This window comes from Mitsuokella apri, from assembly GCF_047974105.1.
Classification (GTDB): Bacteria; Bacillota; Negativicutes; order Selenomonadales; family Selenomonadaceae; genus Mitsuokella.
This window is the reverse complement of sequence record NZ_JBHYRS010000002.1, coordinates 115,343-173,013: the sequence shown is the minus strand read 5'-3', so window position 1 is coordinate 173,013 and position 57,671 is coordinate 115,343. Positions and strand designations below refer to the sequence as shown.

Below are 57,671 nucleotides of genomic sequence, written 5' to 3'. Positions count from 1 at the left end.
ATCGCTGCCGGCTCCATCAAGACGATTCAGGATACGATTGAAGAAAGTGACATCGTCCTCGTCGGCGACCGTCATGATGAAACCCTCATCGATATCGTCAATCAGGGCATTTCCTGCCTGATCGTCACGGGCAACGGCCGCGTTTCGGCCGATGTGCTCGAGGCTGCGGAAGCAAAGCACATGTTCGTGCTCGTTTCCCCGTACGATACGTACACGGTCGCACGCCTCATCAACCAGTGCGTGCCAATCCGCCGCATCATGCATCCGGACCCGGTCTGCTTCAAGCCGCTTGACCTGCTTTCCGATATCAAGGGCACGATGGAAGAGACGAATTACCGCAACTATCCGGTCCTCGAAAACGGCCGCCTCGTCGGCCTTGTCAGCCGCGACAACCTCATGGTGCCGGAGCGCGACCGCGTCATCCTCGTTGACCACAACGAGCGCGGCCAGGCTGTCGAGGGCATCGAAGAAGCCAAGATTCTCGAGATCATCGACCATCACCGTCTTGGCGGCATCCAGACGAGCGAGCCGATTTTCACGCATGCAGAGCCTGTCGGCTGCACGGCAACGATTGTGGCCAATATGCATTGGCAGCATGATGTCGATATCCCGGCTTCGATTGCCGGCCTGCTGCTTTCGGCCATCCTCTCGGATACGGTCCTCTTCAAGAGCCCGACGTGCACGCCGTACGACAAGAAGACGGCAGAGCGCCTCGCCGAAATCGCCGGCGTCGACATCAACGAATACGGCATGGCTATGCTCAAGGCTGGTTCCGGCATCGGCGATATGACGCCGGCTGAAATTGCCAAGAACGACCTCAAGGAGTTCCAGATTGGCGATTACCGCGTCATCGTCAGCCAGATTTCTGTCATGGACCCGAAGGAAGTCCTGGACCTCGAGCCGCAGCTCATCGAAGCCATGCAGAACATCTGCGACAAGGAAGGCTTCGACCTCAGCCTCGTCATGGTCACGGATATCCTGCAGGAAGCAACGTATCTGCTCTTCACGGGTTCGCCGAAGACGCTCATTGGCGAGGCCTTCAAGAAGGACGCCAGCGGCACGCATATCTATCTGCCGGGCGTCATGAGCCGCAAGAAACAGGTCATTCCGCCGCTTTCCGAAGCCGTTAAGCGCATCGGCAAGAACTGATTGACTTAAGCTAAATTTCGCAGCAAAAAACAAAGCCTTCCCCGTCATTTCTTTTGGTGATGGGGGAGGCTTTGCTATCGCTGAAATACGTAAAATAAATTACTTAAATGGATAAGATTGGAGGATACATTTGGATATTTTCAGTGGCTTGAATCCGGCACAGAAGAAGGCCGTTGCTCATATTGACGGACCGCTGCTCATCATGGCGGGCGCGGGCTCGGGCAAGACAAAGGTTTTGACCTGCCGCATTGCGAATCTGCTTGCACAGGGCGTGGCACCGTATAATATTCTGGCCATCACGTTCACGAACAAGGCTGCGACGGAGATGCGCGAACGCGTGGACCGCATGATTGGCGACGCGGCGAAAGACGTCTGGCTCAGCACGTTCCATTCGTTCTGCGCGCGTTTCCTGCGCCGCGAGATTGAGGCGACGGACATTTACAAGCGCAATTTCGTCATCTACGACTCGTCGGACAGCCAGACCGTCATCAAGGAATGCCTGAAGGAACTGAATCTCGACGACAAGCAGTACACGCCGGCCAGCGTCCAGAATGCCATCTCGAACGCCAAGAATCAGCTCATGGGCCCGAAGGCCATGGAGCGAGATGCCGACAATTTTCATCAGAAGAAGATTGCGGAGGTCTACAAGCTCTACGCGGCAAAGCTTCGCAACAACAATGCCCTCGACTTCGACGACCTGCTGATGATTTCCGTGCTGCTGCTCGAGGAAAACGAGGACATCCGCACGAAGTATCAGGGCCGTTTCCGCTACATCCTCGTCGATGAGTATCAGGACACGAACGGCGCCCAGTACCAGCTCACGAAAATCCTCGCGGCCCGTCATCACAATCTCTGCGTCGTCGGCGATGCCGACCAGTCGATTTACGGCTGGCGCGGCGCCGATATTCGCAACATCATGGACTTTGAACAGGATTATCCGGAGGCCACGGTCATCAAACTCGAGCAGAATTACCGTTCGACGAAAAATATTCTCGCTGCGGCCAACGCCGTCATCGAGCACAATGTCAACCGCAAGCCCAAAAAGCTCTGGACCGAGAACGCGACGGGCGAGAAGCTCACATCGTATCAGGCCATGGATGAACGCGACGAAGCCCAGTTCGTCACGACGACCATCATGAAGCAGCGCACGATTTTCAATGCCTCGTACGGGGATATCGCCGTGCTTTACCGCACGAATGCCCAGTCGCGCGTCATCGAGGAAACGTTCATGCGTTCGGGCATTCCGTACACGATGGTCGGCGGCCTGAAATTCTACGACCGCAAGGAAATCAAGGACATCCTCGCGTATCTGCGCGTCATCTATAACCCGCTCGACACGGTCAGCCTCATGCGCATTATCAACGTGCCGAAGCGCGGCCTCGGCGCGACGAGTATGGCGCGCCTGACGGCCTACGCCGAAGAAAACGGCCTTTCGCTTTTCGACGTCATCTCGAATCCCGAGGTACTCGAATCCATTCCGGGCATCACGGCACGCGTCCGGAAGCCCTTGGAACTCTTCACGACGTTCATCTTCAATTTCATGAACACGCATATGAATATGAAGCTCGATGACCTCATCGACAAGGTCCTCAAGGAATCCGGCTACATCGACGAGCTCAAGTCCGAAAAGAAAGTCGAAAACGAATCGCGCCTCGAAAACCTCAAGGAATTCATCGGCGTGGCCCGCGACTTCGAAAAGTCGGAGGAAAATCCAAACCTCGAGACGTTCCTCTCGCAGCTCTCGCTCGTTTCCGACATCGACAATGCCGATATCGAGGACGACCGCGTGACGCTCATGACCCTGCATTCGGCCAAGGGCCTTGAGTTTCCAATCGTCTTCATGATTGGCATGGAAGAGGGGCTTTTCCCGCACTCGCGCACACTCATGAACCCCGATGAAATCGAGGAAGAACGCCGCACCTGCTACGTCGGCATCACGCGCGCCCAAAGAAAGCTCTACCTCACAAATGCCCGTCAGCGCACGATTTACGGCAAGACGAATGCCTTCCCGCCCTCGCGCTTCCTCGCGGAAATTCCGGACGAATACGTCGAACGCCTCGTGCCGCGCGCCAATGCCTATGGCTTCGCCAATGCCAATCATTACGGCGCCCAGCAGCGCAGCGGCTTCATGAGCTTCCGCCCGAGCCCAAATCAGATGGGCAGCGGCACGCACTTTGCCGGCAAGCCGCAGTCGGCGCTCGAAGCCCTCGCGGCCCTGCAGGACCGCCAAAAGCAGCGTCCTGCCGCACAGGGCGTCATCCGTCCCGACACGAGCATCAAGTGGAAAGTCGGGGACAAGGCCCGCCATGGCAAATGGGGCGTCGGCACCGTCGTTTCGGTCAAGGGCTCCGGCGAAGAAGTCGAGCTCAAGATTGCGTTCCCGGGGCAGGGCGTCAAGGGCCTGATGCAGAAATACGCGCCGATCACCAAGGCTTAAATATTTACATACCTATATAGGAAGCAAAATAGGAAGCAAAGAAAAAGGAAGGTGTCATTATGGCAGAAAATCAGCAGGAAACAGCATATGCCGAAGACATCAAGAGCATCAAAAAGGAGCTGCAGGAACTCCGCAAGGTCATCCGCTACCATAACAACCGCTATTATAATGAAGACAATCCGGAAATCTCCGATTACGAATACGACCAGCTCATGCTGCGCCTGAAGACGATTGAAGCCAAATATCCGGAGCTCATCACGAAAAATTCGCCGACGCAGGTTGTCGGCGGCAAGGCCCTGCGCACGGCCGGCGTACTCGTCAAACACGACGTGCCGATGCTCTCGCTGCAGGATGTCTTCAGCAAGGAAGAGATTTTTGCCTTTGTGCATGATCTGCAGCAGGAGCTCAAAGACCCGGAATTTGTCGTCGAAGAGAAGATTGACGGCCTCTCGATGGCCCTGCGCTACGAAAACGGCGAGCTCGTGCGCGCCATCACGCGCGGCGACGGCATCGTACAGGGCGAGGACGTCACGGAAAACGCCAAGGTCATCAAGGACGTTAAGAAAAAACTCAAGGACAAACTGCCGTACTTCGAGATTCGCGGCGAGGTCTACATGGAGAAGAAAGCGTTTGACGAAGTCAATGCCCGTCAGGAACTCTTAGGCCTCAAGCCCTTTGCCAATCCGCGCAACTGCGCGGCCGGCACCCTGCGCCAGCTCGACAGCCGCATCACGAAGGAACGCCATTTGTCGCTCTTCATCTTCAACCTGCAGACGGCAAGAGGCCGCGAATTTAAGACGCATACCGAAGCCTATGAATTCATGAAGAAACAGGGCATCAAGGTCATTCACGGCTATAAGGTCTGCCATACGGCCGAAGAAGTCTGGCAGGCCATTGAGGCCATCGGCGAGAACCGCGGCAATCTCGCCTATGACATCGACGGCGCAGTCGTCAAGCTCAACAGCCTCGCTGACCGCGAAAAACTCGGCGCAACGGCCAAAGTCCCGCGCTGGGCCATTGCCTATAAGTATCCGCCCGAAGAAAAAGAAACCGTCATCCGCAAAATCGAGCTTTCCGTCGGCCGCACGGGCCGCATCACACCGACAGCCGTCTTTGACCCGATCAGGCTCTGCGGCACGACGGTCGAGCGCGCGACGCTGCACAATCAGGATTTCATCGACAATCTCGGTGTACGTATCGGCGATACCGTGCGCGTCTATAAATCGGGCGAGATCATCCCGAAGATCAAGGAAGTCGTCAAGGAAAAGCGGCCGGAGGGCACGAAGCCCTTCGTCATCGGCACGACCTGCCCCGTATGCGGCGCACCTGCCGTGCGCGAGCCCGACACTTCGGACATCAAATGCCAGAATCCGAGCTGTCCCGCACAGCTTGAAAGCCATATCCTGAACTTCGTCGGCCGCGGCGCGATGGACATCAAGGGACTTGGCGAAGCCGCCATCCACGCCTTGATTGAAGAGGGCTATATCGAAAACATCGCGGACCTTTATACACTGAAGGACAAGCGCGATGAACTCATCGAGAAAGGCATCATCGGCAAGGAAAAGAACACCGATAAAGTGCTAAAAGCCATCGAGGACAGCAAGAAAAATGAACCGCAGCGCCTGCTCACAGGCTTCGGCATCCCCGGCATCGGCCGCACAGCCGCCCGCGAACTCATGCTGCACTTCGGCTCCATCGACAAGCTCAGCGAGGCCACAGAAGAAGACATCCTCGCCGTGCGCGACATGGGCGAAATCAGTGCGAGGGCCATCGTCAGCTACTTCCGCGACCCGAAAAGTCAGGAAATCCTCAAGGCCTTCCGTCAGGCAGGCGTCAATTTTGAGCTGGCAGACACGGGGCTCATCGATACAAAATTCGACGGACTGACTTTCGTCATCACCGGCACCCTGCCGACCATGAGCCGCAAAGACGCAGCGGCCCTTATCGAAAGTCACGGCGGCCGCGTCGCAGGCTCCGTGTCGAAAAAAACGAATTACCTCGTCGCAGGCGATGCGGCCGGCAGCAAACTTCAAAAAGCACAGGATTTAGGCGTGCCCGTGCTCGATGAAGAGGGGCTGCAGGCACTCATTGCCAAATAAACTGCACACGAAAAATACCTGCAAGGGAGCATATCAGAAGCTCCCTTGCAGGTATTTTTGAAGTTTGCGCTTTATTCCCCGAACAAGGGAGAGCGAAGCGAATCCCGCACAGCCTTCACGAAAAGCTGCTTCGAAGCCGGAACCCGAACCAACAGCGAAAAGAAAGAGACATGGAAGCGAACGCCGTGAGGGCAGGGGGCTGAGAAAAAGCGGAGCGTTCGTCTCGCTGCGTGAAGAACTTATTTTTTGCCAGCAAAAAACCTTGCAAAGGAGCGTTCGTCCAAACGAAGTGCGTTTAGCTCCTTTGCAAGGCTTCATTAAAAGGCAAAAAATAAGTTTAGCAGCAGACGCCGCGGAGCGCTTCTCAGCCCCCTGCCCATCTCGCCTTGCTCAACCTATCCCTCGTATCGTCCTCAGCGGAATACCTTTACGCGCTGGCTGATATCTTCCTTATCCTTCGGCTGTGGGTCTGCCGCAATACCGCCGAATGGCATCTGGGCGATGAGTTTCCACGAAGCCGGTACATTGAACATCTTCTTGACAGTCTCGTCAATGACCGGATTGTAATGCTGGAGATTCGCGCCGACATTGAGCTCGCGCAGGGCCGTCCAGATGCTGATCTGCAGCATGCCGTTTGCCTGCTGTGCCCAGATGGGGAAGTTCGGCGCATAAAGCGGGAATTTTTCCTGCAGGGCCTTGACGACATCTTCATCGTAGAAATACAGCAGCGTGCCGTAACCGGCCTTAAAGCTGTCAATCTTCTCGCGGGCAACTTTGCCGCCAAAAGCATCATAAATCGCATCCCAAAGCTCGCCCTGCTTAGCCTGCGTCACCACAATGACGCGCGCACTTTTCATATTGAAAGCATCCGGCACCAGCTCCGTCGTATTCTCGACAAGCTCAATGACCTTTGCCTCATCGACCGGCAGGTTCTTGTTGATATTGTAATACGTGCGGCGTTTTGCCAGCGATTCCTGAATACCCATAAAAATTTCCCCTTTTTTAAGATTCATTCTTAAAATAAAAATAATGTAACTTCTTTTATTTCAATGATACCAGACAAAAAAATAAAAGTCAATAACAAATGTTCGCTTGTATGATTCCCCGGTTGAATCCCATCCCCGGGCCTGATATAATAAAAAGTTGTCAGTACGAAAAACGGAAAAAGGGCAGGTGAGTTTTTTGAAGGAAGAAACAATCGAGAAAGTCAAAAAGGAGCTTGAAGGCTGGCAATATCTTGAAGAACTTCCAGAAACATGGCATGGCTTTACGAAACATTTGCTAGGCAGGCCCATCGACGATTGCTATGATATTTTCGCTTACAAAAGTCAGGAGCTTCACAAGAGTGCAACAGCGTATTTTCACGAAGAGACACACGAATACAAGCTGCGCATCAAGATTGGCCTGATTGAGCTCTGCCGCATCGAATTCATCACGGCGGATTTTTCTGTCTTTGAAAAACTCCTGCGCACACAGCTCGAGCAGCTGCTCTGCGACCTTTCGGAATTCAACCCCAAAAGCGTCAGCAGCATCGTGCGCGACAAGGAAATCCTGACTTGGGAAGCAGGCCGTGACCTGCCGGAGGAGCTCGAGGGCTTTTCCCTGTTTATTCGGCCCGAATATCCGGTCAAAATCAACAATGGCTCATATATCCTCATCGATTACGTCGACTTTTCCCTCGAGAGCAATGTAACAGTCTACTATAATATATACCGCGATGAATTTTTCAGTGAGGCGCGCATCTGGAACATTCCGGACGTCAATTACGATTTTGACTCGAATACGCTTTCGGAGCTTGAAGAACGCCTGCAGCGGTATCTCGTGCCGCGCCTGCGCGAAGTCCGCACGCGGGCTGAAAAAGAAGCAAAAGAGCGCGCAGCCCATGAAGCCGCACTGGCTGCCAGGGCAGAAAAAGTCCATGAAGCTGCGAAGCGTGCGGAAGATGCCGCTGCTAAGGAGCCTGAACGGCCTGAGGAGGAAACGAAATGATCCTTATTGATAAAGCCATCCTGCATATTCTCGACTTTCATTCGGGGGTCACGGTTTACTCCGACGAGCCCTTGACCGTGGCCGACAGCATTGAGACGTATCTTTTGAAGCACATCGAAAAGGCATGGAACAGTCAGGAAGCAAAGCCAGGCACTTTTTTCGATGACAGCGCGTTCAAGCAAAAAGTCGAGGCCTACAAAAAGGGCGAACTCGATTTTGTCGAGTTCAGCAAACAGATTGGCAAAACACTCGAAGATGCCTTCACGCATGCCGAGGAAATGGCCTCGTCCGATGTCCTCGTTGCCGAAGTGCGCATCAACGAAGCCCCGCAGCTCGCCATCCTGCGCAGCAACAGCCATATTGGCTTTACGCATCAGGTCAATCAGACCGAACACGGCATCAAGAACGAAATCATCAACCATTATTCGATTATGCCGAATATGACGCAGAAAGTCGACGAATTTGCCTTCATTGACCTTGCGACCATGGCTATCAAGACGGCTGCCAAAAAATACACGCTCGATGGCACGCCTGTTTACGTTTTCCCCGAAATGCTGCTTGAATGCAGTCTGACGCCCTCGCCGAAGGAGGCCATGAAGAACCTCAGCAAGGCCGCGGCCAAAGTCGCGGAAACGTTCGGTCAGGACAAAGTCGCGACCGAAGCCGCCGTCAAGAACTACGTGGCCGAAACCATGCAGCAGGGCGACAAGCTCGACCTCAGCGAGGCCGGCAAAGAGATTTTTCAGGACAATCCCGCCATGCAGCAGGAACTCGACACGGCCATCCGCGACGCCGGCATCACCGAGCCCGTGCAGATGGACCCCGAAGTCATGCTCAAAAAAGTCAGCCGCCACAAGCTCAAGACCGACACCGGCATCGAACTGACCATCCCGACCGACTACTTCGACAATACGGAGTTTGTCGAGTTCAACAACAACGACGACGGGACTCTTTCCATCACCTTGAAACATATCTCGAATATCGTCAATCGGGGATGATAAAGGTTTCGGGGCCGTTGGCAGGGGTGTCTAACGTTCCGCGTGGTCATTTGCGCCTGCTGCGCCGTGCTGTCTCTCGATACATCAATATGCGAAATATCCCAGTTCACACGAAAGAAGGGACGGGCTGTCTATAAGCGGAGCTTTGGCGGTTTGCGTAAAGAATTTATTTTTTGCCGACAAGAACCCTTGCGAAAGAGCGTCCGTCCAAACGAAGTGCGTTTAGCTCTTTCGTAAGGCTGCCATAAAAGGCAAAAAATAAATTTAGCAAATCGTCACGCGCAGCGTTAGACAGTCCGGCCCGTCTTTCCCTATGATGCATTTTCAACATATGAGGAACATCTATGCAAATTAATGGAGATATCCAAAACATCAAACAGTATATCGTGAAGAGACTTGAGGCCCTTTATGAGCTTTCAGTGCCGATTGGCCAGCTCTCGACGCATGAGCTGAATTTTGAGATGCTCGAGGTCACGAGGCTCCTCGGCCGTGAGGTCGCTGTGTACCTGAATCGTCAGGGCAAGGTCCTGCAGGTTTCAGTCGGCGACACGGCTACGGTGGATTTGCCGGAATTCAAGAGCCGGCGTGCTGAGGGGCGCCTTACGGGCATCCGCTGTATCCACACGCATCCAAGCGGCGACACGCGCCTCAGCGAACCCGACCTTTCCTCGCTGCGCCGTCTGCGCTTTGACTGCATGGCGGCTATCGGCTTTCGCGATGATAAAGAGGATGAAATCGTAGGTTCGCTTGGCTTTTTTACAGGGGACTGCGCGGAGGACGGCACGGAAAAACTCGGACAGGTCGGACCACTGCCGGAACGTGTGCTGCACGGCATCAATCTGACGTATCTCATCACGGTCGTCAATAAAAAACTCGCTGCCCGCCAGACAAAAACAACTGGTGAGGAAGAGGAGCGGGCGCTGCTCGCCGGCCTTGACTGCGGCAAAACGCTTTGGCCCATCGAAGAATCCATGGCCGAGCTCGAACGCCTCGCAGATACGGCCGGTGCCGTCATTGTCGGCAAGTTCATCCAGCGCCGTGAAAAGCCCGATGCAGCTTTCTTCCTCGGCCGCGGCAAGGTCTCGGAGATTGGCATGGAAGTGCAGAACCGCGACGCGACGCTGTTGATTCTCGACGATGAACTCACACCGTCGCAGCAGCACAATCTTGAGCAGATGCTCGGCATCAAGGTCATCGACCGCACGGCCCTGATCCTCGACATTTTTGCCCAGCGCGCCCATTCGCGTGAGGGCAAGCTGCAGGTCGAGCTCGCCCAGCTTCAGTACAATCTGCCGCGCCTCGGCGGGCAGGGACTCGTGCTCTCGCGCCTCGGCGGCGGCATCGGCACGCGCGGCCCCGGCGAGACAAAACTCGAAGTCGACCGACGCCGCATTTACGCACGCATCCACGACCTCGAAGCCCAGATTGACTCCGTACAGAAAAACCGCCATCTGCACCGCCGCCGCCGCAAACTCTCCCGCATCCCGCTCGTCGCCCTTGTCGGCTACACGAATGCGGGCAAATCCACGCTTTTGAACAAGCTAACGGGCTCCGACGTCTTTGCCGAGGACAAGCTCTTTGCAACCCTCGACCCGACCACGCGCCACCTCGTACTGCCCGAGAAGCAGGAAATTCTGCTGACCGATACCGTCGGCTTCATCCAGAAACTCCCGCATACCCTCGTCAAGGCCTTCCGCGCCACGCTTGAAGAAGTGCAGGAAGCGGATTTGCTTTTGCATGTCGTCGACTGCAGCAATGAAAATTACGAGCAGCAGATTGAATCCGTCGTCGAAGTTCTCAAAGAACTCGACGCCGTCGACAAGCCGATGCTTTACGTCTTTAACAAGTCCGACTGCCTGACTTCCAAAAATCAGCAGCTCGCCATGCTGCGCGGCCGCGAGGGCATCTGCGTTTCGGCAAAGACAGGGGAAAATCTCCTGGAGCTGCAGGAACTCATTGAACGCTTCTTCAGCGAGCAGCAGGTCAAGATGAACCTTCTGATTCCCTTTGCCGAAGGGCGCGTCCTGACCGAGCTTCATGAGCTCAACGCGGTCAGGGAAACCGAATACCGCGAAGACGGGACCTTCGTCAAAGTCAGTCTGCCGGCGTCGCAAAAAGAAAAGTTTGCTGCGTACAAGGTAGAAGAATAGGCATGCAGTATTTGTTCGAGGAAGAGAGGCGGCATGAAGAAGGGGGGAGCGAAGCAATCCCCGCACAGCTTTGCACGAACTCCCTTTGTTCCACGCACTTTCATAAAGGCTAGAACGTGCAAAGAAGTGAGGGAAGGGCTGGGCAGAAGCGGAGCGTTCGGTGTGCGGCGTGAAGAACTTATTTTTTGCCAGCCAAAACCCTTGCAGAGGAGCGTCGTTCAAACGAAGTGCGTTTAGCTCCCTGCAAGGATGCGTTAAAAGGCAAAAAATAAGTTTAGCCGCACACCGCCGCGGAGCTCTGCCCGGCCCTTCCCGCCTTCCCATCATCGACCGTTCCCAGTTTCATCGAACCCAACCCAACCCAATCCAATCTAATCTAATATATTGTGAGGTAATCATTTCATGTCCTTTTCGAAAAAAGTCATCGATCTCAAACGCGAGGTCCTCAAAGAATCCGAGCCGCTTTTTGCACATCTTGAGGATGTCGCCGAAGCCAATACGCTGAAAGTCCTCGACGCCATGCGCGAATGCCGCGTCTCAGACGCTCATTTCAACACGACGACGGGCTATGCCTATGACGATATCGGCCGCACGAAGCTCGAAGAACTCTACGCCAAGATTTTCGGTGCCGAACGCGCCCTCGTCCGCACGCAGTTCGTCTCCGGCACGCACGCTCTGGCCACGGTTCTTTTCGGCATCCTGCGCCCAGGCGATGAACTCGTCTCCCTTACGGGCAAGCCGTACGACACCATGCAGACCGTCATCGGCTACGACAACCCGAGCCCCGGCTCCTTAAAGGAATTCGGCGTGCTCTACAACGAGCTGCCCATGGTCGATGGCAAAGTCGATATGGAGCATATCAAAGATGTCATCACGGACAAGACGAAAATGGTCGAAATCCAGCGTTCGCGCGGCTACAGCATGCGCAATCCTCTCTCCATCGATGATATCCGCGCCATCACGAGCGAAGTGCACCGCATCAAGCCGGACTGCATCTGCTTTGTCGACAACTGCTACGGCGAATTCGTCGATTACGAGGAGCCGACGCAGGCCGGCGCCGACATCATGGCGGGCTCGCTTATCAAGAATCCGGGTGGCGGCCTTGCGCCGACCGGCGGCTACATCGTCGGCAAGGATAAACTCGTCGAACTCGCGTCCTACCGCCTGACGGCGCCGGGCATGGGCGATGAGCTCGGTGCGAGCCTCGCGAATAACCGCCTTCTCTTCCAGGGGCTCTTCCTCGCACCGCACGTTGTCATGCAGGCCATCAAAGGCGCGATTTTCGCTGCCGGCATGTTCGCAAAACTCGGCTACAAGACGCTGCCGCTGCCGACGGACGTGCGCGGAGATATCATTCAGGCCATCGAGCTCGGCAGTGATGACAAACTCATTGCTTTCTGCGGCGGCATTCAGAAATATTCGCCAGTCGACTCTTTCGCCGCGCCGGAGCCATGGGACATGCCGGGCTATGCCGACAAAATCATCATGGCAGCCGGCACATTCGTACAGGGTGCTTCCATCGAATTCAGCGCCGACGGTCCGCTGCGTGCACCCTACAACGTCTACCTGCAGGGTGGCCTGACGTTTGAACATGCCATGATTGGCATCATGGGCGCCGCTCAGGCCGTACTCGACGTCGACGAAAAATAACTATATAATATAAGCCTGTCATAACAGCAAAAGACTGCTCATCCAGAAAAGCTCAAACGGCGGACAAAGCCGTCAAGTCAATAAGCCCAAATGGAGAGCAGTCTTTTTTGTTTTTGAGGCAATATATTTCAGAGCCGGCGGTAAATCCCGATGACACGGCCAAGGATCACGCTGTCCACGGGACAGCGGCGCACCGTGATTCCGTCTCCGATTCTCGTGACCACAAGCTCGCCATCATCGGCAAATTCCTGCGGCGTGATGAAAAGCAGATCATCTTCCGAAATTCCTTCCTTTTCCATGCTGTCATCGGGCATGCTCATGGCAAACGTCTTTTTATGGGTGCCAAGCATCTCCTGCGGGAACGAAAACACGGCCCGGCTGTTCTGTTCGGAAAACAGCGCCGCCCCCTTATGACGCGGCGAAACCACCGGTACAGGTACATTCTGCCGCCAAGGACGCTCATCGAGAATATCGATGGCACGCGGCTTTGTCGGGTCGCGCTTGATCATGCCGTTTTCCTCAAGGCGCGTCAGATAGCCATGCACTGTCGAACTCGACTTCAGGCCAACGGCTTTGCCGATTTCCCGTACCGATGGAGGATATCCTTTCTCGAGCAGGAAAGCCTTGATGAATTGGAAAATCTCTTTTTGACGTTCGCTTGATTTTCTCGTCTTACGCATAATGCATCCCCCTCATATTCTTTTATTTATATTGTATTCTATCTTACTTCTTATTATATCATATGTATGTTCGCTTAGGAATGAAGTTTATGAAAATTGGCTGAAATCCTCTTAAGATTTTCTCATGTATATGAATCCAGCCGGGGATTTGACGAGTTCAGATGATAAAGTTATAATGCAGGGAGAGTCTCCTGCAAATGAGCACCGCATTTATACGTGCTAATAAAATAGGGGACAGATGGGGGATTGAAAAATTGAGATTCGGTAAAAAGTTTTATACCAGTCTGCTGAGCATGGTGCTGCTGCTTGTCTGGTCCGCGGTGGCCATGGCTGCGGCACCGGACATCACGGCTGATGCCGCGATTGTCATCGATGAGCGGACGGGGCAGGTCCTTTATGAGAAAAATGCGGACAAACGCGAATATCCGGCCAGCATGACAAAGATGATGACCTGCATCCTCGCCCTGGAAAAGGGCAGTCCGGACCAGATCATCACGGTCAGTGACAATGCTGCCAACGTCGAATGCACGCGCCTTTATCCGGGCTATGCCCTGCGCCTTGCCGACATCGAGCAGCAGATGATGATGATTTCCGACAACGGTGCGGCCACGGCCATCGGTGAAGCCATTGGCGGCAGTGAAGCAGGCTTTGCTGACATGATGAATGCCAAAGCTCAGGAAATCGGCGCAACAAACACGCATTTTGTCAATATGAACGGCATGCCGGACCCCGACCACTACTCGACGGCGCGTGACATGGCCAAGATTGCCGCTTATGGCATGAAGATGCCGGCGTTCCGCAAAATCGTGGGCACGAAGGAAAAACGACTCTATTATATCGCGCCGCAGGGGCACACAACTTACTGCGAAAACACGAACGAACTGCTTGACACATATGAAGGCTGCACGGGCATCAAGACGGGCTGGACCAGCGCCGCCCGTGGCTGCGTCAGTGCGGCAGCTTCGCGCGATGGACGCGAGCTCATCGCCGTGGTCATGCATTCCGATGACGATGAAACGCGCTTCAGTGAAGCAGCGGAGCTGTTGGATTATGGGTTTGCGCAGGAAGAGAATACAAACATAAAATAAGGCGGCAGTCGGACTAACTTTAACGTTCCGCGCAGCAGGCTGAAGCTTCACTTATAAAGTTAGTCCGACTGCCTTAGTTTCAGCAGGATCAGCAACAATGTGCATACACCTGCTATAATAGATGGAAGTTCGTGAGATATCAAAAAATGAGGAGGTTTTATGATGAATCCAATTAGCACTATCGATAAAGCTGTATATGAAAAGAAGCGCGATGAGGTGCTGCAGGCTGCAATTGCTTTTGATGCAGGCGATGCGAAACGCATCCAGCATCTCATCAAGGTTTACACGTATGCTGCCCTGATTGGCCGCGGGGAGCAGCTGCCGGAAGCCACGCAGCAGATGCTGGAACTTGCAGCGATTCTGCACGATATTGGCATTCACGCTGCCGAAGAAAAATACGGCAGTCCGGCTGGTATTTATCAGGAGAAGGAAGGGCCGGCACCGGCACGCGAACTGCTGCATAAGGTTTCCGGCATTCCGGAAGAAATGGTGGAGCGCATTGCGTACCTGATTGGCCATCATCATACATATAAAAACGTCGATGGTGCAGACTATCAGATTCTTTTGGAAGCCGATTTCCTTGTCAATGCTTATGAAGATAACCTCTCGGAAAAAGCACTGCTTTCCTTCCGCGAGAAGGTCTTCCGCACGCAGAGCGGCACGAAGCTGCTCAACACGATTTACGGCCTTAACTTACCGAGATGATACTGACAATACTACGGAAATGGAAATGATGGAATAAATGGAAGGAGGGGCAGGCATGATTCTGCAGGCACCTGTTACGAAGTACATCACGACAAACTGCTATATTTACGCGGACAATGACACGAAGCACGGTTTTCTCATCGACCCCGGAGCTCAGGCGAAGAAGCTCTTAGAACTCATTGAAGAAAAAGGGCTGACTATCGAAGCGATTCTGCTGACGCACGGCCATTTTGACCATATCGGCGCGGTAAGTGAGATTCAGGAACAGCTCAAAATTCCAGTTTACATGGGTGAGCAGGGCAGGCTCTATGCCGAGAATCCCGTCTGGAACCTCTCTGCGCAAACAGAGGAGCCCATCTTGCTGAAAGATGTCACGTACCTCAAAGACGGTTCGGTCATCCGTCTCAAGAATACGCCGTCTTTTCAGGTCAAGCTGATCAATCTTCCCGGTCATACAGCCGACGGTGTCATGTATTACGCCGAGGCCGATGGTGCGGCTTTTGTCGGCGATTCCATCTTTCAGGGCAGCTACGGCCGCACAGATTTATACGGCGGCGACGAGCAGGCACTTCTTGAAGGCATACGCACAAGGGTCCTGACGCTGCCCGACGATACACTGCTGCTGTCCGGCCATTCCGCGCCGACGACTGTGGCGGATGAAAAAGTCCGGCCATGGTATCAGGCTTGAACAGCAGCTGCCCTTCATAAAACCAGCATAGCAGGATAGATATATAATGATATAGATGTATAATGGAAAGGAACGATTTGCATGATTCAGGATATTGCCCCGAAAAAACTCGACAACCATTATAAACCGACGGCCGAGCCAAAAGATGACAGCGTCATCTTCTATTTCAAGGACCGCGACGTGCTCGTCCGCAGGGATGAAGGCAAGCTCTTCCCGACGTTTGCCCAGCTCGGCCGCCCGGAAGGCTGTGTCTATCTCTTTACCATCGGCAAGAAAGAATTTTTCCTGCTGCTCGGCGATACGGAGCCGCAGACTCCCGAAGGCTTCGATTTTGAGCCGATCCGGAGCATCCGCGAGAACAAAGAGGCCAAACTGCCGAGCTTCTACGCATTTTACACGGCGCTTCATCTGCGTGGCTGGTATCTGACCAACCGTTTCTGCGGTGTCTGCGGTCATGCGACGGTCCTCGATACAAAAGAACGCGCGCTGCGCTGCCCGAAATGCAACCATGTCATTTATCCGCGTATCAACCCGGCCATCATCGTCGGCGTCCTGCACAACGGCAGAATCCTTTTAACGCGCTATGCTGCCGGCCACAATGACACGACCGTCTACGCGCTGATTGCCGGCTTCACGGAAATCGGCGAAACCTTCGAAGAAACCGTAGCCCGCGAAGTCAAGGAAGAAGTCGGCCTCAAAGTCAAGAATATCCGCTACTACAAATCCCAGCCATGGGGCAGTGCCGCTGACATCCTCGCAGGCTTTTACTGCGACCTCGACGGTGACGATGCCATCGACATGGACAAAGACGAACTGAGCCGCGCATTCTGGGCCACACCGGAAGAAGTCATCCTGCAGCCGGACGACTGGAGCCTAACCAACGAAATGATGGCAAGATTCAAGAACGGCGAAAAATGCTGAAACAGCTGATACAGAGACGATAACAACAGTTCGATACATCACAGCAGCATATTTACAGATCCTGCAGCACATATCACGCAGGAGTATCATCAAATATGATATGTACTACTGTGCCATATAGAAGCACCATACAGAATATCTCATCAAATAACACAATACCTCATCAAATAACACAAAACTTATTCGGATGGGGTATTTTTATTGCTCAAATTACGTTACGGTAATATCGCGGCAGTATCGGTATTACTTGTATAATTCCTAAATTACCATGGTAATACCAATATTATTTGAGTAATACCTTGCTAAAGTTTCTTATCTGTTTTTCTGCGAAATATTTACTTCCGATAATTTATACTTATCGGAAGTAATATTATAAAGGTTTTATCGTATGATATCCTATGTACGCTAAAGCCTTATGTGATAATGTGTGAGAGGGTTTTTATTGTATTATTTTTGTCATGCTATACTATATCATGTTTTGCCGTTACAGTTTGACTTCCCCTAGCCTTTGTATTACAATGTATTACAAGGGAGGGATTATTATGACTGTATCGGTTCGTTTAAATGACGATGACGCCATGCTTTTCCGCAAATATGCTGATATGAACGGTCTCTCCATGTCGGAGCTGGTACGCCGTTCTGTCATGGAACGCATTGAAAACGACTTCGATATGAAATGCTATGAAAAAGCCATGAAAGAATACCGTGAACATCCCGATGAAACCTACACCCTTGATGAGGTCGAAAAGGAGTTGGGACTCGCTTGAGCTATCATGTGCTCTTTACGCCAGCTGCAAAAAAAGCATTGAAGAAAATGGACCGCCATACTGCTGCCCTGATTCTCGGCTGGATCCGCAAGAATCTGGAAGGCTGCGAGAATCCACGCCAGCATGGCAAGGGACTCACGGCCAACCATAGCGGCGAATGGCGCTATCGTGTCGGAGACTATCGCCTGATTGCAGACATTCAGGAAGAACGTGTCGTCATTCTAATGCTCCATATCGGACATCGCCGGGAAATCTATTCCTGACTCAAGAGGTGCCAGCTTATGGCATCTCTTTTTTATGTCTATTTTCGGCTGCCGGGCTTCTGCAAGAACACTTCGAGGTTTTCAATAGACTGCAGCTCTTGCTTTTTCTCATTTTATCCGCTAAACTAAAATTAACCTGATTGATTTCTATAATTGATTTCTATAATTTCATATGAATTAGGAGTGATTTTATGCGCAACAGTGCATCCGCAAATGAATGCTATTTGGAATGCTATCCGAGTACGAAATCGATCCTGAAACAGGAATTTTATGTCTATGAAATCAAACGTTTGTATACGGACCGCCTAGTCAATCTCATTTCTCTCGCCCGCGCGATTACAGGATGTATTAATCGTAATGTACCCACGTGCTTTGCCTGCACAGATGATACATTTATTTATACGAAGGTTCCCTTACCCGCTTATTGGCTTAAAGGAGAAAATGGCACGAAAGTACGCGAATCTTATTGCCAGTACGAATTGATATTAAAAGAAACCACGAAAATTCCCTTCTCGAATACGGCAGTCTATGATGCCTATATCTCCCTTTTAATACTGCGAAAACTAGCCCGTTTCACTGCCTCAACCGGATTTTTTGCCAATAAAAACCAAAAGAAATATTTTGTGAAGAACGATGAACTTCATACAGCTTATCTCTACCATCTGCCCAACAAAGCTGGTGAAATCGTCTATGGACACATCACAGATACATCGTATAACGAGGCAGATGTAAATGCCCCGCATGATGTCAGAGAAAAGAAACGGCAAAATTATAAGATTATCTTAGGAAGGTGCTTTTCCATCCAACCGTCTATCCGTATGGATGGTTTCTTTACCGTTTCCCTTACATCAAAAACCGAATATTTAAGCAAGCAGTCTTTTTATCACATCTCGAAAAAAGATGGGATCTCCCCAGAAAAATTTATCGGACGGGAAGCAAAATACCGTTTGTCTACGGGGCTTTCACAGACCGGCATCATTGTATCGGAAAAAGAATACTGTGCGGCCAACCCTGGAAAAAATCCACAGGAAGATGCTTCTGTAACAGCCACAAAGAATTATCTGCGTCAACGATATTCAAGATGCAAAGAAGTGCAAAAGGCTGTCCAAAACAGTCCAGCTGATGATTTTATCTTATACGTGCGTCTCAATGCCCATACAGTATGCCAGTATCTGGCTTCGACGCTTCATCCTATCTTAACCACAGAATATGTCGCTGAAAATTTCAAAAAATTTAGTAAGGCATCGGTGAAATACATGCGGTTGGAAATGGATAAACGCATTGCACTGGATCGCGAAGTAATCACAGACATTGGCGAGCTTTCCGAGCTCGGACAGGGAGTGAAGTTGTCTGCTATCCCCTGCTCTGCTGCTGATATCGGCTATGCCAACAGCATCATGGCAACACCACGACTGCGAATTGGCAATCAAAAAATTATATTGGCCGAGATGAAGCAAAAAGAAAGCCTGTTTCAAAAAAATTGTGGTTATTATTCCATTCCACAAAGATTAAAGGACCCCCAAAAGACCAACCTGCGCATCAATATTCTGGGAGATGCAAAACAATTTACGGAAGAACAGCTGCTGGATGCTCTGCGTTATCTTTATCAATACGGCGGTATGCGCCACTGTTCCCCTGCATTTTCCGTCAGGGGTGAACAAGGTGCCTGGTTTAGGCCCAAGGCCTATGTTGAAGATTACCATCAAAAGTACGGCATCAACGCTATTCTAAAAAAAATCCATGAGATGAATCAAGATGCAGAAACAGATTTAAATTTGATTGTTCTGAATGCAAACGACCCCTATCTTCCTGCAGACCTTCATGACCGGATTAAGAAGGATTTGGCCTCAACAGCCATGCCGTCACAAATGGTCAATGACCATACCATCAAAGAGCTGTTAAAAGATTATTCTCTGCAAAAGAAGCGGGGAATAGTTCAAAAGAATGGCATAAGCAATAGCAGTCTTCGTTACACCGCTTACAATCTCATCATGCAGATGATGGCAAAACTCGGCTGCGTCCCAGCTGTTTTCCATGAGCCTTTGCCCGGAAACATCGATATGATTTTAGGGCTGGATGTCGGTATGGCGGCAAAAGGCATTCATTATCCGGGATGCTCGGTTATTTTGGATGGGCATGGCAATTATTTAGGCTCATATGCACCGGAACGAGCGCAGACAGGCGAGAAAATCCCAGCTAAGATACTTGAAGAAATATTTGACCGTTCGCTGCTCTGCTATGAAGAGAAGATTGGCAGTTTCCCAAAAGGCATCATCATCATGCGGGATGGATTCTCGAACGAAGATGATGATTTTTATGCACAGTATTTTGGCGAGCGGGAAATCCGCTATGACATTGTAGAAGTGCGTAAGCAGGCAGGAACGCGCCTTGCCAAAGGCATGCATCAAAACGAGCAGCTGCAGTTTGCCAATCCCGATATCGGCACGGCGCTGATAAAAGGAGAAGAAGGATATATCGTTACGACGAAGAGTAATGGCCGCTTTGGTGCGCCCCGTCCCTTAAAAATCGTTCATTCAGCCGGCAGTCTGCCCATGGATACCATCATGCAGATCTGCTACAGTCTCACCAAGAATTATCCCGGCAGCATGCAGAATATAAGACTCCCCCTGCCAACCTATATTGCAGATCAAATTTGCAAGGCTTATGACCGGATCCCGCACGGGGCCATTACAGACCAGAATTTCTTTATGTAGAGTGATCTTTGCGTACTTTGCGCAATACCATGAATATAAAAGCGGCACATCCCCATATATAAAGGGATGTGCCGTTTTTGATTTTCTTACTTGTGCACTTTTAGACGCCGGTATTACTCTTCCTCGGGATATTTCATGCCCCAGTCCTGACGGATCTTGGTCATGAGGGCCATGACGTCGACGGTATAGTCGAGGTGCATGTAGTCTTTTTCGCCGGCAACGGTGCGTTCCATGTCTTCAACTTCGTAGCACAGGGCGTTTTCGGTCTCGCCGGCGATGATTTCTTCCTTATGGCCGTCTTCGGTCCAGGTGATCATAGCCTTGTCGCCGCGCGGATATTCCATGAGCTCGACATAGGCCTTGTCAAAGGAAATCATGCCGCGCTTCGGCTGTTTGGCATGCAGTGAGAGCATGACCGTGGCCATTTCGTTTTCGTCGTTCTTCAGGAGAATGCTCGCCTGCTCGTCGACGCCGGTCGGCGCGTAAAGGACCTGCGAGGAAATTTCCTTCGGACTCGAGCTCATGAACCAGCGCACAAAGGAAAGTGCGTAGACGCCGATGTCGAGCATGGCGCCGCCGGCGAGGCTGCGGTTGAAGAAGCGGTTTTTCATATCGTAGGGCTTGTAGCTGCCAAAATTCATCGTCATGAGGCGCAGCGGACCAAAGTCGCCGTTTTGGATGCGCTTGCTGAGCTCGCGGTAGATCGGCATATGGTAAATCGTCTGGGCTTCGGCGAGCACGAGATGATTCTTCATGGCGAGGTTTACAGCTTCTTCGAGCTCGTAGTAGTTGAGCGTGATTGACTTCTCGCAGAGCACGTGCTTGCCGGCCGCGAGTGCCTGACGCAGGTACTTGATATGCGTGTTATGCGGCGTCGATATGTAGACGATATCGACCTCAGGGTCCTTGAAGATGTCCTCGGGCTGGTCATAAACCTTCGGGATTCCGTACTGCTCGGCAAATTTCACGGCTTTTTCGTGCGTGCGGTTGCCCACGCCGTAGAGATTGCCCCCGAGCTTCTGCATGGCCTCGGCCAGCTGATGGCCGATGACGCCGCAGCCGAGCGTAGCCCATTTATACTGAACTGCCATAAAAATATCCCCCTTCTTACTATATCCCGCTGTTGCCTGTGTTTCGGCGGTCTGTCGAAACAGACTATAAAACTATATTTCCTATTTCGCGAAAAAAGTGCGAAATCCTGCTAAAAATCGTCAATAGTTTAGCGTTCTTCTAATCTCCGCACCTTAAAATATTCTTCAAATCCGTATTAAAACGTTGAAACGAAGGTGTTATCTATGTCCGTATCCTTAGCCGGCATCCTGAATACAATCCAGCATGGCGGCCCCAAAATGACAGCCGTCATCTACATAACGGCTCAAATCCTCGGCATCATTGTCTTAAGCTATGTTTTTAAGGGCATCGTCTATCTCGTCAGCCACTATACGAGGGTTCCCGAACATGTCCTGAACCACGTCGTACGCTTCATGCCTTTTATGACGGGCATCTGCGCCGGCATTTACGCGGCCAATGCCTTTATGGAGCTGCCGACGTTCATCAAGAATCATATGGAGATGCTGTTTTACAATGCCGTGGCCATCACGCTGACGCTGTTTATCGCGCATCTCATCTCGGCTTTTCTGCAGTATAAGCTTGTCAACAGCAACGCCGAGAATTCGTCGACGTCCATTCTCGGCACGCTCATCAATATCTTTGTCTACGCGTCCGGCGTGGTCCTGATTCTCCATGCCCACGGCATCTCGATTTCTCCTCTGCTCACGGCCATGGGCGTCGGCGGTATCGCGTCGGCCCTCGCGCTGCAGGATACCCTCGCCAATCTGTTTTCGGGCATCATGACGCTCATTTCGAGGCAGATTCGCATTGGCGACTACATCAAGCTGTCGACCGGCGCGACGGGCCGCGTCACGGATATGAACTGGCGCAATACGACCATGCGCACGCCCACGGGCAACCTCATCATCATCCCGAACAAGACAGTCGCCACCTCGATGCTGACGAATTACGAGCAGCCGCTCGCGGAATGCACGATTTCCATCCCGCTGACGATTGTCTACGGCAGCGACCTCGGCAAAGTCGAGGAAGTCACCGTCGCCACGGCCCAAAAGGTCCTCGACAAGAGCCAGTACGGCGTCACGGGCTTCAAGCCGGCCGTCCGCTTTACAGAGCTCGGCGAATACGGCATTTCGTTTTCGGTCGTTTTGCGCATCAAAAATGCCGTCGACGAAGCCAAACTGCGTCATCAGTTCATCAAGGCCATTTACCGCTGCTATCAGGCAAACAACATCCAGCTGCTTCAGCGCCAGCCCTGATTTTCTGCGGGAATTTCATATTGCTATCATATATACATATATATAGGAAAGGAACAAGCAAACAACCATGCCATTTTCTTTTGACAATCTCATTCACGAGGTCCAATACGGCGGCCCTCATGTCCATTTTGCCGTCTTCATCATCTGCCAGATTGTCGGCATTATCCTGCTGCATTATATCTTTCGCGGCATCACGTACCTCATCAACCGCTATACAAAAATGCCGGAGGATGTTCTCAGGCATATCACGCGCTTCATGCCCACGATGGTCGGCATCTGCTGCGGCATTGCCGTGGCTGACAATATCATGGATTTGCCGGATTTCGTCAAGCCGCATATGCAGATGGTCTTTTTCAACGCCCTGACTCTGACGATTACGCTGTTCATCGCGCATCTCGTCTCGGCTTTTCTGCAGTATAAACTCAGCAACAGCAATACGCGCAACGGCTCGACCTCGATTCTCGCGACCGTCATCAACGTCGGCGTCTACGCCATCGGCATCATCCTGATTCTCGACGCCCACGGCATCTCGATTTCCCCGCTGCTCACGGCTTTAGGCGTCGGCGGTCTTGCTTCGGCACTCGCCCTGCAGGATACCCTCGCGAATCTGTTCTCGGGCATCACGACGCTCGTTTCCAAGCAAATCCGCATTGGCGACTACATCAAACTGAACAAAGACGCCTCGGGCCGCGTCATCGACATGAACTGGCGCAACACGACACTGCGCACCTCCACGGGCAACACGATTATCGTGCCGAACAAGAGCATCGCCGCCTCGACACTCATGAACTACGAACAGCCCCTCGCCGAATGCACAATTGCCATTCCCCTGACCATCACCTACGGCAGCGACCTCGAACACGTCGAAGCCGTGACCCTCGCCACGGCCCGCCACATCCTCGACAACAGCCAGTACGGCGTCACCGGCTTCGAGCCGGCCGTCCGCTACAAAGAACTCGGCGAATACGGCATCTCCTTCGACGTCGTCCTGCGCATCAAAAACGTTGTCGACGAAGGCGTACTCAAACATCAGTTCATCAAGGCCATCTACCAGACGTATCAGAACGAAAACATCCACTTGCTCGAACGCACAGCCTAAATCATGCATCCTGCCTAAACGCATAAAAAGACCGGCAGTCCTGTCAAAAAAAGACAGAGTCTGCCGGTTTTTTTTCGCCTCATGAGAATCTGTAAGAGTAACCAGCGAAGAACTTACGAAATTCCCTTACGCTTCTTCGCCTTGTCGATAAGAGTCTCCGCTTCCGCAAAAGCCTGCGGCAAATAATCCTCCTCCCATTCGCGCCCCTTCTTCTCCTGCGCCTTGATTTCCTTCCACTCCGTCAAAGGACGGCCGTTTTCATCGAGCATCGGCTCATGAAACACATGCGGATGACGCCGAATCATTTTCGCAGACACCGTCTCCGCCACATCAGCCAAAGAAAAAAGCCCCTCTTCCTCCGCTAACTGCGCATGAAACACCACCTGCAGCAAAAGATCGCCGAGCTCCTCCTTGAGATTTTCGTCCTTGCCCGTATCCTTGAGGATATCAATGCCCCCAAGCACCTCCGCTGCCTCCTCAATGCAGGCCGGTTTCAAACTCTCATGCGTCTGCGCACGGTCCCAAGGACATCCATTTTCCGAACGCAGCCGCGCCACAATCTTTTTAAGCCGAATGACAGACTCCAACGTAATTTTATCGTTTCCTTCCATATAATATAATCCCTTTCTTTTCCAAAGTCCGTAATCCCAGAGCTGGCAGTAAGGGGAAGCGGGCTGGCACGAGCGGAGCGTTCGGCCGCCTGCGTCAAGAACTTATTTTTTGCCTGCCAGAACCCTTGCGAGGGAGCGTCCGTCCAAACGAAGTGCGTTTAGCTCCCTGCAAGGCTGAATTAAAAGGCAAAAAATAAGTTTAGCAGCCGGCCGCCGCGCAGCGACGCCAGCCCGCTTCCCCGCCTTCCCTTCTCGAGGGCCCTTACTTCCTGCCGCCAAGTCCCTCTGCCGCCGTAAACAGCGCCAGTGCGGCCCAGATAAATGCCAGCGCGCTGATCTGCGCGAGCCCGAACGCCTCATGGAAAAAGAAAATTCCGAGCAAGAGCCCAATGGTCGGACTGATATACTGGAAGAATCCGAGTACATTTAAAGGCAGCAAATTCGCCCCGTACGAAAACAGCACCAGCGGCACCGCCGTCACCACACCCGTCCCCATGAGGAAAAGCGCCAAGTCAGGCGTTGCCAGCGAAAAATGATTTGCAGGCGACATCATGAGCTTTGCGATATACGGCAGGGCAAACGGCAGCATCAACAGCGTCTCAAGCGTGATGCTCGAAAACGGATTGAGCTGCAGCTGCTTTTTAAGAGCCCCATAAACCGAAAACGTCACGGCTAGCACCACCGAAACCCACGGCAGCGAGCCGAGCTGATACGTCATCAGGAAAATGCCGATGGCCGCGAGCAGGATGCAGAACTTCTTAAGCCCGCCGATATGCTCACGAAAAAAAATAACGCCAAACAGCACACTCATCAGCGGATTGATATAATACCCGATGCTCGTATCGATGACATGGTCGTGGTTGACAGCCCAGATATACGTCAGCCAGTTGATGCTGATGATAAAAGCCGCGGCCAAGAGAATCGCGCCGCGCCTTTTATTCTGCCAAAGTGCACGTCAGTCGGCCTTAAATGCCTGCCAGCGCTTTGTCAAAACGAGCACCAGCAGCATAAAAAGAAACGACCAAATAATGCGGTGTGCCAAAATCTCATTGGCATCAGCCCGCGCGAGAAGATTCCAGTAAAGCGGCAGTACGCCCCAAATCAAATAGGTCATGAGCGCCGCCGTCATACCCACACGGCGTGAATGTTCCAAAATACCACCCTTTCCCTTTCCATTTTATTTGTAAAAAATCAAAGCAAATAATATGTTCCAGTATAACACAAAAAGCCGGTCCCTGATGAAAAACTCTCAGGAACCGGCTTATCCGTCTTCGAAATTTTATTTATCCAAAAGCTTATGCGTCGACGCGGGCGGCTTTTTTCGCCATCGCGTAGATGAAGATGCAGAGCACAAAATACGCGATGAGTCCGGCGAACGTCGCGGCCGGCGAAGCGGCCCAGGCCTTGGCGAACCAGTCGATACCGGCGATGTGCAGCACGGCACTGATGAGGCTGCCAATAGCACCGCCGGCAACAAAGCCCGAAGCGACCGTATTGCCCTCGCTCAGGCGCTTGGCATTGACTTTTTCATCCTTGCTGCTGTGCGAGACAAAATACGAAATCAGGCCGCCGACAAGCACCGGCGTATTGATGCCCATCGGCAGATACGCGCCAAGGGCGAAGGCGAGCGGCGGAATCTTCATCATCCAGAGGATGACGGCAAAGAACGCACCTGCCATGTAAAGCGGCCACGGCGCATTGCCGCCGTCCATCATCGGGCCCACAATGGCGGCCATCGCATTGGCCTGAGGTGCGGCAAGAGCGCCATCCCCCGTAAAGCCATACGCGTGATTCAGGAGGAAGACGACACCGACCGACACAACACCGGCGAGGACAATCGAGACGAGCTGCCACTGCTGCATTTTCTTCGGCGTCGCGCCCGTGAGATACGCGACCTTGAGCTCCGACATAAAATTGCCAGAAACCGCGAGCGTCGCGCACAGGAACGCTGCCATCATGAGGATGGCCACGATGCCGGCCTTGCCATGCATGCCGGCGCTGCCCATGACAACCGCCGAAACGATAATCATGAAAATCGTCATGCCGGAAACCGGCTCATTGCCCGTGAACGCAATCGAGCTGATGCCGACGACCGACAAAAGCAGGGCAAACAGCATGACCACGACAAAGGCGATCATCGTCTGCGTCAGGCTTTCGGAGCACATGATGTGGAAAAAAACGGCAAACAAAACCGTCATGAGCAGGCTGCCAAAGACAATCTGCACCATCGGCAGGTCCTGCTGCGTGCGCAGCAGCCCCGCCGCTTTTTTCGAGCTCTTCGTGAAGAGGTCCGAAACGGCACGTCTGACCACGCGCGCAACGACGCCCGACATCGACAAAAGGCCGATGATGCCCGACATCGCAAGCATGCCGATGCCGACATGGCGGACATACTGCGAGAAGACCGCATCGACAGGAGCCTCTGCGAGAAGCATCGACGTCCCATCGACCACCATCATATGGTCGCCGCCGAGATAATACGCAATCGGCACGCAGACAAGCCACGAGAAAAACGAACCCGCCGCGATGATGGCCGCATAGCGAAGGCCCGTGAAATAACCGATGCCCAAAAGGGCCGCATCGTTATCGAGACTGAAAACCAATTTGTATTTATCGGCCAGAGCCTGTCCCCACTGGAACGTCGTCGTCGTCAAAAGTTCCTGCCACCAGCCGAGCGAATTGAGCACAAAATCGTAGACCATGGCCACAGCACCGCTCAAAAGCATCAAATGTGCCTTCGAGCCTTCGTCCGACTCGAGGACTTCGGCTGCCGCACTGCCCGACGGGAACGGATAAACGCCGTCCATCTCCTCGCAGAAATAACGGCGGAACACCGTCGCGAGAAAGACGCCGAGCACGCCGCCAAGGACAATCGGGATGACCATTTCAAGAAACGAGACATCCTCGATGTGCAGAATATAAAGGGCCGGCAGAATGAACATCGCCCCGCCGATGATATTCGTGCCGGCACTTGCAATGGCCTGAATGTGCACCGTCTCCGGAAACGCATTTTTGCGGTGAAACAGCACCGCCATGCCCATGGCCAGCACCGAAACCGGCGCAAACGCATCGACCGTCTGGCCGATTTTCAGACAGAGATAACCCACGGCCAACGCAAAGATGACCGAAAAAAACAAGCCCCAGAACACGACGTACGAATTGATTTCCTCATACGTCTTATCGGGCGACATCCTCGGCTTATAAGGACGCCGCTCATGATTTTGATTCGTCATTCCTGACATGGAATTCCCCCTGCATCCAGAAATCTGGAAAAAATATCGTATGTCCATCCTCTACGGATAGAGAATACATTGATAGTGTAAGACTATTTCAGAAATCTGTCAAGAAACCACATAAAGTGTACATCTATACACCATTATATCATAATAATGCCACAGTATTTCCGCAGTACTGCTCTAATATGTATTTTCATAAAAGACATTTTCGAAAAACAGCAGGAAAATCCTTCTGGCCGTCGAATCTGTAAAATAAACGCGGATACAGAAAAAGTCTTTATCGCGCACAAATGTCCACATGGGAGAAGAAAATGTACTAAATTTAGCGATTTACGAAATCACGTTAACGTAAGCGGCCGATAGGATACTGCCATAAGCGAAGCTTCAGCCTGCTGCGCGGAGCGTTGGCAGTATCCTCTCGGCCGCGCCTTTAAATCGTATCGGTAAGTCTGAGGGAAGGGGCAGTCATAAGTGAAGCTTCAGCCTGCTGCGCGGAACGTTGACTGCCCCTTTCCTCAGACGCCTTGATTGCACTTTTGAACTTTTGAAGGGAGCTGATTTCTTGTTCCATTCCAAAATTACCCGCCGTCTCGTTTCGTCTTTTCTGCTCGTCGTCCTCGTCTCCCTCTCCCTTCTCGGCATCATCCTGCTGAACTATTTCCGCGACTACACGATGCAGCAGGAAAAGAACGCCCTGATTCTTAACGCCAAAATCGTCGAGACCTCACTTGAAGACACTCTCTACACGCGCAACACGGCAGCCCTTGACACCATCCTGCGTGAACTCCATGAAAAGACCAATCTGCGCATCACCGTCATCGACGCCGACGGCACGGTGCTCGGCGATACTTCCGAGCCCAGCAGCGCCCTCGACAACCACCTCGACCGCGAGGAAGTCCAGCAGGCCATGACGAGCGACTACGGCATGGCCATCCGCAAAAGCGACACCCTGCACGAAAACTTCATGTACGCCGCAATTCCCGTCTACCGCAGCGGCCAGCTCATCGGTATCATCCGCACCTCTTCTTCGCTCGCTTCCATGGAACAGTCGTACAACATGGGCTTTCACTTCATCCTTTCGGCCCTGTTCTTCGCCCTGCTCATCGCCCTCATCATCTCCATCTGGCTTGCCCATCGTCAGGTCCAGCCCATCCGCTGTCTGAGCCTCGGTGCCATGGAAATCGCGGGCGGCAATCTGCATAAACGCCTGCGCTGGCGCAGCGGCGATGACGAATTCGACACCCTCGTCAAGACCATCAACCGCCTGACGGCCAACCTCTCGCGGAAAATTCAGGAATCGCAGGACGAAGCCCATAAGATGAGCCTCATTCTCAACAATACCGACAACGCCATCATGCTCATCGACGAACGCGGCCTCATCGTCAACACGAACCGTCAGGCCGAAGAGACCTTCCACCTGCAGGGCAACGAACTGCACCGACACAGCATTCACGTCATCGGCAGTGCCGAGCTCTCCGAGACCGCACAGGTCGTCTGCCGCGAAAACAAGTCTCAGGCCATTACGCTGCAGTTTGACGGTCAAAACAATATAAAGCATACTTTCCAAGTCTTCCTCGCACCGTTCCGCGACGGCTCCGACGAACTCGTGCTCGCCGTCTTCCACGACATCTCGCTGCTGCAGGAAATCAACCAGCGTCAGGCCGAATTTGTCAGCAACGCCGCACACGAACTCGCCACGCCCCTGACTTCCATCTCCGGCTTTGCCGAGACCCTGCTCGACGACGACTTCAAAGACCCCGAAGCCAGCCATCACTTCATCAGTATCATCTACCAGGAGGCCCAGCGCATGACCCGCCTGATGAAAGGTCTCCTGGAGCTCGCGCGCCTCGACAGCCATCACGGCCGCACCAAAGTCAAGCGCGTGCCCATTGACGTCAACGAAACGCTGGAACATACGGGCAGACAGCTGCAGGAAAAAGCCGGGAAAAAGTCACAGAACCTGCAGATTGAACCATCCGCAGAAACCCTGTTCGTCTCCGCAGCCCCCGAACTTTTCAGCCAAATCCTCTACAACCTGACTGAAAACGCCATCAAATACACCCCAGAGGGCGGCAAAATCCTCGTCAAAAGTCAGTCCGACGGCGAAAAGGACGAAAACATCAAAATCACCGTCCAGGACAACGGCATCGGCATCGCCCCCGACGACCTGCCGCGCATCTTCGACCGCTTCTACCGCGTCGACAAAGCCCGCGCCAGAAAATCCGGCGGCAACGGCATCGGCCTCTCCCTGGTCAAATTCCTAGTCGAACTCTTCGGCGGCAAAATCGAAGTAACAAGTCAGCTCGGAGAAGGCACCACCTTCACCCTAACTTTCCCAAAAACCACAATCGAGTAAATGCAAAAAAAAGCATACGAAAAAAAGCGAGGCTGTCAAAAACAGTCTCGCTTTATTTTTCTACCTCATTTTTTGCAAATAAATCCCGCAAATGACCCGGCCTTCGTAATCCGCGTATGAGAGTAAAGCCCGCGCAGTCTCTTTTCCAGGCTCTCCGCCGTATCAAAAGGCGGCGTAAAAAATCCGCACGGCACACAGAACGACTGCACAAAGAAATCCGTAATCTTATTCTCGCCCTTGACATAGCAGCACCCCGTAAACGTGCCGCCGTCCCGAAGCACGCGGTGCGTCTCGGCAAACGCCGCGTCCTTATCCGGAAAAGCATGCAGGCCGTTTAAAGACAGCACGCAGTCAAACGTGCCATCCTCATACTGCAGGTCCCCGACATCGCCGCGCGTAAAATGGACGTTCGGCAGCCTGCGTGCCAGCGGCGCAGCCTTGGCCTTTGCGAGCATCTCTTCCGAATAATCGAGGCAGACAATCTTCGACGACTTCATCTGACAGTAATGCGGCAGGGAAAGCACTCCCGTCCCGACCGGCACCTCAAGCAGCCTGCCCGCAAAATTCTTTGGGATCCCCTGAAACGTCTGCTGGATGAACGATTGATAGCGCGTGCCGCTGAGCTGCCAGAAAAAACGGATAGCCAGACGTCCGAGCAGACTTTCGTTCTTCATCATGCCATCGTAATCCTTCGCCAAATACCCGACCAGAGCATAGGCATTCCGTACTATCATCTTGCGTTCCATAAACTTCTCTCGTCCTTTCTCTATCGTTTATAGTTTTAGACTATCACATATCGCGCCGCGGCGATATACTTTTTATCACACCGGCCTATGATTTCTTATTTTTTCCTATGATTCCTGCGAAAAATATTTGAAAAAAAGAGACTGCCCGCAGGCAGTCCCTAATAAGCATATATAATAGGAAGGAAAAATCTTATTTGGCAGCTTCCGCTGCTTTTTCAATCTGCTCGCCGTAGATGTCGCGGTAGATTTTGGCCTTTTCGCCATTCTTCTTCTGGACTTCTTCATCGCGATCGTTGACGCGGACACGCTCAATCTTGTGGCGGTCGTTATCGTCGCCGGCTACGCGGTCCACGCGGAAACGGCTCAGGCTGAGTTCGCGGATTTCGGTGTCGAATTCCTCGGCCATATGCTGCATATCCTCATCGGCCGCAGCGCCGTTTTCAAGGGCACGCGCGACAATCGCGGCAAATTCGTAACGCGTCAGCGTGCGATTGCCCTTGAACTCGCCATCCGGATAGCCCTCAAGCAGGCCGCGTTCGGAAAGTTTCTTGACATAGCTGTAAGCCCAGTGGTTTTCCGGCACATCCGGGAACAGCAGCGTATGTTTCTGCGGCTTGACGGCAGCGGCCTCAGCAGGCGTGCCGGACGCAGCCCCGACCATCGCTTCGAGCTTCTCAATCTTGGCATTCTGCTGCTGCAGCATCGTATTCTGCTTCTCCACAAAATCCTTGAGTGCGAGAATCTCCTTGGCCATCGCCACGCGGCTGTTCGTCACATGGTTGCCCTGACCAAACTTAAAGCTGATGCCGGCGTTGATCATGTTCTCTCCGCCGCCGACCGTGCCGCCAACCGACAAAGTCGTATCTTCATTCGGCTGATAGAACGCACCGACCGCCGCGGCATTCGCACCGCGGTAATTGCCGTAGCCCACAGCGAAATCCCATTTGTCATCGGGGTCGAAATCCTGCGGATGCAGGGCAGCGAGAGCTGCGGCACCGGCACCAACGCGGTCGACACGGCGGCTGACATTGCTGACCTCACCGCCGAGCTTCTTGAGCTGGGAGACATTGACAGCATCATCATCGGCACTGCCAGGTGCGACATTGTGAATCTGATTGCCGCCCATGCTGACATTGTCCTCGCGAACGACGATATTATTGGCCTTGCCCGAAGCATCCGTATGGCTGATAGTCAGGCCTTTGCTGTCCACTTCCGTCTGATGCTTCTCGCCATTTTCTTCGGTTGCATAGGTCGTCTTTTCAAGGTTCAGATGTTTAGCAAGACGGACGGAAAGCCCCGTAACACCGTCTTTTTCCTGCTGGATGACGCCGATATTGCCTTCACCCGTCAGAGCATTGCTGTCAGCACCGCCCGTCAGGCGCAGGAAACTGCCGAATTTGACATTGAGTTTACCTTTGGCAGCATCATCGCCTTGATACTGACGGTCTGCATGAACATCCTGCTGCAGCTGTGTGACATTCTGGTCAATCTGACCAATGTGCTGGTCCATTTTATCCACTTTATCCGTCACATTCGTGACGTTTTGTTTGATATCACTCGTGATGGTATGAACATCGCCGATGCTGGCTGCATTGTTCCAGTTCTGCTGACCATCTTTCGTCGTATCATAAGACTTGCCATCAAGACCACTGGCAATATTGGAAATCTGCTTGCTGCCGCCATTGATGCCATCTTTGGTGATGGAAATATCACCGACCTGCACCTTATTCGTGGTTACACCAGCATTATTGATAGTCGTAGCGCCGGTCTTAACACTGCCACCCGGACCAAGGTCAACATCTTTATTCAGGGAAATCTTGATGCTGCCGTTGTCGACAGAGGTCTTGATATTCCCCGGTTTATCAACAGAACCATCTGCTTTGTAGGTTGTATCACCCTTGAGCTCGATTGCCTTGCCAAGGTCCTGCTTGACCGTCAAATGATTGCCTGTGCTATCTTTTTCTTCCGATGCCAGTGCAAAACCACCGCCATTGGCCTGATTCGTAATGGAGCCGGCAATATCATGGAGCTGGCCTTCCGTAGCGGCACGATTTTCGACGATGTTGTCTTTATCCCACGTCGTATTATCAAGGCCCGTGATGTATTTGCCTGTTTCTGTTTTCTTGCCGTTAGTCTGTTCGCCAATGACAATTTTCTTCGTCGTGTCTGTACCGCCGCCAATCGTTACTTTCGTAAAGTCCGGCGTATCGGTCATGACAACTTCCAAACCGTCATTCGTAGAATTCTTGCGGACACCGAGGTTCTTCGACGAAGCCGACTGCAGCGCATCACCCGTGAGACCGCCTTTCAGCGACAAGAAGGTCGAATTCAGCGCACGCGTGACTTCCTGACCGTCATTGCCGACAAATTTCAGGCCGTCATTCAAGGTGGCAACAGCATGGTCGGTTCCTTTATCATCCTTATAGACAATACGAGTCATTCCGTCTTTTCCATCCTTGCCGTCCGTACCATCGACACCGACAGCACCATTGTCCCCGCGAATCGTCAGACCGTTGGCACCATCTGTCCCTTTCAGGCCAATGCTGCCGTCGGCACCATTCAAGACGACAGAAGACCCATCTTTGCCGTTGGCACCGATGCTGCCATCTACACCAACGCTGCCGTCCGCGCCTTTTTGACCTACGCGAATGTCGTCTGCCAGCTTGAAGTTGACTTCGCCATTTTTTGCACTGGTCGTGATTTGGTCTTTAGTACCAGTAAATTTGACTGCATCGGACAGTTTGTTAGTGCCTTTTCCAGTATCACCGGCATAATTCAGGTCGCCCTGACCTGCCAGACGTTTGACATCGCCGATGTTCGCAGCATTGGTGTCTGTATCATAAGTATACGTCTTGTTGCCGCTGTCGTCGGTCGTCACAGCCGAAGCACCGCTAGCCATATTCTGAATCTGGGTGCCGGCATCGCCGCCTTCCAGTGTGATATTGTTTTTGTCCACCTTGTTGGTGGTATTATCGATATTGTACTTCACCGTACGGTCAAGGGCAGCATCTACGGTACTCTTGGAAGCAATGTCATCAATGACAACATCAACAGCCTCGGCATCCGGATGGGCTTTATCCTTGACTTTCAAAGTTACCGTACCATTGACTGCCTTATAATGATTATCCGCAGAGTCAGGATTCGGTACCAACTGGTAATCCGTATCTACGGCATCGCTGTTTTTAAGGGCATCACTGAGCTTTTTCAACTGATCTTCTGTTGCAGCACGGCCGCTGACATATTCCGGACTGGTTACATTCCAGTCCGTATTGGAAAGCCCTACGACGTAACTGCCAGCTGTTGCTTTATTACCTGTCTGAGACGTACCATTTGTCATGAACAAATTATTCGCATCGCTGAACCAGCCAATCTGGGCAGTGCCGGCGGTCAAGTTGCCATTGGTACCCAAGTTCGGTGTATTTACTAACTGGATGTGGAGCTTGCCGTCTTCGCCTTCATTAATACCGATGTTGTTTTCCGTCAGCTTCGTCTTGTCGGCTCCACCCACAAAATTCAACTGTTCGTTTAATTTCTTGGTAATAACAGTATTGTCATCACCGGCGAACTTCAGGCCGTCATTCAAGGTGGCCACGGTCTGGGGCGTGATACCATCCGTACCATCTACACCATCTTGATAGACTACACGGGTGATGTTCGTACCATCAACGCCTGGGGTGCCATTAGTTCCATCAGTACCATTCGCACCAACCGTTTTGATGATGGTGGTCACTGTACCATTGGTACCATTTTTGCCGGTGATGCCGATCTGGCCATTATTGCCATCCTTGCCGGTTACCATCACCGTATCCGTGGAGATGTCCTTGTCCATCAGGACATTGATGGTTGTCGTACCATCATCAGCCTGTTCCACAGAAGTCATCAGATTCTGACCAGAGTACTGACTTAAAGCTTTCTTACCTGCACCCTTGATATTGACCGTACTGTTCAGTTTGTTCGTAACAGGGTTGGAGTCGCTGTCATTGACTTTAGCATTGGCACCGAAATTCAGGCCGTCTGTCTTACTGGCCAAACCGCCAATGGTGATATTGTTGGAAGTAGTACCAGCATCGTTCTGAACGGTCAGTGTCACCGTACCATCGGAAGCTACCGTATATTTACCGTCTGAACCAGCAGTCGGATTGGCGACCAGATGAAGGTCATTCTTTTCCAGATTATCCAATTTAACAGAAATAGTTTTATGGTTGCCATCAGAATCAGTGTCATTTCGAGTCAAGGTTAATGTCTTGCCATCCTCAGAAACGGCGCCATCCGTAATATAGTAATCATGAAGGCCATCAATGGAAATAGGTTCAGATTGGTTCTTTAAAGTCAGTTTCAAGCTGCCTTTGCCATCATTGACACTGGTAGTATCTTTATCATCATGCTCTCCATTATACTTGATACCGCCGCCAGTTAAATATACATCACCAGCTACGGTCCCCTGTTTAATATTATCTGCAACAGCTTTCAACTGATCTTCTGTAGCAGCACGGCCACTCTGGATTTTATCCGAATCCCAGTTAGTATTCTTCAGGCCAGTAATATAATAATCCGTATTCGGATTGGCACTGCTGCCACCGCTTTGAGTACCGATGACGATACCGCCAGAATAAGTATCCCCGGATTTCGTACCACCTACGCGAACTGTATTAAAGCGTACATCGTCGGCTGTAGCTACAGTAATGGTGTCGTCGCTGCCTGTCAGGGAAATATTCTGACCGGCTGCAAAATTGGCCTTACGGCTGGTGGGCGTCACATCTTTCAGTTTTGTTCCATTATAGTCCAGTTCCCAACCTGCATTGACCGTATCAGTCACCGACTTGACCGTACTGTTGGCGATTTTTTGCACATCTCCGATGTTGGCACCATTGGTTGTGGTGTTGTAAGTCGGATTACCGTTGGCGTCGGTCCCATCAGAACCGCTGCCCATGTTCGTCACCTGGTTGCCGCCAAAGGCAATCTTGTCGCCATTGACGATGACATTCTTACTGCTGTCATTGACATCATTGGTAATGGTGAGGCCACTATTCTCTACTTTGGTCTTGCCCGTGGTAACAGAAGTCAGTCCTGTAAGATTTTTAGCCAATTTTACTGTCAAAGTATCGGTGCCGTTGGAAACGACGCCAATGTTGTTGTCTGAGAGATTATCCTGATCCGTCACGCCGCCTTTGATAGTGGTCTTCTGGTTCATGGTGCGGCCAAAACCGGCAGTATCGGCCGTGCCGTCGCTCTTGATGTCGCCGGCATAGACCTGGCCGTCATCCATGGTGGCCAAATCGTGGATAGTTCCCTCTCCATCATGGTAATGGAGACGAGTCATGCCGGTCGTGCCATCTGCCATGGTGACATTTTTGCTCGAATTTAGGCTGGCATCACGATAATGGGCATCCAACTGGGCCGTCGCCGTATGACCGTTCTGATCTTTGGTCGTATTATCCTTTGGCTGCAGGTTCAAACTAGTGGCATTGACTGTATTAAATGTAGGATTGTCATCCATCTTAATGGTGATATTGCCCGTATTATCAATGTCCGTAGTCAGATTCGTCGTGCTGTATTTATGATCAGCAGCAGCATCGCCGGCCTTGATGGAAATCGTATCGCCAAGCTTACGGTTCACTACTTTATAGCCTTGATAATCACCAGTGGTATTTTGAGCATCTTTCGTATTGGTGGTGAAGCTCAGACCTTTGGCGATATTGTCAGCATTTACCTGAATATTATTCGTATTGGTATTGATATTGTCTGTGTTGTTTGTAACAGCATCAGATACGGTCTTCAATTCGTCTTCCGTGGCTGCCCGGCCGCTGACATAGGTCGGATTTTTGACAGTCCAGTCTTTATTGGTCAGACCGGTCACGTAATCTCCCGCTTCGGCTTGTTTGCCTGTCACAGCTCCATTCTGAACTGTATCCAGTGTTCCGGCATCGTTATGCCCCATACGGGCATTGCCCGCAGTAATACTGTTCAAACCTTTGACATCATCAGCTAATTTCAGTCCCAGTTTGCCATCTTCTGCCGTAGTTACAATCTGATTTTCTTTACCGTTGAAGGCAATGGATTCGCTGAGTTTATTGCTGCCCTTTGTGTTGTTGTCACCGGTATAGTTCAAAGTTTGTTCGCCAGCAAGACGCTTCACATCACCAATATTGGCACCATTCGTGTCATTATCATAGGTATAGGCTTTATTATCCCCTTCACCCGTAATAGCAGACGCACCGCTGGCCTGATTGATGATTTGTTTGCCGCCGTTGCTCAAGCCATCCTGCGTTAAAGTGATTTTTTTCTTGCTGTCCGTTTCATTCGGCGTTACATTGATGCCGGTACCATTGACTTGCGTTGTATAAGTCTTCGTATTGTCATTGGCATCTTTTGTCGTATATGTGACGCTATCAACATCCAAATGATCTTTCGTGGCAATAGTGATTTTGTTCGTTGCCTGTGTTAAGGCAATGTTCTTGCCGGCATCGAAGGTCACCGTTTCGCCTGGATTAATCAATTCAGATGTTGTCCCAGAAACTTCGCCAGCAGATTTGGATGTAGTCAGGGTAAAACCAGAGTTATTGATAGCATTGGCGACACTATTGCCCGTTACGTAGGCATTCGTATTTTCCGTCGTGCCATCTGCTGCTTTAGGATTGGTGCTGATCACAGTACCATTGGAGTTCGTCAAGGTAGCCGCAGCAACTTTCAAGTCATAATTAATATGATGATCTGTAGCGTCTGTAGTCTTTTCAATTCCGACAGAATTATCATTCGAAGTAACCGTTACCCCAGCCGCCTTCAACTGGGCCACGTTGACGGCATCCGTATCGAGAGAACCTGCAGCTACATCTGTAATCTGACGCGTGATGGATTTCTTTGCACTAGCATTACCAACGGATACAGCACCTGCCGTGGAAGTCCAGGTACTATTGCTAGAATCCACAGAAGTTGGTTTTAAATACGCTTCCTGTACAGCCCCATTTACCTTATTCCCTGCAGCACGAGTCGTAGAGGCACCATAACCAAGAGCCACAGAACTTTCAACATTGGCACTAGCTGAAGTACCTAGAGCTGTCGCATTAAAAGCCGTTGCCCTCGTATAGTAGCCTACTGCAACCGTTTGGGAACCATCATGCGAAGTCGCTCCGGAAGAATCCGGGTCCGATTCGTCAATACCTGCCAGTGCACTGAGACCGATAGCAACACCATAACCCCGGTTCACCTTCGTACCGCTGCCGATGGCGACGGTAGAAGCTTCCGTGGCATGGGTATCATACCCGATTGCAACGGACGAATCTTTGGTTGCTTCGGTATGGGACCCCATGGCCAGGGCATGCTGCCCAGCGGCCTTGGTATCCGTACCAATGGAGACGGCACTTTCCCCGGAAGCCGTGGTCTGGGTCAGTACTGTATCTTCTGTACCATCTGCATTCTTTCCCTTAACCCCAAAGCCAATGGCCAGAGATCTTGCTCCCGAAGCTTCGGCCTCCTGACCAATAGCCACAGAAACGGCATTTTCTGTAGTATTATTGGCTTTGGTATCTTTACCAATGGCAATAGAATTTGCTGTAGACGCAGTGCCGCCAAGGCCAGCTACAGAGTTATTGCCGGAAGCAGTGCTGCCTTCACCAAAGGCCAGAGAATTTTCACCACTGGCCACAGAATTTTCACCTAAAGCTGTAGCGTTCTTATTGATGGCTTTTGTGCTTTCGCCAAAGGCTGTAGCATTGTTATATCCTACAAAATCATAACCAGCTGTCGAAGTTGCTGTGGCTGTTTGTAAAGTTATATTTTTAGCAATATCAGTAGAAGCCGTCGCAACAATTGTTCCATCATCCTGCGTCGTCAGGGTTACAGCATGGATATCGCCGTGATAATCCTGAATATAATTATTGCCATCCGTACCTTTAACTACTACATAATCATGGATTTCTCCGGAAGGTTGGCCATTTTTGACGTTTTGGAAATTCTTAACAGCATAGGTATTGCCGCTGGCATCCGTATAAGCCACATTGCCGTTAGCATCGATTTTCGTACCGTTGGTCAATAACATAGCTCCGCTGGAATCGGTTTTAACGCCGGCCAAGGTATCCGTACCAAAAGCCGTTGCATAATTGCCTGCAGCTATAGCACGATTGCCAAAAGCTGTACTGTACTGAGCCATAGCACGAGTCCGGCTGCCAAAGGCTGTAGCGCCATTGGATCGAGATTGTGTGTCAGCACCAAAAGCTACGGAATTTGTGTATTCTGCTAATGTACGCTCGCCAAAAGCCAACGAACGTCCGCCCAGCGCCTTTGTGCCATTGCCAAAGGCCACTGCATCCTGGCCGTAATTTTTTCCATTTGTATCAGTCTGATCCGAACCAGCCTGAGTACCATAGCCAAAAGCCACTGCGCCTTCTGCTTTCGCTACAGTATTTTCACCAAAAGCAACAGAAGCTACAGCACTGGCAGTATTGCCTTTCTCATTTTTACCATAGCCACCGCCAAAGGCCACAGCATTCTGACCTGTAGCACTGTTATGTTCTCCAATAACAAAAGCCCCTTGCCCTGCAGCAACAGCATTTTTACCAACAGCTATAGCACTATCAGCAGAAGCACTAGCACCATTACCAATGGCTATTGCACTATCAGCAGAAGCTTTGGCATTTGGACCAATCGCTATAGAGTTGGCACCCGATGCCGCAGCATCTGTGCCTTCTTGTACAGCATTTGTACCTGTCGCCGCTTCAACATGGCCACTTTCCCCAGCTCCGTACACGCTGGCTGCCAGCGCTGCTGCGACGAGCAGCCCTCCATGGCTGCTCTTTTTTTCATGTCTGGCTTTCGTCTTGCCGCCGCTCTTGGCAATCTCCGACACGACTACATAGCAGCCGCGGACTTTGCTCCAGATGACTTTATAGACTTTGTTCATCCCGGGTCCCCCCAATTATATTGATCTCCTGCACAATCTTTCAACATCTTGAGTGGAAGGGATTTCAGAACATGTCCTCCATGACAGCGTTCTTTTTTATTACATCCATTCCAATCATCTCACGATGTCTTAATAACGCTCTTCCTAATCTCTAAAGAACAATTATTTCTTTTCATTCTACATCACAATGCATTAAATGTCACTAAAAATCTTATAAATACAAAATACTGCATGAATTATATATTCATTGCATAAGAAAACAGACCGCTCCGCAGAGCAGTCTGTTTTTTGCAATGGTAACTATTGGTTTTTTATTTAGCGGCTGCCGCAGCTGACTTTTCAATCTGTCCGCCGTAGCTGTCACGATAAACCGTTGACTTTTCTCCGTTTTTCTGCTGGACGATTTCGTCGCGGCTGTTGACGCGGACACGTTCAATCTTATTGTGGCCGTTGTCATCACCGGAGACGCGGTCGACGCGGAAGCGGTTCAGGCTGAGTTCGCGAATCTCGGGGTCGAATTCGTCGGCCATATGCTGCAAATCCGCGTCAGCGGTAACGCCGTTTTCGAGAGCGCGTTCGAAAATCGCGGCAAATTCGTAGCGCGTCATCAGGCGGTCGCCCTTGAATTCGCCATCCGGATAGCCCTCAAGCAGGCCGCGTTCGGCCAGTTTCTTGACGTAAGTGTAGGCCCAGTGATTTTCCGGCACATCCGGGAACAGCAGCGAACGCTTCTTCGTCTCGCCCGACTGACTGCCGACAAGGGCCTTGAGCTGCTGGATTTCGGCATCCTGCTTCTCGACATAATCCTTGAGAGCGAGAATCTCCTTGGCCATCGCCACGCGGCTGTTCGTCACATGATTGCCCTGACCAAACTTAAAGCTGATGCCCGCATTGACCATGTTCTCCCCGCCGCCGACCGTGCCGCCAATCGACAAGGTCGTATCTTCGTTCGGCTGATAGAACGCGCCGACCGCAGCGGCATTCGCGCCGCGGTAATTGCCGTAGCCCACAGCGAAATCCCATTTGTCATCGGGGTCAAAGTCCTGCGGATGCAGGGCAGCGAGAGCCGCGGCACCGGCACCGACGCGGTCCACACGGCGGCTGACATTGCTGATTTCGCCGCCCATTTTCTTGAGCTGGGAGACATTGACCGCATCATCATCGGCCGTGCCGGCTGCGACATTGTGAATCTGATTACCCGCCATGCTGACATTGCCATCCTGCACCGTGAGGGCACGTTTGCCATCGTCCGACTTGACCGTCAGACCGCTGCTGTTGATGGTCGTATTGCCCGCATGGAACGTGCTGCTGTTGACCGTTTCCGCATTGACGGTTTTTGCCTCAATGCTGTCAAGGCCTTTGATGTCCTTGGAGAGTTTCACATTGAGTGTATTTTGGCCGTCCGAAACAATGCCAATATTGCCGTCCACCAGTTTTGACGTATCCGAAACACCGCCTTTGATGTTGGCCGTTTCATTGAGTTTCAACTTCAGCGCATCTCCGGCATCCCCGGCATATTTCATACCATCATCCATGGTGGCAACTTTGTGATCATCGACAGCCACGCGTTTGATGTCCGTCGTGCCATCCACACCCTTGGCAGCTTCCGCCGCTTTGATGGCGGTTTCATTATTGCCATTCTTGAAGGTCAGCGTACCGGTCTGGCCGTCCGCCGCAATAGCTTTCGTACCATCCTGGCTGGTAACAGTGAGCTTACCGTCCTTGCCGTTTTCGCCTTTCATCCCGATGGTCACATCATTGCTCAGGGAAATGTCGTAATTAATCCCCTTCGTATCGTCTCCATCGGTTTTCTTCATAACCAAGTTGCCTTCGGCCTTGCCATCATTCACAGAAACCGTCGTGTGCTGTTTGGACATATTGGTGATTTTCTTGTCCATATTGTCGATTTTCGTATTGACGTTCTGTTCCACCTTCTGCAGTTGGTCTTCGGTAGCTGCCCGGCCGGAGGTAATGTGCTCGCCGTCCCATTCCTTATTGGTCAGGCCGTTCACTGTGCCTTTGCCGTCTTTGTTGATGGTCACGCCGCCGGCGGCAATGCTGCCGTCCTGGCCGTCAAGGACGACGGCGGAACCATCCTTGCCATTGACGGTGACCTTGCCGTCCACACCCTTTTCGCCCTTTTCACCTAGAGTTACGCTGTTGCCGGTGATGTCTTTGTCCATGAGTACGGTGATTGTGGTATCGCCCTGGCCATCCTGTGCAACCGTGGTAGTCAGGTTATCCGCGCTGTAGGTATGGCCTTCTTTTGCCTTGGTACCAACAATGTTGATGGTACTGTTCATATCATTGGACACTGCACTATCCGCATTGTCAACCGCATCCACCGCAGCCCTTGCCGCCGCTTTTTTCGGCTGGTTCGGCTGGATGGTATTCCATTTCTTGGCCAGCACCTTGTTGGCGCCGAAGTTCAGCTTGCCGTCGAAAGACGCCGCAGTTCCGTCTTTGATGGTAGCTGTGGTGGTACCGTTCTGGTCGGTGATGGAAATGGTGGTCACGCCGGTGTTCTCGTCCTTGGTTACGGTCGCTTTGGGAGAATACCCCGGCGCTCCGTCAAACCCGGGCATGCCCGGCAGGCCGGGAGCCCCGGGATCGCCTTTATCACCTTTGTCCCCTTTATCACCCTGATCCCCTTTTGGCCCCTTGAAATCCGGATTGTTGCGTATGGCATCGGCATCCAGCCCCACATGAACCACAGAACCGGTCTGCAGCGTCGCTTTGATGCCATCGCCGAAATCCAGTTTCAGCGGGCCGGCCGTGTCATAGGTGGCAATCGTGCTGCGTCCCGTGGTCCCGTAAATGCCATTTGTCAGAGAGCCGCCGGAATAAATTGTATAGTTCAGGGCGTCCATCACATTCTTCAGCTGGGCCACGTTCACCGCATCCGTGTCTTCCGAACCTGCGGCCACGCCCGTCAGCTGCCGAGTCAGGCTACTGCCGTTGCCGATGGACACTGCATTGCTGCTGGCACTCCACGTGGTACCGGATTCCGTGGAAGCCTTCTTCGTCAGCGGGTCATACCCCTTGCTGCCACTGGTCCGGTCGGCCACAGCCCCTTTGCCCAGGGCCACGGAGTCATCCAATTGGGCAATTGCGCCCTGCCCCAGGGCCAGAGAAGCTTTGCCTTTTGCCTGGGAATCATTCCCCAGTGCGAGAGCATCCTGAGCACTGGCGTTGGCGCTCTTTCCCATCGCCATGGCATTATTGGCCGTTGCACTGGCATTGTTGCCCACAGCCAGGGCGTAATCCCCGGTTACCGTATTGCCATTGCCAAGTGCCGTGCTGTAATTGCCGGTCACCGTATTGTTATCGCCGTACGCATGGCTCTTCTGGGCCTTGTTATAGGTTCCGTCGTCCTTGACCGTGCCGTCCACTTTATTGCCGTAGCCGATGGCGCTGCTGTAATCCGCATGGGCCGTGTTGCTTGTACCGGCTACTGTTTCATAATAACCGGGTGCATGGTTGTCATGGCCCACGGCAATGCTGCTGTACTGGGCATCGTTCCCCTTACCGATGGCCACACCCATATACCCGGTGTTGGAACTGTCTCCGATGGCCACGCTGTATTCCTGAGCATGATTGTCATGGCCCATGGCCACAGCCGAACGGCCCTGTGCCTGCACATCGCTGCCCACAGCCACTGCATTGGTGGGGTCCGTCAGCCGGTCCACGGTCATAAACGACGTCTTTACATAATGGCCGCTGCTGTCCCGGTAATACGTGCCGTCCGGATTTTTCACATACTGGGGTGTGGTGGTCACGTTGCCGTTGGCGTCCAGATAATAGTAGGCCGCATCCTGGTCCCTAGTCAGTTTTCCTTCTCTATCAATATAGAAGGAAGCCGGCGTATTGAGCACGCGCGCATTGTTGCCGATGGCCGTGGAATGGTCTCCTTCCGCGATATTGTCCACGCCTACAGCCGTGGCACCGCTGGTGTAATAGCTTCGGCTCGTCTTATCATTATTATAATAAGGAGCTACGTTCTCATAAATTTTGTGGGCGGCCAAATAATCATTATAATTACTGTAATCGCTGCGCTGGGGTTCCTTGGCCCGCACATTGTGCTCATCATCCATATACTGGCCGGGCACCAGGCTGTGGACCTTCACCTGCCGGTCCTCATACGCTTTCGTTTCCGGATTGTAGACTTTCGTGGTAATCCATTTGCCGTCCATGTCCTCGTATTGGTAGGATCTGTTGCCGCTTACCGGCTGGACGCCGTCTTTGGCATGGTTGAACTTGCCGATGCTGTTGCGCGTGCCCATGGCCACATTTTCCGGCTGGTCGTCCACGCGCGTATAGCCGGCCCTGTCATCCCGCTGGACTTTGACAACTTCATTGTCTTTGCCCACGATCAGGTTCCCTTCCGTATCATAAGCAGCATAGGCCTCCCTGCCCTGTGCCAAAGAACCATTCTCGTTCTTTTCGATGTTGACCGCTCCGTTGGCTGCGGCATTGTTGGCATTCGTAGCTGCTGTATCTGTGGTGACGATTTCTGCCATCGCCGTGCCGGCCAGTCCAAGCTGGAGCACGAGTCCGGCCGCTGCGATGCGGCTGGCCACGATTTTGCGGCCTTTCCCCTTGCCGTTAGACGACGCTAGCTCTGAAACTACTACATAACAGCCCCGAGCTTTGCTGTAAATTACCTTGAAAATCTTATTCACCCTTCATTTTCTCCCTTCGTTCTTATTTATGTATACAGAATGCAAACGAACTTGCTAATATTTAGCATAAACTTGCATCTAAGAACGAGGTCAAGGCTGTTACAATTTATGAACTTAGTTTCAGATTAAAAATAAATAACAGATTAATTAAGAAAAAATCCTCATAATAACAGCCTATGTTAGCATAATTCCCACTAAAAAGCAGAAAAAAGAGGGACATTTGTCTCTCTTTTCTCTGTTCGCTCATCCTGACAGGCTGTTAAAAAAGGGACATATGTCCAGATTTCAGCGCAGCTTTTATTCGGTTTTCTTTTCTTTGTACTTGTCATGCAGCAAAGTCGGCATTATTTTGCCTGTGCCTGCAGACTCACAGGAATCTGCAAACGCAAAAAAGGTGCTGGTTCACGCAGCTTACGAGGATTGATTGAGCCCAGCAGCCGGCAGATGACATCGCCCTGTACCGTACAGTCATGCTCCCCGCAATAGGAATGTAAGGCATCGAGCTGGTCTGGGAGTTTGGCAAAATCATCCACATAAGCGCAGACGTACAGCTGCCCCTCCTGCAGGGCAACATGCGGATAACTGGCATAGATTTGGTTCACATAGGTGCCAATTTCCCGCGCGCGGTAACGGCCGGCGAGGAAATCGTCTTTTGCCATTGCGATGCAGGTGAAGTATTTATAGCAGCAGGGAATATGCTCTTGCTCAAGATAGTCTGTGAGCTTGGCAATGCCGTATACATAGCTTCCATAATCTTCTTTAAAATAATTGCGCACGGCCGGCAGGGAAAAAACATACTGCGGTTCCAGATATTCCAAGGTGATGGTTCCTGCGGGCGGCAGTTTCTGGTAATGTTTCAGCCAGCCAATGGTCTTTTGCAGCATGGCCAGCTTATCCTGCAGGCCCCGAATTTTCTCTTCAAGCTGTTCCATTTCCTTCTCATAAAAGCCAATGGCCGTATCATAACTATTCTGCTGTACAATCTCCTGAATCTCATCAAGACTTAAAGAAAGATTCCGATTGTACCGGATTGCCCGAAAAACTGTAGACTGCGTGACATCGTAATAGCGGTAGCCATTATCTGGATCCACAAAGTCCGGTTCCAGCAGCCCCAGCTTTTCGTAAAGTTTCAGCGTGGCAACGGTCGTGTGATTCAATTTAGCCATCTGCCCGACTGTCAGCTTATTCTTTTTCATCTTTTCTCTCCCATTTAATTCTATATTCTCTAATTCTTTATTGAGTACAGTACTTTATATGATAGCAAATTGATATCTTTTCATCAATATATTTTATGATTCAAAGCATACAAAAAAGGCCGCTCCGCAGAGCAGCCCCTTTGATAAGCCTTGAATTATTGGAATTCTTTTTATTTAGCAGCCGCGGCTGACTTTTCAATCTGTCCGCCGTAGCTGTCTCGGTAAATTGTTGACTTGGTGCCGTTTTTCTGCTGGACGATTTCGTCGCGGCTGTTGACGCGGACGCGTTCAATCTTGTTGTGGCTGTTGTCATCACCGGAGACGCGGTCGACGCGGAAGCGGTTCAGGCTGAGTTCGCGAATCTCGGGGTCGAATTCGTCGGCCATGTGCTGCAGGTCCGCGTCAGCGGTAACGCCGTTTTCGAGGGCGCGTTCAAAAATCGCGGCAAATTCGTAACGCGTCATCAGACGGTCGCCCTTGAACTCGCCATCCGGGAAGCCTTCAAGCAGGCCGCGGTCAGCAAGTTTCTTAACATAGCTGTAAGCCCAGTGATTTTCCGGCACATCGGGGAACAGCAGCGAACGCTTCTTTGTCTCGCCCGACTGACTGCCGACAAGGGCCTTGAGCTGCTGGATTTCGGCATCCTGCTTCTCGACGTAATCCTTGAGGGCGAGAATCTCCTTGGCCATCGCCACACGGCTGTTCGTCACATGATTGCCCTGGCCAAACTTAAAGCTGATGCCCGCGTTGATCATGTTCTCCCCGCCGCCGACCGTGCCGCCAATTGACAAGGTCGTATCTTCGTTCGGCTGATAGAACGCGCCGACCGCCGCAGCATTCGCGCCGCGGTAATTGCCGTAGCCGACAGCGAAATCCCATTTGTCATCGGGGTCGAAATCCTGCGGATGCAGGGCAGCGAGAGCCGCGGCACCGGCGCCGACGCGGTCGACACGGCGGCTGACATTGCTGATTTCGCCGCCCATTTTCTTGAGCTGGGAGACATTGACGGCATCATCATCGGCCGTGCCGGCTGCGACATTATGAATCTGGTTGCCGCCCATGCTGACATTGCCATCCTGCACCGTGAGGGCACGGCTGCCGTCGTCCGACTTGACCGTCAGGCCGCTGCTATTGATGGTCGTATTGCCCGCGTTGAACGTGCTGCCGTTGACCGTATCAGCCGCAACCGTCGTTGCCTTGACATTTGCAGCATTGACATCCGCAGCATTCACCGTCGTGGCATTGAGTGTCGCCGTATCAACACTGTTCAGCCCCTGCAGGTCTTTTGCCAGTTTGACCGTCAGCGTATCATTGCCGTCAGAAACCACACCGATATTATTATCGGAAAGGTTCGACGTATCCGCAACACCGCCCTTGATATTTGTCGTGCTGTTCAGCGTCTGCGTCAAGGCCGCGCCCGTGTCACCGGCAAATTTCATACCATCAGCCAAGGTAGCAACAGCATGATTATCCACAGCGACACGATTAATAGAAGTGCCATCCACGCCCGCAGCAGCCGCCGCAGCTTTCAGCGAAGCCGTGTTGGAGCCATCCTTAAAAGTCAGCTGACCATTTTCTCCATCTGCCTTAACGGATTTCGTTCCGTCTGCACTGGTCACGGTCAAAGTACCATTCTGACCATTCGTGCCCGCACTGCCGATCGTCACATTATTGCTCAAGGAAATATCGTAATTAGCACCGGCGGTATCCGTCGCATTCGTTTTGTTCAGGACTAGATTGCCGGAAGTGCTGTTATTATTTACAGAAACAGTCGTGTGCTGCTGAGAAATCTGATTAATTCGGCTGTTCACATTGGTAATTTGACTATCCGTATAGGATTTAGCATTCTGTTCCACCTGATGAAGCTGGTCTTCTGTTGCGGCCTGACCCGAAGTATAGCTATCGCTGTTCCAAGTTTTGTTAGTCAGGCCATTCACCGTGCCCTTGCCATCTTTATTGATGGTTACGCTGCCAGCTGTCACGCTGCCATCCGTGCTATCCAATTTTACCTGAGTGCCATTCTGACCGACTGTGACAGTACCATTGGTACCATCGATGGATACCTGCTTAGAGGCATCAGTTCCCAAAGTCACTTTATTTGACAAATCGACCGTGTATTCTGTACCCCCAGCTGCATTCGTTCCTTCTAATACCGTCACATTGGTCGAACCAGCTTTCACGCTAGAGTGCTGACTAGCCTTATTGTTTACGGCATTCAACTGAGAAACATTGACAGCATCGTTATTTGCGACACCATCTGCTACATTACTAATGACTTTACTGCCTGCGTCAACACCGGACGCAGTTATGCTTGGACCATTGGTAATGGCCAGGCCACTTGTATTTATCGTTGTATTCCCAACACTCACACTGTTCAAATCTGTAAGGTCCTTGGCCAACTGGACTTTCAATTTACCATCAGAAGTACTCTTGACGGCAATATTGTTATCCGTTAAATCACCAGTGGCTCCGCCGACAATTTCTAACTGCTCATTCAACTTTTTCGTGATAACCGTAGCATCATCACCTTTAAACTTCAAACCATCATCCATCGTAGCAACTTCATGATTTCCCTTAGTATCCGTATAAACAAGGCGGCTGGCTGTATCCGCAGTAGTATTTTTATCGCTGTTCAGCGTTTTCGTGCCATAGTCGATCCAGATATCGGTGAAAGCACCGTCCGAGCCAGTCAGGCCAATATGGCCCTTCGTGCTCGTACCGCTGCCCTCGGCCCACATGGAAACACCATTTGTCGTACCATCCGTACCATTGACGCCAATGCCGGACTGTGCAACCGTCGAAGTCGAGCTTGTCTTCGAGACAGCATCCTTGCCAATGACAACGCTGGAACCATTCGTATTGTCAACAGCGAGTCTGCCATTTGTGCCGGCTACAGTATTTCCAGAGCCGTCCGTACTGTTTGCCTTGCCCAAAGTCATATCATCAGACGTGGCAATGGAGATTTTATTGCCATTCTGTGCCAGGGCGATGTTCTTGCCGGCATCAAGCGTGACAGTCTCGCCCGGATTAATTAACTCTGTGCTCGTTCCGGAAGCCGTACCATCCGAATTGGATGTTGTCAATTTGAAGCCGGAATTATTGATGGCATCCGCAACGTCATCTCCTGTGACATAAGCCTGTGTATTAGTCGTGGATTTACCATCCGATTCTGTTACTGTTGGATTGAGATTTGTTATTTTACCGTCCGTTCCTGCCGACAAAGTCGCCGTGGCTACTTTCAAGTCATAATTTGTATGGTAGTCATTATCATCTTTAGTAGTCGTAATGCCAACGGAATTATCACTTGACGTCACGGTGATACGTGCGGCCTTGAGCTGTGCAACGTTGACAGCATCCGTATCTTCCGAACCGGCTGCGACGTTGGTGATCTGACGTGTCAAAGTTGCCGTCTTGGTAACTTTGACTCCATTTTCATAGACTTTGTAAGTCGACTCGCCACCTACGGAAACAGCACCTGTCGTCGAAGTCCAAGTACTTTCCTGTCCAGAAGCTACCGTATCCGGTTTCAGATAAGCCGTCAACTCATTGCCAAGAGTTTTGGTAGTCGTTACACCTGTATTATAATCAACAGTTTCGGTAATGGTCTGTTCCTTATTTCCAGCAGCACGCGTTGCTATGGAGCCTGCACCAAGGGCTACGCTGCCTTCGGTCTGAGCATTTGACGAATCGCCGAGAGCCGTAGAAAAAGTGGAATATTGTGCCGTAGAGGCTGTACCAATGGCAATGCTGCGGCCTGCTTCTGCATCTGCAATATAGCCGAGTGCCACACTTCCACCACCATCCAATGGATTCGATGCATTATTTGTCGTTGTTCCTGCAACAGAGCTAAGACCAATGGCCACAGAATAACGACCTCTTGCATCTGTTCCACTGCCAATGGCTACGGTAGAATCATTCGTTGCGTGGGTATCATAGCCAATTGCTACAGAAGAATCCTTTTCAGCTTTTGTCTGTGCCCCCAGCGCAATGGAACGCTGCCCCGATGATGTAACATTCGTACCAATGGCAATAGCACTCTCATTACTAGCTGTTGTTTTATTCGCGTTTGATTGGCCAAAACCAATAGCTATAGCATTAGCACTTGTAGCATCCGCGTATTCACCAATAGCGATTGCCGATGCATTGTTTGAACTATTCCCTGCTGTCGTGTTGTTGCCAATGGCAATTGAATTATCTGTATTAGCCGTACCATTAAGAGCTGAATATCCGGCCGCTTCCACCGGATTCAAGATCCCTGCTCCCGTGATCAGCACCGTTCCCATAAACACAGCCCCGAGCACGGCGGCTTTCTGTGAGCGGCTTTTGCCGTTACTTTTTGCGATTTCGGATACGACAATATAGCAGCCGCGCACTTTGCTCCAGACGACTTTGTAAATATGATTCATCGTGCTTTCCCTCCATGATAAAGACACATTTTGCGTGATTTATATCTGGAAGGATGTACAGGGCGTGTCCTCCACGACATGCTTGTCCTGTTTCTTGAAAATCGTTCCATTTTTATAAATCGCGGTAATAAATAACTTTTATTACTTGTAATTCTACAGCAGACTATTGTCATTATCATTGGGGCTAGCATTAAATTACACTTTGTGTTCTCTAAAAGTCTTTATCTGGCGTAAAACGAAAACGAATGTATCTGAGAGCTGCATAAAGATTTCATGAAGTTCCTCTAATTTTTCATATACTTCCATGTTATCAGAAAAAAATCTTTTTCTCTTTTCTCCGTTCTGCTGTAAATTTTCCTATGATACGATAACTTTTTTTCATGATAAAAGAGGGTTTTGCGGAAATTCTGTCGAAAGGGTTTTGTAAAGTATCTAAAATGAGAGGCATTCGCTCACTTGCGGTCCCCTCGAATTGTAGAAGAAAGGGGTTTTTCCCATGCATTTTCAAAAGTTGATGGACAATTTTTTCCTGCATTATCTCGAGCATTTCGACAAGCACTGCTTCAATGTCGAGATGCATGACGAGACGTACACGATTGGTCAGGGTGAACCGGAGTTCACGGTCGTCATCCACAAGGATGTGCCGAAGAAGGAGCTCTTGGAGTCGACGGAGCTGGCGCTTGGCGAGGCCTATATGCGCGGCGATATTGAAATCAAGGGCGACCTCTTCCACATGCTCTGCACGTTCCTCGAACAGGCCGACCGCTTCTCGCTCGACCGCAAGGGCCTGCGCAGCATCCTCTATATGTCGGAAAAGAAAAAAGACCAGGCCAAAGAGGTTTCCTCTCATTATGACCTGGGCAATGAATTCTATAAACTCTGGCTCGACCCGACGATGAGTTATTCCTGTGCTTACTTCAAGCATGACGACGACACGCTTGAGCAGGCTCAGCGCAACAAGGTCGACTACATCCTCGAAAAACTCTATCTGAAACAGGGCATGACGCTCCTCGATATCGGCTGCGGCTGGGGCTTCTTGCTCATTGAGGCCGCGAAGAAATACGGCGTCAAGGGCTACGGCTGCACGCTGAGCAAGGAACAGTGGAAAAAGAGTCAGGAACGCATCAAGGCAGAAGGTCTTGATGACCTCGTGACGATTGAGCTCATCGACTACCGCGACCTTGAGGACAAAGGGCTTAAATTCGACCGCATTGTCAGCGTCGGTATGATGGAGCATGTCGGCCGCTCGAATTACGCAACGTACATGGAAACGGCCAACCATCTCCTGAAAGAAGGCGGCATTTTCCTGCTGCACACGATTACGGGCCATGACGAAGTTGTCTCGGAGCCGTGGATCCGCAAGTACATCTTCCCGGGCGGCACGCTGCCGTCGCTGCGTGAACTCATTTCGCATGCCTACGACGCCGACTTCCGCGTGCTCGATGTCGAGAGCCTGCGCCGCCATTACTACAAGACGTTGCGCTGCTGGTACAAGAACTTCCTCGCCGTTCACGACAAAGTCGCGGGCTGGAAGGGCGAAGAATTCGTCCGCATGTGGGACCTCTACCTCTGCGGCTGCGCGGCGGCCTTCTATATCGGCTACATCGACATTCATCAGGTGCTCATGACGAAGGGCAACAACAACGAGCTGCCGATGACGCGTTGGTATTAATTACCTCTTGATTTTTAGGTCCAGCAGGACCCTATCTGTCTCCCACGGGGATATGACGGTATACGGTACGTTGTATTTCTCGAGAACGGAAAGGATCTGCTGGTCTTTTTCTTTGGCGCGCGGCAGGTCCGTCTCGGGGCGGCCGTCGACGGCGAGGAATTCGTCGTTGCGGCGCAGGAGGTAGTTGAGATTGTCGTAGCGGTTAAATTCCTGCATGACAAGGGTGTCAAAGGCCTCGGAGGGCTCGCGGTTGTAGATGATGTTTAAGGGCAGCGGCGAGTCGCAGATGGCGAAGTCGACGTTGTATTTTTCGAGCGTGCGCGTGCGGTGGGCCTGCTCGGCAAAAAGATAAAGCTGGTCCTCGACGATATCCGTGGCATTCTGGTACCAGAGCCACTTGGCAAATTCGCCGACCAGCTCCGTGCGGTAGCCCATGCGTTTAAGCTTGGAATACATATCCGCGGCAATCGTGCTCTTGCCGATGGCGGCACCACCGTAGAAATTAATGACTTTCATTCGATACTCTCCTATACTCATATATATAATTCGCGGGATGGATTCGTGGAAATGAGGGACAGTTGGCGATGGCAAGGCGGGGATGGCTGTTCCCCGCTCCACGTGGCCGGCTGAACAGCCATCCCCTCTTTGCCGGCTTTTCTCCTTCTTCGCCTCGAAGGGGGACGCTTTGGGGCTTTGCCCCTCGCTTTTACTAACTAGTATCAAAGTTTTTTAGTACGATAGATTGTAAGGTGGGAAGAAGATACTAACCATAAGTGGAGCTTCAGCCTGCTGCGCGGAACGTTGGTTAGTATCTTCTTCCCGCCGCCTTTCCCTGACGCCTTAACTGCCAAGTATTATCTTATCATATTTATAGAAGGACGTGGCTAAAAAATGAATCGAAATGTTTACTTTGCCGGCAGTATCCGCGGCGGGCGCGCGGATGCCGCGCTTTATCAAAAAATCATCGCCTATATCCAGAAAACGGATACCGTGCTCACGGAGCATGTCGGCAATCTCGACCTCAATGCCCATGAGCAGGGCCGCCGCGACCAGCTGATTTATGAGCAGGACACGGGCTGGCTGCGCCGTGCGGATGTGGTGATTGCCGAATGCACGAATCCTTCTCTCGGTGTCGGGTACGAGCTCGCGTATGCCGAGCGTTTTGGCATTCCCTGTCATATTTTTTACCGACATTCGCAGACGGACCTTTCCGCGATGCTCACGGGCGATACGTATTTCCACATTCACCCGTATGAAAAACTCGAGGAAATCCTGCCGGTGATTGATGAGATTTTAGGAAATCGTCATATATGACGGCAAAGCACAAAAGGCGAATGGCTCACACTGAGCAGTAAAAAAGGAAGTTCCTTCACGATAACGCGATAACGTGAAGGAACTTCCTTTTTGTTTTATGGCATCATTTTAATTCTGCCTTGTCCGACTGCTTTGACCTGCTGCCAAAAGTCAGCGGAGGTCAGCGTTTGACATTTTTGAGTTCGGCGCGGAATTCGCTGGCCAGATGATTGAGTCCGCCGTCTTTGTTGAGGGCGGGGTCTTTCGTGGCGCCGTTCTTGAGGGCCGTGTAGAGAATCTGAGCGAAGTCGTTGCGCGTGAGCATCGGGTTGTTTACAGGGTCTTCTACGCTGCAGCCTTTGAGGACTCCGGCTTTGGCGAGTTTGCCGACAAAGTCATAGGCCCAGTGATTTTCCGGCACATCCGGATAGAGGTCGTCGCCGCTGACAGCCGGAGCTGCGGCAGCGGGCTGGCCCGTCTTCTGCTCCGTGAGTTTTTCAAGGATGGCCGTCTGGCGTGCCAGAAGTTCCTTGAGCTCATCGTTTTCCGCGCGGACCGGCGAATCCGGCGAAGGCAGGTAAGCTGCGACAATCGGGACCTGCTGGCCGTTGGCCGCTGTAGTCGTAGTCGTTGTCGTAGTCGGGGCCGGCGTTTTGACCGCCGCATTCGCCGCGCTGACCGGCACGGCCGCCGCTGTATTGGCAGCGACAAACTGAACCGGCACAGTCCTTACGGCCTGTTTGCGCATATGACCGGAATCCTTGCCCATCTTCCACGTGACACCGGCGTTGACCATATTTTCACCGCCGCCGAAGCTTGCGCCGACGGACATGGTCGTGGTCTCATCCGGATGGTAGTAAACGCCGACAGCCGCCGCGCTGGCCCCGCGGTAATTGCCGAAGCCTGCCGCAAAATCGACCTTGTCGTTCGGGTCATAGTCGCCAGGATGCAGGGCCGCGAGAGCTGCCGCCCCTGCACCAACGCGGTTGATGCGCGAATCAAGACGATTGACGGCGCGGTCGAGCTGGTTGATGTTCGAAGCATTCTGGTTAATCGCAGCATTCTGCTGAGCGGCCAGTTCGTTGACCTGCTTGACATTGACCGCATCGCCGTCATTACTGCCGTCTGCGACATTCGTGATCTTCTGGCTGTTGGCATTGATGCCATCACCGGAAACATACGTCTTGCCGTTGACTTTCAAAGTATCGCCGGTCAGGGCCGACTTGTCGCCGACTTTCACACCGTCGTTGTTGACGACCGTGCTGCCGGCCGTAAAGGTGTCGGCCGTCATTGACTTGGCGGCGATGGAGCCTTCATTGCCCTTAATCGTCACATTGCCGAGGTCCAGTTTTTCCTTGTTCAAATCAATTTGGTAATTCGTGGCTCCATTCTCAGTTTTTGTCAAAATCAAATTCTTATCGCTATTGCTAACGGTAGTGTGTTGTCCGGCTGTAGTATAAATATCTGTCATACGCTTGTTCAGTTTAGCAATAGCTGTGGTAGAACTATCGCCGTCCTGCACGTCAATATCCTTGTTGGTGACAGCACTGTACTGATTGTCACCGACACGATTATCGACCTTCGTATTCAGGTTGTTCACGGCTTCCACTACAGAAGTCGTCTGATAGTTATCGCCGTTCTTGGTCTTGACCGCATCAGCCAACTGCGTCGTGTCGCCCAAATCGGAAGCCTTGGCCACGTCGTTGATGACAACCTGACCTTTAGTAGCTCCTGCACCATCGACAATATTCATGGTGACAGAATTTGTCTTAGCCCCTGTCTGAGCATCCGTCTTGGTTGTGACATTATATGTACCGGCCTGAACATGAAGTTCGTTGTTCTGTGCCGTCGTTGTAGCCTGCGAAATAGCCGCAGCTAACTGACTTTCCGTAGCCGCCTTGGTCGAACCCTGATAACCGCCTGCCGAAACAGCTACATTGGCCTTTGTAGCATCCCAATTCGTGTTAGATAACCCTGTAACTGTCTTTTCAGAACCATTGACAATAACGCCACCAACAGCAGCCGTACCAGTTGAACTGTCCAGCATAATTTTTTTGCTAGTATCCGTTGTATTATCCAGTTCAACCTTGCCATTTGTCACTTTGCTTTGACCGACCGTCAAAGAACCTGTATCAGCTAACTTAACATTGTCGCTGAGTTTCACCTTGATGCCGCCTATGTTCTTGCTGTCGGCTTCTGTCGTGATATTACCTTGTTTGGTTATGGTCTTGCCGTCAGGGGCATATTCCGTATCACCGACAATACTAACCGTCTGGCCCAGCATCTGCGTAACGGTATTGCCGTCTGCATCCCGCAGGCCGAAACCGCCGGACTGAGAGGCAATGGTCACCTGGTTGATGGCTGCTTTCAACTGGCCTTCCGTAGCAGCTCGGTCATCCACCACTTTGGACAGATCCCACGCTGTGTTGCCAAGGCCGGTGATATAATTTCCGTCATTGGCATTGGCACCGCCGCCCACCTGCTTGCCGATGTAGATACCACCGGTCCAGACGCCGTCAGCGCCTTTCGTACCGCCCAGGCGGATGGTGGAGATGTCCACATTGGAGGCCAGGCCGTAGGTAAAGGCCGTGCCATTCTGGCTCAGGGTCAGGTTCTCATCGTTGCCGAAGGTCACCGTCGTATCGGCTTTCACCTGTTGGGCCTGCGCTTCACTGCCGGCTTTCTCCACCGTCCAGGCCGCGTTGTTGATGGCTTCTGCCACTTCGCCGGCATCAGCGACACCGGAACCAGAGGCGACTGCTTTGTTATCTTTTGTACTCAGCGTTGCGGTATCCACATCGACTTTCACCGTAGCGCCGGAATCAGAACCGGACACAGTAACAGTACTGTTCTTACCATTAATGAAAGAAACGGTCTTGTCCGCACCGATGCTGGTGGTGCTGGCCGTATTGTTGCCCGTGATTTTCCAGCCGCTGCCGACTTTCTGCTGCAGGGCATAGAGCTGGCCGCCGTTGACCGCTTCCTGGGAACCGGCAACGACCTTGCCGTCGGCCACGCCCGTGATGGTATGGCCGCCGTTCTGCAGGCCCTGTTTGTTCAGGACTACATCAGTCGTCGTATCATCGGCTGCCTTGTTGGCATCATGGAGCCGCACTTCCGTGGCATGCTGGGTCAAAGCGTTGCCCTGGGCGTCGGTGACTTTCAGGCCTTCGCCGTTCAGGACGGAGGTGTTCTGCTTGTCATCCACCGCCGTGACGCTGGTCATGCCGGTCACCACTTTGTTCAGGCTGTAGGTGAATTTCTTCCCATCCTGAGAAAGCAGGAGGTTATCGCCGGCTTTCAGAGCCACCGTATCCCCGGCCTTCACTGTCTGGGCATTGTCCGCATGATCTGCGTCTTCGATGGTCCAGGCTGCACTGTTGACGGCTGTGGCGACATCGCCCGTCGTAGCGACGCCGTCCGTCGAGGCAATCGTGCCGTCTGTTTTAGCCGTCAAAGTTCCCGTCGTGACATCGACTTTGACCGCAGCATTGCCCGCATCATCTTTGCTGACAACGGACTTGGTGTAATTGCCATTGTTGTAGGTGACTTTCTTGCCGTTGCCGATTTTTGCAGTTACAGCATTGCTGCTGTCATCCTTACCAGACAACGTCCAGCTGCTGTTCGTGACCTGGGTCTGCAAGGCATCCAACTGTCCCTTGTTGACTGCGTCGCTGGCAGTTTCACCGTTAGCAACATTGGTAATCTTCTTGCTGCCTGCATTGATGCCGGAAGTCGTAACGCTGGGACCACCCGTGATGGTCAGGCCATTGGTATCCAGTGAACTATTGCCGGTGGTGACTTTCGTCAGGGAAATCGTATCATTCAAGTTATACGTGATTCCGTTGTCCCCGACCACAGCCGTCGTGTTCGTACCGTTGTTGAAGGTCAGACCCGTCTTTAAGGTTACATTCTTTGCAGTTTCGTTGTTGGCCTTAACAGAGAGATTGTCCACATTGACGGTGTACGTCTTCTGGTTGCTATCGTCGGTAGCGTCTTTTACATCCACACTGCTGACATTCGAGCCAGCGGCAACCACCGTACGGGCATTCTTGAGCTGTTTCAGGTTGACCGCATCGGTATCAGCCTTGCCGTCAGCCACGTTCTGGACGCGCTGGCTGCCCATGGAGACACCACTGGTAGTCAAGGAAACCTGTTTCGAAGCATCTGTATTGGTGATGGTAAGGCCTGTATTGGTCAGACTCATACTGCCGTTGGTGATGCCTGCGTTGTTCATCGTCGTAGCACCAGTCTTAACACTGCCCGTCGTACCGAGGTCAATGTCTTTCTTCAACTTCACAGAAAGTGTGGCATTGCCCTGCGCATCGGCGGAGGTCGTGACACCTACATTGCCGTCCGTCAAATCAGACGTTGCTCCGCCCGTGACATTGAGCTGTTTGCCGAGCTGGACAGTCTTGGCCGTCGCATCGTCACCTTTGACTTTGAAGCCGGTTGATGTCGTCGTACTGGAAGCATCGGCAACCAACCGTTTGACGTCACTAATATTTGCTGCATTCGTGTCCGTATCGCCGCCGCTGGCAACATTGGTAATGGCCTGATCGCCCGCATTGATGCCAGAGGCCAGGACGCTGGGGCCATTCGTAATGGTCAGGCCTTTTGTGTTCAGTGAACTGTTGCCCGTTTTGACACTAGTCAGGGAAATGTCGTCCTTCAGGCCATATGTGATTGTTCCGTTAGAGACAGACACTTTCGTATTCGAATCGTTGGCAAAGTTGAGTCCATCTGCCAGCTTGCGACTACCCGCATCGACACTGTTGGCTTGCAGTTTCAGATTATCAACGGAAATGGTGTAAGTCTTATTGGTATCCGTTTCTGTCGGCGTACCAATCGTC

32 protein-coding genes and 1 pseudogene (2 of these 33 running past the window's edge) are annotated in these 57,671 nt (G+C 51.9%); 19 read left to right on the top strand and 14 right to left on the bottom strand.

Translation table 11 applies throughout. The features are described from left to right. From ACE419_RS03790 to ligA, 3 genes are all read left to right on the top strand, one after another. Positions 1-1,149, top strand: partial view of a putative manganese-dependent inorganic diphosphatase gene (locus ACE419_RS03790; protein WP_435721063.1) — the 3' portion only. It extends 504 nt beyond the left edge of the window; 1,149 of the gene's 1,653 nt are visible here — the last part of the coding sequence; the start codon falls outside the window, past its left edge; its stop codon occupies positions 1,147-1,149. Positions 1,150-1,279: 130 nt separating this feature from the next. After that, the gene (pcrA, locus tag ACE419_RS03785; RefSeq protein WP_435721062.1) at positions 1,280-3,586 is read left to right on the top strand and encodes a DNA helicase PcrA; all 2,307 of its coding nucleotides are present in this window, start codon (positions 1,280-1,282) and stop codon (positions 3,584-3,586) included. 59 nt (positions 3,587-3,645) lie between these two features. Further along, positions 3,646-5,685, top strand: coding sequence for an NAD-dependent DNA ligase LigA (ligA, locus tag ACE419_RS03780; RefSeq protein ID WP_435721061.1), 2,040 nt, complete (start codon positions 3,646-3,648; stop codon positions 5,683-5,685). Positions 5,686-6,098: 413 nt separating this feature from the next. Here ligA and ACE419_RS03775 read toward each other — a convergent pair whose 3' ends face one another. Next, entirely contained in the window at positions 6,099-6,671 is a 573-nt protein-coding gene (locus ACE419_RS03775; RefSeq protein WP_435721060.1) for a nitroreductase family protein, read from the bottom strand. Positions 6,672-6,867: 196 nt separating this feature from the next. Here ACE419_RS03775 and ACE419_RS03770 point away from each other — a divergent pair, with 196 nt between their 5' ends. The 4 genes from ACE419_RS03770 to ACE419_RS03755 all read left to right on the top strand — a co-directional run bounded on the left by ACE419_RS03770 (position 6,868) and on the right by ACE419_RS03755 (position 12,472). Further along, positions 6,868-7,674 (top strand): hypothetical protein, encoded by an 807-nt coding sequence (locus ACE419_RS03770; protein WP_435721059.1) that lies wholly within the window; start codon positions 6,868-6,870, stop codon positions 7,672-7,674. Then, the gene (locus tag ACE419_RS03765; RefSeq protein ID WP_435721058.1) at positions 7,671-8,672 is read left to right on the top strand and encodes a nucleoid-associated protein; all 1,002 of its coding nucleotides are present in this window, start codon (positions 7,671-7,673) and stop codon (positions 8,670-8,672) included. The genes ACE419_RS03770 and ACE419_RS03765 overlap by 4 nt, the downstream gene beginning before the upstream one ends. Positions 8,673-9,016: 344 nt before the next feature. Continuing rightward, positions 9,017-10,822, top strand: a complete 1,806-nt coding sequence (gene hflX, locus ACE419_RS03760) for a GTPase HflX (protein WP_435721057.1) — start codon at positions 9,017-9,019, stop codon at positions 10,820-10,822. Between the two features lie 402 nt (positions 10,823-11,224). Further along, a complete protein-coding gene (locus ACE419_RS03755) occupies positions 11,225-12,472 on the top strand; it encodes a methionine gamma-lyase family protein (protein WP_432646672.1) in 1,248 nt (415 codons plus the stop codon). Between the two features lie 128 nt (positions 12,473-12,600). Here the strand turns inward: ACE419_RS03755 and lexA are convergent, their stop codons facing one another. Continuing rightward, positions 12,601-13,152: a transcriptional repressor LexA gene (gene lexA, locus ACE419_RS03750; RefSeq protein WP_432646671.1), complete on the bottom strand. Its 552-nt coding sequence runs from the start codon at positions 13,150-13,152 to the stop codon at positions 12,601-12,603. Between the two features lie 254 nt (positions 13,153-13,406). Between lexA and ACE419_RS03745 the strand changes: the two genes are divergently transcribed. From ACE419_RS03745 to ACE419_RS03715, 7 genes are all read left to right on the top strand, one after another. After that, positions 13,407-14,240, top strand: coding sequence for a D-alanyl-D-alanine carboxypeptidase family protein (locus tag ACE419_RS03745; RefSeq protein ID WP_432646670.1), 834 nt, complete (start codon positions 13,407-13,409; stop codon positions 14,238-14,240). Between the two features lie 159 nt (positions 14,241-14,399). After that, complete coding sequence (locus tag ACE419_RS03740; protein WP_435721056.1) at positions 14,400-14,945, top strand: HD domain-containing protein; 546 nt, start codon at positions 14,400-14,402, stop codon at positions 14,943-14,945. 55 nt (positions 14,946-15,000) lie between these two features. Beyond that, on the top strand, positions 15,001-15,633 hold the full coding sequence (locus ACE419_RS03735; protein WP_432646668.1) for an MBL fold metallo-hydrolase: 633 nt from the start codon (positions 15,001-15,003) through the stop codon (positions 15,631-15,633). Positions 15,634-15,714: 81 nt separating this feature from the next. Next, positions 15,715-16,554: an NAD(+) diphosphatase gene (gene nudC / locus ACE419_RS03730; RefSeq protein WP_432646667.1), complete on the top strand. Its 840-nt coding sequence runs from the start codon at positions 15,715-15,717 to the stop codon at positions 16,552-16,554. A gap of 542 nt (positions 16,555-17,096) precedes the next feature. Then, positions 17,097-17,321, top strand: a complete 225-nt coding sequence (relB, locus tag ACE419_RS03725; protein WP_432646666.1) for a type II toxin-antitoxin system RelB family antitoxin — start codon at positions 17,097-17,099, stop codon at positions 17,319-17,321. Next, a complete protein-coding gene (locus ACE419_RS03720) occupies positions 17,318-17,584 on the top strand; it encodes a type II toxin-antitoxin system RelE family toxin (protein ID WP_432646665.1) in 267 nt (88 codons plus the stop codon). Before relB ends, ACE419_RS03720 begins: the two co-directional genes overlap by 4 nt. A gap of 191 nt (positions 17,585-17,775) precedes the next feature. Then, on the top strand, positions 17,776-20,298 hold the full coding sequence (locus ACE419_RS03715; protein WP_432646664.1) for a Piwi domain-containing protein: 2,523 nt from the start codon (positions 17,776-17,778) through the stop codon (positions 20,296-20,298). 113 nt (positions 20,299-20,411) lie between these two features. Here ACE419_RS03715 and ACE419_RS03710 read toward each other — a convergent pair whose 3' ends face one another. Beyond that, positions 20,412-21,389, bottom strand: coding sequence for a Gfo/Idh/MocA family protein (locus ACE419_RS03710; protein WP_435721055.1), 978 nt, complete (start codon positions 21,387-21,389; stop codon positions 20,412-20,414). A 204-nt stretch (positions 21,390-21,593) separates the two neighbouring features. On the opposite strand from ACE419_RS03710, the gene ACE419_RS03705 reads away from it, so the two are divergent. Both ACE419_RS03705 and ACE419_RS03700 read left to right on the top strand, forming a co-directional pair. Continuing rightward, the gene (locus tag ACE419_RS03705) at positions 21,594-22,625 is read left to right on the top strand and encodes a mechanosensitive ion channel family protein (protein ID WP_432646662.1); all 1,032 of its coding nucleotides are present in this window, start codon (positions 21,594-21,596) and stop codon (positions 22,623-22,625) included. Between the two features lie 67 nt (positions 22,626-22,692). Next, complete coding sequence (locus tag ACE419_RS03700; RefSeq protein ID WP_432646661.1) at positions 22,693-23,724, top strand: mechanosensitive ion channel family protein; 1,032 nt, start codon at positions 22,693-22,695, stop codon at positions 23,722-23,724. A 113-nt stretch (positions 23,725-23,837) separates the two neighbouring features. Here ACE419_RS03700 and ACE419_RS03695 read toward each other — a convergent pair whose 3' ends face one another. From ACE419_RS03695 to ACE419_RS03680, 4 genes and pseudogenes are all read right to left on the bottom strand, one after another. Continuing rightward, a complete protein-coding gene (locus ACE419_RS03695) occupies positions 23,838-24,335 on the bottom strand; it encodes a MazG nucleotide pyrophosphohydrolase domain-containing protein (protein ID WP_435721054.1) in 498 nt (165 codons plus the stop codon). 262 nt (positions 24,336-24,597) lie between these two features. Then, a pseudogene (gene rarD, locus ACE419_RS03690) lies at positions 24,598-25,260 on the bottom strand (EamA family transporter RarD); the annotation flags it as partial. Between the two features lie 30 nt (positions 25,261-25,290). Beyond that, on the bottom strand, positions 25,291-25,488 hold the full coding sequence (locus ACE419_RS03685; RefSeq protein WP_435721053.1) for an EamA family transporter: 198 nt from the start codon (positions 25,486-25,488) through the stop codon (positions 25,291-25,293). A 142-nt stretch (positions 25,489-25,630) separates the two neighbouring features. Continuing rightward, positions 25,631-27,577, bottom strand: coding sequence for an OPT family oligopeptide transporter (locus ACE419_RS03680; protein ID WP_435721052.1), 1,947 nt, complete (start codon positions 27,575-27,577; stop codon positions 25,631-25,633). A 556-nt stretch (positions 27,578-28,133) separates the two neighbouring features. On the opposite strand from ACE419_RS03680, the gene ACE419_RS03675 reads away from it, so the two are divergent. Further along, complete coding sequence (locus ACE419_RS03675; RefSeq protein WP_435721051.1) at positions 28,134-29,927, top strand: HAMP domain-containing sensor histidine kinase; 1,794 nt, start codon at positions 28,134-28,136, stop codon at positions 29,925-29,927. Between the two features lie 65 nt (positions 29,928-29,992). Here the strand turns inward: ACE419_RS03675 and ACE419_RS03670 are convergent, their stop codons facing one another. From ACE419_RS03670 to ACE419_RS03650, 5 genes are all read right to left on the bottom strand, one after another. Next, entirely contained in the window at positions 29,993-30,673 is a 681-nt protein-coding gene (locus ACE419_RS03670) for a class I SAM-dependent methyltransferase (protein ID WP_435721050.1), read from the bottom strand. A gap of 190 nt (positions 30,674-30,863) precedes the next feature. Beyond that, on the bottom strand, positions 30,864-39,569 hold the full coding sequence (locus tag ACE419_RS03665; protein ID WP_435721049.1) for an ESPR-type extended signal peptide-containing protein: 8,706 nt from the start codon (positions 39,567-39,569) through the stop codon (positions 30,864-30,866). A gap of 311 nt (positions 39,570-39,880) precedes the next feature. Further along, positions 39,881-44,251, bottom strand: coding sequence for an ESPR-type extended signal peptide-containing protein (locus ACE419_RS03660; RefSeq protein ID WP_435721048.1), 4,371 nt, complete (start codon positions 44,249-44,251; stop codon positions 39,881-39,883). A 344-nt stretch (positions 44,252-44,595) separates the two neighbouring features. Further along, positions 44,596-45,447, bottom strand: coding sequence for a MerR family transcriptional regulator (locus tag ACE419_RS03655; RefSeq protein ID WP_435721047.1), 852 nt, complete (start codon positions 45,445-45,447; stop codon positions 44,596-44,598). 170 nt (positions 45,448-45,617) lie between these two features. Beyond that, positions 45,618-49,853, bottom strand: coding sequence for an ESPR-type extended signal peptide-containing protein (locus ACE419_RS03650; RefSeq protein WP_435721046.1), 4,236 nt, complete (start codon positions 49,851-49,853; stop codon positions 45,618-45,620). 496 nt (positions 49,854-50,349) lie between these two features. On the opposite strand from ACE419_RS03650, the gene ACE419_RS03645 reads away from it, so the two are divergent. After that, a complete protein-coding gene (locus ACE419_RS03645) occupies positions 50,350-51,525 on the top strand; it encodes a class I SAM-dependent methyltransferase (RefSeq protein ID WP_435721045.1) in 1,176 nt (391 codons plus the stop codon). Here the strand turns inward: ACE419_RS03645 and ACE419_RS03640 are convergent, their stop codons facing one another. Continuing rightward, the gene (locus tag ACE419_RS03640) at positions 51,526-52,041 is read right to left on the bottom strand and encodes an AAA family ATPase (RefSeq protein WP_435721044.1); all 516 of its coding nucleotides are present in this window, start codon (positions 52,039-52,041) and stop codon (positions 51,526-51,528) included. A gap of 375 nt (positions 52,042-52,416) precedes the next feature. Here ACE419_RS03640 and ACE419_RS03635 point away from each other — a divergent pair, with 375 nt between their 5' ends. Further along, positions 52,417-52,839, top strand: a complete 423-nt coding sequence (locus tag ACE419_RS03635) for a nucleoside 2-deoxyribosyltransferase (RefSeq protein ID WP_435721043.1) — start codon at positions 52,417-52,419, stop codon at positions 52,837-52,839. Between the two features lie 160 nt (positions 52,840-52,999). Here the strand turns inward: ACE419_RS03635 and ACE419_RS03630 are convergent, their stop codons facing one another. Next, a protein-coding gene (locus ACE419_RS03630; RefSeq protein ID WP_435721042.1) for an ESPR-type extended signal peptide-containing protein crosses the window boundary here: on the bottom strand, positions 53,000-57,671 show its end. Its footprint extends 7,718 nt past the window's final position; the window shows 4,672 of its 12,390 coding nt (coding positions 7,719-12,390); the start codon falls outside the window, past its right edge; the stop codon is at positions 53,000-53,002.

Coding starts and splice junctions, on each gene's coding strand:
- ligA (WP_435721061.1), top strand. CDS start 3,646: ATGGCAGAAAATCAGCAGGAAACAGCATATGCCGAAGACATCAAGAGC.
- ACE419_RS03775 (WP_435721060.1), bottom strand. CDS start 6,671: ATGGGTATTCAGGAATCGCTGGCAAAACGCCGCACGTATTACAATATC.
- ACE419_RS03765 (WP_435721058.1), top strand. CDS start 7,671: ATGATCCTTATTGATAAAGCCATCCTGCATATTCTCGACTTTCATTCG.
- hflX (WP_435721057.1), top strand. CDS start 9,017: ATGCAAATTAATGGAGATATCCAAAACATCAAACAGTATATCGTGAAG.
- ACE419_RS03755 (WP_432646672.1), top strand. CDS start 11,225: ATGTCCTTTTCGAAAAAAGTCATCGATCTCAAACGCGAGGTCCTCAAA.
- lexA (WP_432646671.1), bottom strand. CDS start 13,152: ATGCGTAAGACGAGAAAATCAAGCGAACGTCAAAAAGAGATTTTCCAA.
- ACE419_RS03740 (WP_435721056.1), top strand. CDS start 14,400: ATGATGAATCCAATTAGCACTATCGATAAAGCTGTATATGAAAAGAAG.
- ACE419_RS03735 (WP_432646668.1), top strand. CDS start 15,001: ATGATTCTGCAGGCACCTGTTACGAAGTACATCACGACAAACTGCTAT.
- nudC (WP_432646667.1), top strand. CDS start 15,715: ATGATTCAGGATATTGCCCCGAAAAAACTCGACAACCATTATAAACCG.
- relB (WP_432646666.1), top strand. CDS start 17,097: ATGACTGTATCGGTTCGTTTAAATGACGATGACGCCATGCTTTTCCGC.
- ACE419_RS03715 (WP_432646664.1), top strand. CDS start 17,776: ATGCGCAACAGTGCATCCGCAAATGAATGCTATTTGGAATGCTATCCG.
- ACE419_RS03710 (WP_435721055.1), bottom strand. CDS start 21,389: ATGGCAGTTCAGTATAAATGGGCTACGCTCGGCTGCGGCGTCATCGGC.
- ACE419_RS03705 (WP_432646662.1), top strand. CDS start 21,594: ATGTCCGTATCCTTAGCCGGCATCCTGAATACAATCCAGCATGGCGGC.
- ACE419_RS03700 (WP_432646661.1), top strand. CDS start 22,693: ATGCCATTTTCTTTTGACAATCTCATTCACGAGGTCCAATACGGCGGC.
- ACE419_RS03695 (WP_435721054.1), bottom strand. CDS start 24,335: ATGGAAGGAAACGATAAAATTACGTTGGAGTCTGTCATTCGGCTTAAA.
- ACE419_RS03680 (WP_435721052.1), bottom strand. CDS start 27,577: ATGTCAGGAATGACGAATCAAAATCATGAGCGGCGTCCTTATAAGCCG.
- ACE419_RS03670 (WP_435721050.1), bottom strand. CDS start 30,673: ATGGAACGCAAGATGATAGTACGGAATGCCTATGCTCTGGTCGGGTAT.
- ACE419_RS03665 (WP_435721049.1), bottom strand. CDS start 39,569: ATGAACAAAGTCTATAAAGTCATCTGGAGCAAAGTCCGCGGCTGCTAT.
- ACE419_RS03655 (WP_435721047.1), bottom strand. CDS start 45,447: ATGAAAAAGAATAAGCTGACAGTCGGGCAGATGGCTAAATTGAATCAC.
- ACE419_RS03650 (WP_435721046.1), bottom strand. CDS start 49,853: ATGAATCATATTTACAAAGTCGTCTGGAGCAAAGTGCGCGGCTGCTAT.
- ACE419_RS03645 (WP_435721045.1), top strand. CDS start 50,350: ATGCATTTTCAAAAGTTGATGGACAATTTTTTCCTGCATTATCTCGAG.
- ACE419_RS03640 (WP_435721044.1), bottom strand. CDS start 52,041: ATGAAAGTCATTAATTTCTACGGTGGTGCCGCCATCGGCAAGAGCACG.
- ACE419_RS03635 (WP_435721043.1), top strand. CDS start 52,417: ATGAATCGAAATGTTTACTTTGCCGGCAGTATCCGCGGCGGGCGCGCG.